At 62.1% G+C, this 56,830-nt stretch carries 53 protein-coding genes (2 of these 53 only partly in view); 29 read left to right on the forward strand and 24 right to left on the reverse strand.

The window, feature by feature from the left end:
* From pcaF to pcaR, 5 genes are all read right to left on the reverse strand, one after another.
* On the reverse strand, nt 1-711 hold the 5' portion of the coding sequence (pcaF, locus tag IB249_RS05085) for a 3-oxoadipyl-CoA thiolase (protein WP_192302401.1). It extends 495 nt beyond the left edge of the window; the window shows 711 of its 1,206 coding nt (coding positions 1-711); the start codon lies at nt 709-711; the stop codon falls past the left edge of the window.
* Nucleotides 708-1,487: a CoA-transferase subunit beta gene (locus tag IB249_RS05090; RefSeq protein WP_192302402.1), complete on the reverse strand. Its 780-nt coding sequence runs from the start codon at nt 1,485-1,487 to the stop codon at nt 708-710. The genes pcaF and IB249_RS05090 overlap by 4 nt, the downstream gene beginning before the upstream one ends.
* Nucleotides 1,487-2,344: a CoA transferase subunit A gene (locus IB249_RS05095; protein WP_192302403.1), complete on the reverse strand. Its 858-nt coding sequence runs from the start codon at nt 2,342-2,344 to the stop codon at nt 1,487-1,489. The genes IB249_RS05090 and IB249_RS05095 overlap by 1 nt, the downstream gene beginning before the upstream one ends.
* A 280-nt stretch (nt 2,345-2,624) precedes the next feature.
* Nucleotides 2,625-3,971, reverse strand: a complete 1,347-nt coding sequence (locus IB249_RS05100) for an MFS transporter (RefSeq protein WP_192302404.1) — start codon at nt 3,969-3,971, stop codon at nt 2,625-2,627.
* Between the two features lie 140 nt (nt 3,972-4,111).
* Nucleotides 4,112-4,954: a pca regulon transcriptional regulator PcaR gene (pcaR, locus tag IB249_RS05105; protein WP_192302405.1), complete on the reverse strand. Its 843-nt coding sequence runs from the start codon at nt 4,952-4,954 to the stop codon at nt 4,112-4,114.
* Between the two features lie 670 nt (nt 4,955-5,624).
* Here pcaR and IB249_RS05110 point away from each other — a divergent pair.
* Both IB249_RS05110 and IB249_RS05115 read left to right on the forward strand, forming a co-directional pair.
* Nucleotides 5,625-5,825 carry a hypothetical protein gene (locus IB249_RS05110; RefSeq protein ID WP_192302406.1) on the forward strand — a complete coding sequence of 67 codons (201 nt, stop codon included), beginning with the start codon at nt 5,625-5,627 and terminating at the stop codon, nt 5,823-5,825.
* A 374-nt stretch (nt 5,826-6,199) separates the two neighbouring features.
* Nucleotides 6,200-7,675: an inorganic phosphate transporter gene (locus tag IB249_RS05115; RefSeq protein WP_192302407.1), complete on the forward strand. Its 1,476-nt coding sequence runs from the start codon at nt 6,200-6,202 to the stop codon at nt 7,673-7,675.
* A 159-nt stretch (nt 7,676-7,834) separates the two neighbouring features.
* On the opposite strand, the gene ccoM is transcribed toward IB249_RS05115, so the two are convergent.
* From ccoM to IB249_RS05125, 3 genes are all read right to left on the reverse strand, one after another.
* Entirely contained in the window at nt 7,835-7,951 is a 117-nt protein-coding gene (gene ccoM, locus IB249_RS29995) for a cytochrome c oxidase subunit CcoM (protein ID WP_275959760.1), read from the reverse strand.
* 143 nt (nt 7,952-8,094) lie between these two features.
* Nucleotides 8,095-8,292, reverse strand: a complete 198-nt coding sequence (locus IB249_RS05120; RefSeq protein ID WP_192302889.1) for a hypothetical protein — start codon at nt 8,290-8,292, stop codon at nt 8,095-8,097.
* Between the two features lie 120 nt (nt 8,293-8,412).
* Nucleotides 8,413-8,754, reverse strand: coding sequence for an aspartate-semialdehyde dehydrogenase (locus tag IB249_RS05125; protein ID WP_192302408.1), 342 nt, complete (start codon nt 8,752-8,754; stop codon nt 8,413-8,415).
* Nucleotides 8,755-8,974: 220 nt separating this feature from the next.
* Between IB249_RS05125 and rapA the strand changes: the two genes are divergently transcribed.
* Nucleotides 8,975-11,821: an RNA polymerase-associated protein RapA gene (gene rapA, locus IB249_RS05130; protein WP_192302409.1), complete on the forward strand. Its 2,847-nt coding sequence runs from the start codon at nt 8,975-8,977 to the stop codon at nt 11,819-11,821.
* A 157-nt stretch (nt 11,822-11,978) separates the two neighbouring features.
* Here the strand turns inward: rapA and IB249_RS05135 are convergent, their stop codons facing one another.
* Entirely contained in the window at nt 11,979-13,328 is a 1,350-nt protein-coding gene (locus tag IB249_RS05135) for a spinster family MFS transporter (RefSeq protein ID WP_192302410.1), read from the reverse strand.
* Between the two features lie 302 nt (nt 13,329-13,630).
* Here IB249_RS05135 and IB249_RS05140 point away from each other — a divergent pair, with 302 nt between their 5' ends.
* Together IB249_RS05140 and IB249_RS05145 are read left to right on the forward strand one after the other, a co-directional pair.
* The gene (locus tag IB249_RS05140; protein ID WP_192302411.1) at nt 13,631-13,990 is read left to right on the forward strand and encodes a YkgJ family cysteine cluster protein; all 360 of its coding nucleotides are present in this window, start codon (nt 13,631-13,633) and stop codon (nt 13,988-13,990) included.
* A gap of 143 nt (nt 13,991-14,133) precedes the next feature.
* Nucleotides 14,134-16,416, forward strand: a complete 2,283-nt coding sequence (locus tag IB249_RS05145) for a putative bifunctional diguanylate cyclase/phosphodiesterase (RefSeq protein ID WP_192302412.1) — start codon at nt 14,134-14,136, stop codon at nt 16,414-16,416.
* On the opposite strand, the gene IB249_RS05150 is transcribed toward IB249_RS05145, so the two are convergent.
* Nucleotides 16,307-17,203, reverse strand: coding sequence for an NAD(P)-dependent oxidoreductase (locus IB249_RS05150; protein WP_192302413.1), 897 nt, complete (start codon nt 17,201-17,203; stop codon nt 16,307-16,309). The two genes, IB249_RS05145 and IB249_RS05150, sit on opposite strands and share 110 nt — an antisense overlap.
* 196 nt (nt 17,204-17,399) lie before the next feature.
* On the opposite strand from IB249_RS05150, the gene IB249_RS05155 reads away from it, so the two are divergent.
* Nucleotides 17,400-19,601, forward strand: a complete 2,202-nt coding sequence (locus tag IB249_RS05155) for a hypothetical protein (protein WP_192302414.1) — start codon at nt 17,400-17,402, stop codon at nt 19,599-19,601.
* A gap of 271 nt (nt 19,602-19,872) precedes the next feature.
* Here IB249_RS05155 and IB249_RS05160 read toward each other — a convergent pair whose 3' ends face one another.
* Nucleotides 19,873-20,178, reverse strand: coding sequence for a DUF2288 domain-containing protein (locus IB249_RS05160; protein WP_192302415.1), 306 nt, complete (start codon nt 20,176-20,178; stop codon nt 19,873-19,875).
* A gap of 339 nt (nt 20,179-20,517) precedes the next feature.
* Here IB249_RS05160 and IB249_RS05165 point away from each other — a divergent pair, with 339 nt between their 5' ends.
* From IB249_RS05165 to IB249_RS05185, 5 genes are all read left to right on the forward strand, one after another.
* Nucleotides 20,518-21,645, forward strand: coding sequence for a branched-chain amino acid ABC transporter substrate-binding protein (locus IB249_RS05165; protein ID WP_192302416.1), 1,128 nt, complete (start codon nt 20,518-20,520; stop codon nt 21,643-21,645).
* A gap of 233 nt (nt 21,646-21,878) precedes the next feature.
* Nucleotides 21,879-22,802 (forward strand): high-affinity branched-chain amino acid ABC transporter permease LivH, encoded by a 924-nt coding sequence (gene livH, locus IB249_RS05170; RefSeq protein ID WP_192302417.1) that lies wholly within the window; start codon nt 21,879-21,881, stop codon nt 22,800-22,802.
* Entirely contained in the window at nt 22,799-24,055 is a 1,257-nt protein-coding gene (locus IB249_RS05175) for a high-affinity branched-chain amino acid ABC transporter permease LivM (RefSeq protein WP_192302418.1), read from the forward strand. Before livH ends, IB249_RS05175 begins: the two co-directional genes overlap by 4 nt.
* Nucleotides 24,052-24,819 carry a high-affinity branched-chain amino acid ABC transporter ATP-binding protein LivG gene (livG, locus tag IB249_RS05180; protein ID WP_192302419.1) on the forward strand — a complete coding sequence of 256 codons (768 nt, stop codon included), beginning with the start codon at nt 24,052-24,054 and terminating at the stop codon, nt 24,817-24,819. Before IB249_RS05175 ends, livG begins: the two co-directional genes overlap by 4 nt.
* On the forward strand, nt 24,820-25,521 hold the full coding sequence (locus tag IB249_RS05185) for an ABC transporter ATP-binding protein (protein ID WP_192302420.1): 702 nt from the start codon (nt 24,820-24,822) through the stop codon (nt 25,519-25,521).
* 162 nt (nt 25,522-25,683) lie between these two features.
* On the opposite strand, the gene IB249_RS05190 is transcribed toward IB249_RS05185, so the two are convergent.
* Entirely contained in the window at nt 25,684-26,592 is a 909-nt protein-coding gene (locus IB249_RS05190; protein ID WP_192302421.1) for a LysR family transcriptional regulator, read from the reverse strand.
* A 105-nt stretch (nt 26,593-26,697) separates the two neighbouring features.
* Here IB249_RS05190 and IB249_RS05195 point away from each other — a divergent pair, with 105 nt between their 5' ends.
* The 3 genes from IB249_RS05195 (at nt 26,698) to IB249_RS05205 (ending at nt 29,731) form a co-directional block, all read left to right on the forward strand.
* Nucleotides 26,698-27,297, forward strand: a complete 600-nt coding sequence (locus tag IB249_RS05195) for a short chain dehydrogenase (protein ID WP_192302422.1) — start codon at nt 26,698-26,700, stop codon at nt 27,295-27,297.
* Between the two features lie 59 nt (nt 27,298-27,356).
* Nucleotides 27,357-28,022 (forward strand): COG3650 family protein, encoded by a 666-nt coding sequence (locus IB249_RS05200; RefSeq protein ID WP_192302423.1) that lies wholly within the window; start codon nt 27,357-27,359, stop codon nt 28,020-28,022.
* A gap of 95 nt (nt 28,023-28,117) precedes the next feature.
* Nucleotides 28,118-29,731 (forward strand): NAD(P)/FAD-dependent oxidoreductase, encoded by a 1,614-nt coding sequence (locus tag IB249_RS05205; RefSeq protein ID WP_192302424.1) that lies wholly within the window; start codon nt 28,118-28,120, stop codon nt 29,729-29,731.
* A 132-nt stretch (nt 29,732-29,863) separates the two neighbouring features.
* On the opposite strand, the gene IB249_RS05210 is transcribed toward IB249_RS05205, so the two are convergent.
* A complete protein-coding gene (locus IB249_RS05210) occupies nt 29,864-30,961 on the reverse strand; it encodes a PLP-dependent cysteine synthase family protein (protein WP_192302855.1) in 1,098 nt (365 codons plus the stop codon).
* Between the two features lie 233 nt (nt 30,962-31,194).
* Between IB249_RS05210 and nhaA the strand changes: the two genes are divergently transcribed.
* On the forward strand, nt 31,195-32,382 hold the full coding sequence (gene nhaA / locus IB249_RS05215; protein WP_192302425.1) for a Na+/H+ antiporter NhaA: 1,188 nt from the start codon (nt 31,195-31,197) through the stop codon (nt 32,380-32,382).
* A gap of 98 nt (nt 32,383-32,480) precedes the next feature.
* On the opposite strand, the gene IB249_RS05220 is transcribed toward nhaA, so the two are convergent.
* A complete protein-coding gene (locus IB249_RS05220; protein ID WP_192302426.1) occupies nt 32,481-32,945 on the reverse strand; it encodes a glycine zipper 2TM domain-containing protein in 465 nt (154 codons plus the stop codon).
* Nucleotides 32,946-33,107: 162 nt separating this feature from the next.
* On the opposite strand from IB249_RS05220, the gene IB249_RS05225 reads away from it, so the two are divergent.
* Nucleotides 33,108-33,344, forward strand: a complete 237-nt coding sequence (locus IB249_RS05225) for a hypothetical protein (RefSeq protein WP_192302427.1) — start codon at nt 33,108-33,110, stop codon at nt 33,342-33,344.
* A gap of 5 nt (nt 33,345-33,349) precedes the next feature.
* Here IB249_RS05225 and pdxH read toward each other — a convergent pair whose 3' ends face one another.
* The 5 genes from pdxH to dinG form a co-directional block, all read right to left on the reverse strand.
* Nucleotides 33,350-33,997, reverse strand: a complete 648-nt coding sequence (gene pdxH / locus IB249_RS05230) for a pyridoxamine 5'-phosphate oxidase (RefSeq protein ID WP_192302428.1) — start codon at nt 33,995-33,997, stop codon at nt 33,350-33,352.
* 24 nt (nt 33,998-34,021) lie between these two features.
* Nucleotides 34,022-35,113 carry an OmpA family protein gene (locus IB249_RS05235; protein ID WP_192302429.1) on the reverse strand — a complete coding sequence of 364 codons (1,092 nt, stop codon included), beginning with the start codon at nt 35,111-35,113 and terminating at the stop codon, nt 34,022-34,024.
* A 112-nt stretch (nt 35,114-35,225) separates the two neighbouring features.
* The gene (locus tag IB249_RS05240; RefSeq protein ID WP_192302430.1) at nt 35,226-36,371 is read right to left on the reverse strand and encodes a serine hydrolase domain-containing protein; all 1,146 of its coding nucleotides are present in this window, start codon (nt 36,369-36,371) and stop codon (nt 35,226-35,228) included.
* Between the two features lie 222 nt (nt 36,372-36,593).
* Complete coding sequence (locus IB249_RS05245; RefSeq protein ID WP_192302431.1) at nt 36,594-39,110, reverse strand: beta-galactosidase; 2,517 nt, start codon at nt 39,108-39,110, stop codon at nt 36,594-36,596.
* 95 nt (nt 39,111-39,205) lie between these two features.
* On the reverse strand, nt 39,206-41,350 hold the full coding sequence (dinG, locus tag IB249_RS05250) for an ATP-dependent DNA helicase DinG (protein ID WP_192302432.1): 2,145 nt from the start codon (nt 41,348-41,350) through the stop codon (nt 39,206-39,208).
* 96 nt (nt 41,351-41,446) lie between these two features.
* On the opposite strand from dinG, the gene IB249_RS05255 reads away from it, so the two are divergent.
* Nucleotides 41,447-41,911 carry a CopD family protein gene (locus tag IB249_RS05255; protein ID WP_192302433.1) on the forward strand — a complete coding sequence of 155 codons (465 nt, stop codon included), beginning with the start codon at nt 41,447-41,449 and terminating at the stop codon, nt 41,909-41,911.
* 77 nt (nt 41,912-41,988) lie between these two features.
* On the opposite strand, the gene IB249_RS05260 is transcribed toward IB249_RS05255, so the two are convergent.
* The 4 genes from IB249_RS05260 to IB249_RS05275 form a co-directional block, all read right to left on the reverse strand.
* The gene (locus tag IB249_RS05260) at nt 41,989-42,747 is read right to left on the reverse strand and encodes a collagen-like protein (protein WP_192302434.1); all 759 of its coding nucleotides are present in this window, start codon (nt 42,745-42,747) and stop codon (nt 41,989-41,991) included.
* Entirely contained in the window at nt 42,740-43,018 is a 279-nt protein-coding gene (locus IB249_RS05265; RefSeq protein WP_192302435.1) for a DUF1145 domain-containing protein, read from the reverse strand. Before IB249_RS05265 ends, IB249_RS05260 begins: the two co-directional genes overlap by 8 nt.
* Nucleotides 43,019-43,165: 147 nt before the next feature.
* Complete coding sequence (locus tag IB249_RS05270; protein WP_192302436.1) at nt 43,166-43,885, reverse strand: OmpA family protein; 720 nt, start codon at nt 43,883-43,885, stop codon at nt 43,166-43,168.
* An 89-nt stretch (nt 43,886-43,974) separates the two neighbouring features.
* Nucleotides 43,975-44,670, reverse strand: a complete 696-nt coding sequence (locus tag IB249_RS05275; RefSeq protein ID WP_192302437.1) for an OmpA family protein — start codon at nt 44,668-44,670, stop codon at nt 43,975-43,977.
* Nucleotides 44,671-44,859: 189 nt separating this feature from the next.
* Here IB249_RS05275 and IB249_RS05280 point away from each other — a divergent pair, with 189 nt between their 5' ends.
* From IB249_RS05280 to IB249_RS05295, 4 genes are read left to right on the forward strand one after another with little or no spacing between them, the layout of a single operon-like run.
* Entirely contained in the window at nt 44,860-45,357 is a 498-nt protein-coding gene (locus IB249_RS05280) for a DUF6231 family protein (protein WP_192302438.1), read from the forward strand.
* A 4-nt stretch (nt 45,358-45,361) separates the two neighbouring features.
* Nucleotides 45,362-45,838 carry a YchJ family protein gene (locus IB249_RS05285; protein ID WP_192302439.1) on the forward strand — a complete coding sequence of 159 codons (477 nt, stop codon included), beginning with the start codon at nt 45,362-45,364 and terminating at the stop codon, nt 45,836-45,838.
* Between the two features lie 47 nt (nt 45,839-45,885).
* Nucleotides 45,886-46,380, forward strand: coding sequence for an LEA type 2 family protein (locus IB249_RS05290; RefSeq protein WP_192302440.1), 495 nt, complete (start codon nt 45,886-45,888; stop codon nt 46,378-46,380).
* Complete coding sequence (locus IB249_RS05295; RefSeq protein WP_192302441.1) at nt 46,377-46,580, forward strand: SEC-C metal-binding domain-containing protein; 204 nt, start codon at nt 46,377-46,379, stop codon at nt 46,578-46,580. The genes IB249_RS05290 and IB249_RS05295 overlap by 4 nt, the downstream gene beginning before the upstream one ends.
* Nucleotides 46,581-46,688: 108 nt before the next feature.
* Here IB249_RS05295 and IB249_RS05300 read toward each other — a convergent pair whose 3' ends face one another.
* On the reverse strand, nt 46,689-47,246 hold the full coding sequence (locus IB249_RS05300; protein ID WP_192302442.1) for a cysteine hydrolase family protein: 558 nt from the start codon (nt 47,244-47,246) through the stop codon (nt 46,689-46,691).
* A gap of 173 nt (nt 47,247-47,419) precedes the next feature.
* Here IB249_RS05300 and IB249_RS05305 point away from each other — a divergent pair, with 173 nt between their 5' ends.
* The 8 genes from IB249_RS05305 to IB249_RS05340 all read left to right on the forward strand — a co-directional run.
* Nucleotides 47,420-49,870: a penicillin acylase family protein gene (locus IB249_RS05305; RefSeq protein ID WP_192302443.1), complete on the forward strand. Its 2,451-nt coding sequence runs from the start codon at nt 47,420-47,422 to the stop codon at nt 49,868-49,870.
* A gap of 186 nt (nt 49,871-50,056) precedes the next feature.
* On the forward strand, nt 50,057-51,091 hold the full coding sequence (locus IB249_RS05310; RefSeq protein ID WP_192302444.1) for a ligase-associated DNA damage response exonuclease: 1,035 nt from the start codon (nt 50,057-50,059) through the stop codon (nt 51,089-51,091).
* Entirely contained in the window at nt 51,088-52,776 is a 1,689-nt protein-coding gene (locus tag IB249_RS05315) for an ATP-dependent DNA ligase (protein WP_192302445.1), read from the forward strand. The genes IB249_RS05310 and IB249_RS05315 overlap by 4 nt, the downstream gene beginning before the upstream one ends.
* Before the next feature lie 297 nt (nt 52,777-53,073).
* Entirely contained in the window at nt 53,074-53,856 is a 783-nt protein-coding gene (locus IB249_RS05320) for a transporter substrate-binding domain-containing protein (protein WP_192302446.1), read from the forward strand.
* A 56-nt stretch (nt 53,857-53,912) separates the two neighbouring features.
* Nucleotides 53,913-54,641, forward strand: coding sequence for an ABC transporter permease (locus tag IB249_RS05325; RefSeq protein ID WP_192302447.1), 729 nt, complete (start codon nt 53,913-53,915; stop codon nt 54,639-54,641).
* Nucleotides 54,638-55,348, forward strand: a complete 711-nt coding sequence (locus IB249_RS05330; protein WP_192302448.1) for an ABC transporter permease — start codon at nt 54,638-54,640, stop codon at nt 55,346-55,348. Before IB249_RS05325 ends, IB249_RS05330 begins: the two co-directional genes overlap by 4 nt.
* Before the next feature lie 11 nt (nt 55,349-55,359).
* Nucleotides 55,360-56,478, forward strand: a complete 1,119-nt coding sequence (locus tag IB249_RS05335; RefSeq protein WP_192302449.1) for a succinylglutamate desuccinylase/aspartoacylase family protein — start codon at nt 55,360-55,362, stop codon at nt 56,476-56,478.
* 13 nt (nt 56,479-56,491) lie between these two features.
* On the forward strand, nt 56,492-56,830 hold the beginning of the coding sequence (locus IB249_RS05340; RefSeq protein WP_192302450.1) for an ABC transporter ATP-binding protein. The gene runs 426 nt beyond the window's last position; the window shows 339 of its 765 coding nt (coding positions 1-339); it begins with the start codon at nt 56,492-56,494; the stop codon falls past the right edge of the window.

Raw genomic sequence — 56,830 nt, forward strand, 5'->3', positions numbered from 1 at the left:
TTTGGTCAGCGCTTCCAGTGTCGTGTCGGCGCGAGGATGTTCGTCCTGGTTGACCACGGTTTCACCCTTTTTGTGGGCAATACGCACTTCCACGATTTCTTCAGCAAAATAGCCAGCAGCCTGGGCGGCTGCGGTGCGCTGCTGGCTGCGCAGGGCAAACGCGTCCTGATCGGCGCGGGACACCCGGTAATCGTCCGCGACGTTGTCAGCGGTCTGCGGCATCGCATCCACACCGTATTGGGCTTTCATCAACGGATTGATGAAGCGCCAGCCGATGGTGGTGTCTTCCAGTTTCATGTTGCGCGAAAACGCCGCGTCCGCCTTGCCCATCACGAACGGTGCGCGGGACATCGACTCGACGCCACCGGCAATCGCCAGTTCCATCTCGCCACTGGCGATGGCGCGAAACGCCGTGCCGATGGCATCCATGCCCGAGGCGCAAAGGCGATTGAGGGTCACCCCTGGAATGGTTTCCGGCAGACCCGCCAGCAGCAGCGCCATGCGCGCCACGTTACGGTTGTCTTCGCCGGCCTGGTTGGCGCAGCCGAGGAACACCTCGTCCACTGCCGTCCAGTCCACGGACGGGTTACGCGTCATCAGCGCCTTGATCGGCACGGCGGCCAGGTCGTCGGCGCGGACGGTCGACAGGCCACCGCCGAAACGGCCGATGGGGGTGCGAATCGCATCGCAGATATAAACGTCGCGCATCACGCTTCTCCGGGAGCTTGGCCGTGGGCGGCTGCGGTGCGGGCTTCCAGATCACGCAGTGCCTGCAATTCGACCGCGGTCGGTTCGTCGGTGACCAGGACCGTTTCGGCGAAACGGATCGGCCAGCCGGTGGCGGCGCTCACCTGCTCGCGCGTCACGCCCGGGTGCAGCGCGGTGACCACGAATTCGTGGGTGCCCGCCTCCGGCTCCATGATGCACAGGTCCGTGATGATGCCCACCGGGCCGGCACCCGGCAGCCCCAGGCGTTTGCGCGAATCACCGCCCTCGCCATGGCCGACCGAGGTGATGAAGTCGAGTTTGTCGACGAAGGACCGCGCCGACTGCTTGAGGATGATCAGCACGCTCTTGGCCGAACCGGCGATCTCCGGCGCACCGCCAGCGCCCGGCAGGCGGACTTTCGGCTGATGGTAGTCGCCCACCACCGTGGTGTTGATATTGCCGAAACGGTCGACTTGGGCGGCGCCGAGAAAACCGACGTCGATACGCCCGCCCTGCAACCAGTAGCGAAAGATCTCACCGGTCGGGACCACGGTATCGGCAGTTTCCGCCAGCTCACCGTCACCGATCGACAGTGGCAATACGCTTGGTTTGGCGCCAATCGGGCCCGATTCGTAGATCAGGACCACGTCCGGCGAGGACGTCAGGCGCGCCAGGTTGGCGGCTTTGGAGGGCAGGCCGATGCCGACGAAGCACACCGAACCGTTCTTCAGGCGACGGGCAGCGGCGACGGTCATCATTTCATTGGTGGTGTAAGTCATTACTTCGCCTCCGAAGCAGCGGCCAGCTTGGCCTGGAACTCGCTGAAGTCAGCGCAGCCATGGATGTATTCGTTGATCCACGCGGTGAAGGTTTCACGGTCGCGGGCAATCGGATCCCAGGCCTGGTAGAAACGGTTGTCGCGCTCGTTGTAGCCGTGGGCGTAGGACGGATGCGCACCACCGGGGACGTGGCAGACCGCGCTCAGGGCCCAGGTCGGCAATACACAGGCATTCATCGGGGCCTTGAGGTCGTCGACGATTTCCTCGACGGTGACGATGCAGCGCTTGGCCGCCAGCGCGGCTTCTTTCTGCACGCCGAGAATGCCCCACAGCAGCACGTTGCCCTTGCGGTCGGCCTTCTGTGCGTGGATCACGGTGACGTCGGGGCGCACCGAAGGCACCGCCGCCAGCACTTCGCCGGTGAACGGGCACGTCACCGATTTGATCAGCGGGTTGACCTTCGGCAAATCGGAACCGGCGTAGGCACGCAGCACCGCGAATGGCAGGCCCGAAGCGCCGGCGACGTAGGCATTGGCCAGGTCGGCGTGGCTGTGTTCCTCGATTTCCAGCGCGTGCGGCCATTGCTTCTCGACGGCATCCCGCAGGCGGTGCAGGGAGCCGACACCCGGATTGCCGCCCCAGGAAAAAATCAGCTTGCGAGCACAACCGGCGCCGATCAACTGATCGTAGATCAGGTCAGGTGTCATCCGAACCAGCGTCAGATCTTTCTTGCCCTGACGAATGATTTCGTGACCTGCCGCCGTAGGGATCAGGTGAGTGAAGCCTTCGAGCGCGACGGTATCGCCGTCGTTGACGAATTGCTTCACCGCGTCGTGCAGCGAAAGGATTTCAGCCATGGGGCAGGCTCCCGATTTGTTTGAACCGACAGTGGATGAACAAGGCGCGATGCGCGCGCCGGATGACTGAAGGGTAAGCCTGGGGAATACCCCAAACAATCCGATAATCGACTAAGTGTTCGTTTATCGAACAGATTGTTGTCTTGCTAATCATCCTGATTGAGCACCGCGCCGCCTGCTTTCGCGAGCAAGCCCGCTCCCACACTTGGAATGCATTCCCCTGTGGGAGCGGGCTTGCTCGCGAAGGCCGCGACTCGGTATTACTGCCCCCCGGGCAGCTTCAAGTCGCATCCGCATGGCTGACCTTGCCCTTGATCAACACCGCCGCCGTCGCCAGCGCCGCCGGAATCACCAGCGCCGTCAGCACTTGTTCGAAGTTCCAGCCCAATCCGAGCAAGGTCGCGCCCATCCACGCCCCGAGAATCGCGCCGAACCGGCCGATCCCGAGCATCCACGAGACCCCGGTCGCCCGCCCCTGGGTCGGGTAAAACCGCGCCGCCAGGGACGGCATCGCCGATTGCGCGCCGTTGACACACATCCCCGCCACCAGCACCAGCGTTGCCAACAGCGTGATGCTGCCCAGGCTCTGCCCTACTGCGTAGGCAAACACCCCGGCCAGCAGGTAGAAAGTCCCGATGACCTTGTGTGGATTGAACCGGTCCATCGCCCAGCCCACGCCCACCGCGCTCAAGACGCCGCCGAACTGGAACAGCGCACCGATGAACGCGGCCTGCTCCATGCTCGCGCCGCTGTCACGCATCAGCGTCGGCAACCAACTGGTCAGCAGGTAGACAATCACCAAGCCCATGAAATAGGTGAGCCACAACAGCAGGGTGCCGGCGCTGTAGGTCCCGGAAAAGATCACCGCGAAAACATTGCGCGCCTTCACGGTCCGCTGTTCCGGCACGCTGAAACTGGCGGCCTGGGCGACTGTGTTGGGGTCGATCGGTGCCAGCGCCTTGCGCACTTTGTCGTTGCCACGGTTGCGCACCACCAGATAACGCGCCGACTCCGGCAACCACAACAGCAGGACGACCGCGAGGATCAACGGCAGAATGCCGCCCAACAGCAGCAGGCTGTGCCAACCGAACGCCGGAATCAGCTTGGCGGACATGAACCCGCCGCCGGCCATGCCAAGGTTGAAGCCGCAGAACATGCTGGTCACCAGCAGGGACTTCTTGCGCTCGGGGGTGTACTCGGCCAGCAGCGTCGTGGCATTGGGCATCCCGGCGCCGAGACCCAGGCCGGTGAGGAAACGCAGCACCAGCAACTGATCGACGTTGCTGCTGTAGGCCGAGGCCAGGCTGAAGGCGCCGAACACCAGCACTGCGCCCACCAGGACGACTTTTCGCCCGAAGCGGTCAGCCAGCGGGCCGGAACCCAGTGCGCCGAAGACCATGCCGATCAACGCTGCACTCATCACCGGGCCGAGGCTCGCACGATCGATGCCCCAGTCCTGGGACAGGGCCGGCGCGATGAAACCCATGGCCGCCGTGTCGAGGCCATCGAGAAAGACAATCAGGAAACACAGGATCACCACCCGCCACTGATAGCGCGAGATGGGTTGAGCATTGATGAAGGACTGCACATCGAGGCAGTTCCCTACAACGGACTGAGGCTGGTTCATTATTTTTATTCCACGCAAGAACGCAGTCGGACAGGAGCCAGCGCAGGCTGGCGCTGCCGCGACATTAGAGATCCGGGTGGAACACCGTCAATTCGATAAACGCAAGTCTGTGCGGTTATCGAACAGCTTAGCCGAACAACCTACGCAAACAGCTGGGCGCTGAGGTTGCGGCTGGCCGCGAGCAGCCCCGGCAGGAAACGCTGTTCCAGCTCGCTGCGGCTGACCCGCCCGGCATGGGTGCTGACATTGAGTGCCGCCACCACCTGCCCGGAGGCGTCATACACCGGTACGGCAATCGAACGCAGGCCCTGTTCCAGTTCCTGGTCGACGATGCACCAGCCTTGCTGCCGCACTTGCTGCAGGCATTCGAGCAGCGCCTCGGGGGTATGCAGGGTGCGGCTGGTCTTGGCTTGCAGGTCGGCATGGTCGAGGTATTCGCGCAGCGAGGTATCGTCCAGCGCCGCGAGCAGGATCCTGCCCATGGAGGTGCAATAGGCCGGCAGGCGCCCGCCCACCGAGAGGTCGACGGAAATCAGGCGCTGGGTGGTGGCCGAACGGGCGATGTACAAAATGTCATCGCCTTCCAGCGTGGCCATGTTGCACGCCTCGTGGAGCTGTTCGCTCATGCGGTCCAGGTAAGGTTGTGCCGACACCGCCAGCGGGGTCGAAGACAGGTAGGCATGGCCGAGGGTCAGCACTTTGGGCAACAGCGAGTAGGTGCGCCCGTCGGTGGTGGCGTAGCCGAGCTTGATCAGGGTGTGCAGGCAACGTCGCACCGCAGCGCGGGGAATTTCCGTACGGTGGCTGATCTGGGCGATGGTCAGGTGCCGTTTGCGCTCCTGGAAGGCGTGCACCACGGCCAGGCCACGGGCCAGGGACGTCATGAAGTCCGGATCGCCGGTCAGGGCCTGGATCCGCTTGGCGGGCGACGCGACAATCGGCGGCGCTACTGAAGCGAAGGAGTTGCGCAGTTGATCGTTCATATCAGGTCCTTTTCCCACACGGATCGGCGTCGGCTATTACAAGCGGCTCGGTATCGCTCACACAAGCTACAGACAGTCATGATTGGGCGATTATCGAACCGGCAATCGATAATCGCAAATTCCCGTCCTTTGAAGACGGCCGCCGTTCTGCCAGGCTTCGTCGTCCCTTACATGCTTTTTATTTGCGCTTGAGCCTTGAGTAAAATACCCCTGTCTAATACCTGAACTTATTCGACTTAATGGCGCCAGAAAGACATCGCTGCCTAATCGACGTAAAAAGTTGCAAGTAATTAAGCCCATCACACATCAAGATCCATTTTTAACTCTTTGCCGATAGTGTTCCGCAAATCGACCGCTATAATGCGAATCAGTGGCGACTGGTTTTTCTGATTGGCCGGTTTCGCCACCGGTAACGCGATGTTCAGTCGTTGTTGCCCGAAGCAGCGCCTGACGCTCATCGCAAAATGCGCAGGCAGTGCGCTCGCTAAACAGGAAACTGATGCTACGTCAGCTGTTTTGCTCTGGTGCCGTGGCCGCCTGCAACATGGAAGTATTGATCGCCGTGTCATGAACGATGCCTTCGCGGGCACTGTTTTTTCGCCGTGTGCGGTCGATACATTGGATGCAGCGCGATTTACCAGAATCCATCTCAACCCATACAGGTAGCACTGTGACGAAAGACGAACTGCGCGCCGAATTAGAGCGCCAGGAACAACGTTACAAGGAAGTTTACGGCGGGGAAGTCACCACTTACGCCGCCCAGCCCGAACCGGAACGCAAACCCTGGCGTAAACGCGCCACCGTTCAGGATCAGGCCTTTACCCAGGAACTGCAGAAGATGGAAAAGGAACTCAGAGCCGAAGAGCCATGAGCCTGGCGGTCTGAATCCTTTCAGGGCCTGCGTCTGCAACCGCTAAAAGCGGATGCACCGATGTTGCCATTCGCGCCCGCTACGAGCGGGCAGCGGTCACCTCATCCATCTGATGAGAAAATGGCTCATGTCTGGCCCCCTTCTCAGATATTTCATACAAGTCTTTACGCGGATCGTGATTGCGCGCGGAGCCCTTGTGCCTGGGTGCTTTGCGATGAAATTCAAGCACTTGCAACCCCCTGGAAAGGACCCGATCCCGGGGTATTGCTGCAGGATAATTCAATGAAGAATGTTACCGATGAGCAGCTAGTGCATCGATTACCCGTGTTTTCTGGCATAATCGCGCCCCCTTATGACCGGGTCAGAAAACCTTCATGATCGATTTATTCAGCGGACTGGATGCTTGGGTGCTTGTGAGCCTCTTGCTCGCCCTCACCTTTGTCCTCGCGTTCGAGTTCATCAACGGCTTTCATGACACCGCTAACGCGGTTGCCACCGTTATCTACACCAAAGCCATGCCGCCGCATCTGGCCGTGTTCTTTTCCGGTGTATTCAATTTCCTTGGCGTACTGCTGGGCGGTGTCGGCGTGGCGTACGCCATCGTCCACCTGCTGCCGGTAGAGCTGCTGATCAATGTGAACACCGGTCACGGCCTGGCGATGGTGTTCTCGTTGCTGGCCGCGGCCATCGCCTGGAACCTGGGCACCTGGTACTTCGGGATCCCGGCCTCCAGCTCCCATACGCTGATCGGCTCGATCCTCGGGGTCGGCCTGGCCAATGCCCTGATCAATGAAATTCCGCTGGCCGATGGCGTGAACTGGCAGAAAGCCATTGATATCGGGGCCTCCCTGGTGTTCTCGCCCATGGCGGGCTTTGTGATCGCGGCGCTGATATTGCTGGGTCTCAAATGGTGGCGCCCGCTGTCGAAAATGCACAAGACGCCGGAACAGCGCCGCAAAATCGACGACAAGAAGCACCCACCGTTCTGGAATCGTCTTGTGCTGGTGATCTCGGCCATGGCCGTGAGCTTCGTGCACGGTTCCAACGACGGCCAGAAAGGCATCGGCCTGATCATGCTGGTGCTGATCGGTATCGTCCCGGCACAGTTCGTGCTCGACCTGGGCAGCACCACCTACCAGATCGAACGCACCCGCGACGCCACTCTGCACCTGAGCCAGTTCTACAAGCGCAACGGCGACACCCTGGGTGAGTTCCTGGCGCTGGGCAAAAGCGTCGAAGGCGACCTGCCGGAGAAATTCCGCTGCAACCCGCAGCAGACCGAACCGACCATCAGCGCCCTGCTCGACACCCTCAAGGGCGTCGCCGACTACCACTCGCTGCCGTCGGAAAGCCGTATCGAAGTGCGTCGCTACCTGCTTTGCCTGGATGACACGGCCAAGAAGGTCAGCAAGCTGCCGGGCCTGGCCCCTCGTGAAAAGGCTGACCTGGACAAACTGCGCAAGGACCTGACCGCCACCACCGAATACGCACCGTTCTGGGTGATTCTCGCGGTGGCCCTGGCCCTGGGCCTGGGCACCATGGTCGGCTGGAAGCGCGTGGTACTGACCATTGGCGAGAAAATCGGCAAGCAAGGCATGACCTATTCCCAGGGCATGTCGGCACAGATCACCACCGCGAGCCTGATCGGCATGGCCAACATCTTCAGCCTGCCGGTGTCCACCACCCACGTCCTGTCATCGGGCGTGGCCGGCACGATGGTCGCCAACAAGGCCGGCCTGCAGAGCGGCACCGTGAAAACCATCCTGCTGGCCTGGGTCCTGACCCTGCCCGCCACCGTGGCCCTGTCGGCCGGCCTGTTCTGGCTGGCATCGAAGGCGCTGGGTAGCTGATTCATCGTTGCAACGAAAAAGGCGCGTTCCGAGAGGTTCGCGCCTTTTTTATTTGCATCCCGACCACTTGCCGGGGATTGATCCGCTTTTCAACAGGCAAAAAAAAGGGCAACCGAAGTTGCCCAAAATGCCTTGCGTGCTCATTGCCTCCAGAAAGACCTACGGTTTTTTCCGCTTGTGTGCGTCTTTCCAGATAAAGAATCCAAACCCTGCAAAAAACAGAACCATGAGGCTGACAGTCAGCACCCCGGCGAACACCACGTTGTCGAAAAACATGACTGGCCTCCTGCGCTTGCCTTGTTGCGATGGGTCTAAGTTAACCAATCAGGCAGGCGGGGAAATTGACCGGGATCAATATCGTCAGGGTTTGGAGGCAAAGGAGGAGGGAAAGTGATCTACATCAATAAAGAAGGGAGGGATTAACGCTTTTTCGGTTTGTTCTTCGGTTTCTTCTTGGCGGTTTTGCCCAGCGGCATGGCCTTCTCGAAGGCCAGACGCACTTCCTTCAGACGCTTTTCATTAAGGTCATGAACGCGCTTGGCACGTTCGGCATTCAGGTCGATCAACTTGTCGTCTTGGCTCATGGCGTTCAGTGCATCGTGTGAATTGAAATTCAACTGCGCAATCGTTCGCAGGGGGATTGCGCCAATAATGCAGCCTGGTGCACGCGCTGACCAGCGGTCCATGGCTCGAACGACGGCGAAACAAAAAGAATCGGACGACGTTCATGCAACCGGCTAGATCTGAATATCGACCCACAGCCCCTGGCGCGGCTCGTCATCGATCAGCGGCTTGACCGGCACGGTGTTGTCAGCGTTGAGCTCGACGCCGGGTATCGCCAGGTGCTCTTCGGGATCTTCATCCGCTTCACGGCGACGGCGTTGCTGCTCCTGCTTGCGGCGCTGTTCCTCGCGCAGCTGAAAAGCCGCCTCCTCGGGGTCGCGCTGTTGCAGGTCGATGGTGCTTTCGTTGGAGCTTTCCTGCACCGGTACAACGGGCGGGATATCCGGTCGCTGGCGAATCGGATCGTGCTGTGACGTGACCGGCACGGCACTCAAGGGAAGCATCGGTGGCAGCATGGTTTTTTTGTCTCCTGTCCTCAGGTTTTCGGCTGCGCCGATGACGACTTGAGCCATCGGTCGAAAACTGTGACCTGATTGGCACGCACAAGTGCCCTGCCCCCTGTGCATCTCAAGCGTTGAGCTAAGGTCAATCGATGAGTTTTTCCGAGAGTCCTTTGGCCCTCAAGCCCTCATTCCGTTAAGATAGCCCGCTTTTTCAAGGTGGGAGTCAGGCAGCATGGCGCAGCAGTATCAACCGGGGCAACGCTGGATCAGTGACAGCGAAGCCGAGCTGGGTTTAGGCACCGTTCTGGCACAGGACGGCCGCTTGTTGACCGTGCTCTACCCGGCCACTGGCGACACACGCCAGTACGCGCTACGGAATGCGCCCCTGACCCGCGTGCGATTTTCGCCAGGCGACTCCATCACCCACTTCGAAGGCTGGAAGCTGACCGTCCAGGAAGTCGACGACATCGACGGCCTGCTGGTCTATCACGGCCTCAACGCGCAGAACGAAGCGGTTACCCTGCCGGAAACCCAACTGTCGAACTTCATTCAGTTCCGCCTGGCCAGCGACCGTCTGTTTGCCGGGCAGATCGATCCCCTGGCCTGGTTCTCCCTGCGCTACCACACCCTTGAACACACCAGCCGTCAGTTGCAGTCCTCGCTCTGGGGCCTGGGTGGCGTGCGTGCGCAACCGATTGCGCACCAGTTGCACATCGCCCGTGAAGTGGCCGACCGCATCGCACCACGGGTTCTGCTGGCAGACGAAGTCGGCCTGGGCAAGACCATCGAAGCCGGCCTGGTGATCCATCGCCAGCTGCTTTCGGGCCGCGCCAGCCGCGTGCTGATCCTGGTGCCGGAAAACCTGCAGCACCAGTGGCTGGTCGAGATGCGTCGTCGCTTCAACCTGCAAGTCGCGCTGTTCGACGAAGAACGTTTCATCGAAAGCGATGCGACCAACCCGTTCGAAGACACCCAACTGGCGCTGGTGGCGCTGGAGTGGCTGGTGGACGACGAGAAGGCCCAGGACGCGCTGTTCGCGGCCGGCTGGGACTTGCTGGTGGTCGACGAAGCTCACCACCTGGTGTGGCACGAAGATCAGGTCAGCCCGCAATATTCGCTGGTCGAACAGCTGGCCGAAGTCATTCCCGGCGTGCTGCTGCTGACCGCGACCCCGGAACAGCTTGGCCAGGACAGCCACTTCGCCCGTCTGCGCCTGCTCGACCCGAACCGCTTCCATGACCTGCACGCCTTCCGCGCCGAGAGCGAAAACTATCGCCCGGTGGCCGAAGCCGTTCAGGAGCTGCTGGACAAGGGGCGTCTGTCGCCGGCCGCGCACAAGACCATCCATGGTTTCCTCGGCAACGAAGGCGAAGCCTTGCTGACGGCAGTCAACGATGGCGACACCGAAGCCAGCGCCCGCCTGGTTCGTGAACTGCTGGACCGTCATGGCACCGGCCGCGTGCTGTTCCGCAACACCCGCGCCGCCGTGCAGGGTTTCCCGGAGCGCAAGCTGCACCCCTACCCGCTGCCGTCGCCGGACGAATACCTCGAACTGCCGCTGGGCGATCACGCCGAGCTGTACCCCGAAGTCAGTTTCCAGGCCCAGCCGGATGCCAACGACGAAGAGCGCTGGTGGAAATTCGACCCGCGCGTCGAATGGCTGATCGACACGCTGAAGATGCTCAAGCGCACCAAGGTACTGGTGATCTGCGCCCACGCCGAAACCGCGATGGACCTGGAAGACGCCCTGCGCGTGCGCTCCGGCATCCCGGCCACGGTGTTCCATGAAGGCATGAACATCCTCGAGCGTGACCGCGCCGCCGCCTACTTCGCCGACGAAGAGTTCGGCGCGCAGGTGCTGATCTGCTCGGAAATCGGCAGTGAAGGCCGCAACTTCCAGTTCTCGCACCACCTGGTGCTGTTCGACCTGCCGTCGCACCCGGACCTGCTGGAGCAGCGCATCGGTCGTCTCGACCGGATCGGCCAGAAACACACCATCGAACTGCACGTGCCCTACCTGGAAACCAGCCCGCAAGAGCGCCTGTTCCAGTGGTACCACGAGGCTCTGAATGCGTTCCTCGCGACTTGCCCGACCGGCAACGCCCTGCAGCACCAGTTCGGCCCGCGCCTGTTGCCGCTGCTGGAAAACGCCGATGACGGCGAGTGGCAAGCGCTGATCGACGAAGCCCGCACCGAGCGCGAGCGCCTGGAAGCCGAGCTGCACACTGGCCGCGACCGTTTGCTGGAGCTCAATTCCGGTGGCGCTGGCGAAGGGGAAGCGCTGGTCGAGGCGATTCTCGAACAGGACGATCAGTTCGCCCTGCCGATCTACATGGAAACCCTGTTCGACGCATTCGGCATCGACAGCGAAGACCATTCGGAAAACGCCCTGATCCTCAAGCCGAGCGAGAAAATGCTCGACGCCAGCTTCCCGCTGGGCGACGACGAAGGCGTGACCATCACTTACGACCGCAACCAGGCGCTGTCCCGCGAAGACATGCAGTTCATCACCTGGGAACACCCGATGGTGCAAGGCGGCATGGACCTGGTGCTGTCCGGCTCCATGGGCAACACCGCCGTGGCGCTGATCAAGAACAAGGCGCTGAAACCCGGCACGGTGCTGTTGGAACTGCTGTACGTCAGCGAAGTGGTCGCCCCGCGTTCCCTGCAACTGGGCCGCTACCTGCCACCAGCCGCCCTGCGCTGCCTGCTCGATACCAATGGCAACGACCTGTCGGCCCGGGTGGCATTCGAAACCCTCAACGATCAGCTGGAAAGCGTGCCGCGTGCCAGCGCCAACAAGTTCATCCAGGCCCAGCGCGACCAGCTGACGCCACGGATCAACGCCGGTGAAGAGAAAATCCTCCCGCGTCACGCCGAGCGTGTGGCCGAGGCAAAACGTCGCCTGGCCGCCGATACCGACGAAGAACTGGCGCGCCTGACCGCGTTGCAGGCGGTCAACCCGACCGTGCGCGACAGCGAACTGGTCGCCCTGCGCACTCAACGCGAACAAGGCCTGGCCATGCTCGACAAGGCGGCGCTGCGACTGGAAGCGATTCGGGTGCTGGTGGCAGGCTAAGCTTCCTGCGCCACCGACCATGGAAAAGGCCCGCAGTGATGCGGGCCTTTTTTGTGTACTTGAATTTTCCAGTGCGGCTGATGATGTATCGCGAACCGGCTCGCGCCCACAGTGTTTGCACTATCCCCTGTGGGAGCGAGCCTGCTCGCGATAGCGCCTATGCCGTCGCCGCGGAAACCTGAGGCTCGACCACGGCGCCCAACTCCTCCTTCATCCGCTTGGCATCGCGCACAAAACAGCGCGACGCCAGGAACAGGAACACCATGGTCAGGAACAGCGCGACCGGGATCAGGTACATCGCGTCGTGCAGCCCGACGGCCTTGAACGCCTCGGTCATCTGTTCGGCCCCCGCCGCGAGCATGGCCGTCTTCGCAAAGTGATCGGACAGGCCGCCCACCACCACCGGCCCCAGGCCGCCGCCGAGCAGATACAACCCGGCAAAGAACAACGCCATGGCGGTCGCCCGCAGGCGCGGCTCGACCACGTCCTGGATGGCCGTGTAAACGCAGGTGTAGAAGTTGTAGGCAAACAACCAGCCGACACTGAACACCGCCACGAACACGCCGATCTCGATGCGTCCGGCGTGCAACGCCCAGGCGGTGCACAGCGTGGAGATGATCAGGCTGAACGCGGCGAACAGCAGGCGCCCGTTCGCGACCCGCTGGTGGATCTTGTCTGCCACCCATCCCCCCAGGGTCAGGCCGATCAGCCCGGTCACACCGACGATGATGCCGGTGGCGACGGCAGCCTCGTGCAAAGGCATCAGGAAGTAACGTTGCAGCATCGGCACCAGGAAGGAGTTGCACGCATAGGTCGCGAAGTTGAAACACAGCCCGGCCATGACCAGCCACAGGAAGGTCGGCACCGCCAGCACCCGACGGATCGGCCGGTCTACACGCTCCTGGGAAACCTGCACGCTTTCCGCCGCGCCGCGCTTCGGCTCCTTGATGTAGAACATGAACACCGCCAGGATCAGCCCCGGCACGGCGGCGATGAAAAACGGTGCACGCCAGCTGTCGAACGCCTTGACCATCCAGCCGATGGTGAAGAACGCCAGCAACAGGCCCAACGGCAAGCCCAGCATGAAAATGCCCATGGCTCGCGCGCGGCGGTGGGCGGGAAACAGGTCGCCGATCAGCGAGTTGGCGGCCGGCGCGTAACTGGCTTCGCCGATGCCGATGCCCATGCGCACGATCAGGAAGCTCCAGAAACTGCCCACCATGCCGTTGACCGCAGTCAACCCGCTCCACGCGGCCAGGCCCCAGCCCATCAATTTGGCGCGCGAACCGGTGTCGGCCATCCGCCCCAGGGGCAGCCCGGCAATGGCATAGACGATGGTGAATGCCGTGCCGATGATCCCCAACTGGAAATCGCTGAGGCTCCACTCCATGCGGATCGGCTCGATGATGATGGCCGGGATGGTGCGGTCGAAGAAATTGAACAGGTTCGCAAGGAACAGCAGGAACAGAATGCGCCAGGCATTCGCCGCTTGGGTCGAGTTCTGCATGGGTCCGTCTCTTTTATTGTTATGGGGGCTTCACTGCCGTCGCATCCGAGCCCGGAACCTGCAATCTAGTCAGGCTCGCCCGAGCTGTCTGTCATTATTTGTAAAGCTGATATCAGCCCATGGCGAACACCCGTTGCGCCTCGGCGCTCGAACCCGGAACCTGCCGACACCGGTTACTTTTCATGTGCCCCGACAGGCGTGAAAAAATACCGCCCGCGCCCCCTTCCCAAGCTCGTTGCGAAGCCTAGAATGGTGGCGTCGCCTTCTCTGACGCCGCCCTATCCCTCCTTTGATGATCGCCCATGTCCGAAGCCAGTCCGTGTCTGCATTGCGGTGCCTGCTGTTCTCATTTTCGCGTCTCGTTTTTCTGGGGAGAATGCACCTCTGCCGGCGGAACAGTGCCCGACGATCTCGTCGCGCCGATCAGCCCCAGCCGGGTCGCCATGCTCGGCACGGACTGCAAGCCCACCCGCTGTACCGCTCTGGTCGGGACCGTGGGCAGCACCGTTCAATGTTCGATTTATGACCAGCGCTCCAGCACCTGTCGGGAATTCGAAGCCTCGTGGGCCAATGGCGAGGCGAACGTGGATTGCGACGCCGCCAGGGCAGCGTTCGGCCTGCCCCCTCTGCAACCCGGGTTCGAAGCCTTCGAGGTCGCCTGAGCGTTAGCACCAAACGCTATCGAGTTCATACCAAAATCATTGGTACCACCGTGCCACTACGGCTGGCGCTGATTGCATGAGCTCTATACTCCAATGCATTCGCCGGCGTGCATGACGCGGGCAAGGACCTGATGGGGCGTGCTATGGAATGGCTGGGCTTGCATTTTGTCACTGAGCTGACCGCGGACGGCCAGGTCGTTCTCAACTGCACGCATGATCCGTTCCTGGTGCTGCTGGCCTATCTGGTGGCCTGCGTCGGTGGCTTCGCCACGCTGGATATTTCCGAACGCATTGGCCATTCGGAAAAGCCCGCCTCCCAAAGGCTCTGGCGTTGGGTCGGTGCCGGCTGCCTGGCGGGCGGTATCTGGGCCATGCACTTCATCGGCATGCTGGCGTTCCAGGCGCCGGTGCAGATTCGCTATGAATTGCCCATCACCCTGGCCTCGCTGCTGATCGCCCTCTTCGCCTCGTGGCTGGCGATGCATACCCTCAGCCATCCTCGCCTGACGATCCGACAATACGTGCAGGCCTCGATCTGCATCGGCATGGGCATCGCCACCATGCATTACGTGGGCATGTCAGCCATGCGTTCGAACGCGGTGGCGTATTACCAACCTGTCCTTTTCGGTCTGTCCATCGCGATCGCCATCGGTGCAAGCCTGGCGGCGCTGTTGCTCTCCAGTCGTCTGCGCGAAGGCGCTGGCCGGCTGCATCAACTGATCAAGCTCAGCGCCAGCCTGGTCCTCGGCGCAGGCATCATCAGCATGCACTTCACCGGCATGGCCGCCTTCACCCTGGTGCTCCCGGCCGGCAGCCCGCTGACCTTGCCCGGCGACAGCAGCCACCAGCAATTGGCACTCACGGTGGCCGTCATCACCCTCCTGATCATCGGCAGCAGCATCAGCGCGGCACTGGCGGACAAGAAACTGCAGCACAAGGAACGCGACCTGCAAAGGGTCAACATGCTGCTTGGCCAGTTGGACGAAGCACGCCTGTCGCTGCAACACGCGGCGAACTATGACGCCCTGACCGGCCTGATCAACCGCCGTGGCTTCAACCAGGTGTTCGCCGAGAAGCTGCAGCAGAAAACCACGGAAGGCGGCATGCTGGCGGTGATGTTCCTGGACCTGGACCACTTCAAACGCATCAATGACAGCCTCGGGCACGACGCCGGCGATGAGTTGCTCACCGTCATGGCCCGGCACATCAGGGGGTCGGTCCGCAGCCAGGAAGATGTGGTGGCGCGCTTTGGCGGCGATGAGTTCTGCCTGCTCATCAGCCTGCGTGATCGCGAGGAGGCGCGGCTCATGGCCCAGCGCATCATGCTGAAAATGAAGGAACCGATCGAGCTGGCCGGGCGCCGCATGGTCATGACCACCAGCATCGGTATCAGCCTGTTCCCCGAGGACGGCACGACCTGTGAAGAACTGTTGAAACACGCCGACCTGGCGCTCTATCAATCCAAGGGCGGCGGTCGTAACGGGCTGAACTTCTTCAACCCGAGCCTCAAAACCCGGGCCTCCCTGGACTTGCAAATTGAAGAAGAACTGCGCCATGCCCTGCGCGAAAACACCGGCCTGGTGCTGCACTACCAACCGATCTATGACTTGAAAAGCCACCAGGTCACCAAGCTCGAAGCGCTCGTGCGCTGGCAACATCCCATCCATGGCCTGCTGACACCCGATCGCTTTATCGCCATCGCCGAAGCCAACGGCCTGATCGCCGAGCTGGATCAATGGGTCCTGCGAAAAGCCTGCGAAGACCTCGCAGAGCTGTCGCGCCAGGGCGCAGAAACACTGCACGTCGCGGTCAACTGCTCACCGCTGAACCTGGCGCGTGAGGACCTGGCCAACGACATCGAACAGGCGCTGCGTGTGGCCGGGGTCGCCCCGCAGCGACTGGAACTGGAAGTCACCGAGAACGCGCTGATGGACAACATTGCCGAATCACTGGTGCTGCTGCGCCAGATTCGCGCCCTCGGCGTTTCGCTGTCGATCGACGACTTCGGCACGGGCTATTCCTCCCTGGCCTACCTGAGGCGCCTGCCGCTGAACACGCTGAAGATCGACCGCTCGTTCATCCAGGACATCCCCAAGGCCAGCCAGGACATGGAAATCGTGCAGGCGATCATCATCATGGCCCACACGCTGCACTTGCAGGTGGTCACCGAAGGCGTGGAGACCCCCGAGCAATATGCATTCCTGGAGCGCAACGGTTGCGACATGGTGCAGGGTTACCTGCTCAGCCGTCCGGTGCCCCTGACGGAACTGCGCACGGTGCTGGACGACATCCACCAGCGCCAACACACGTACGCCTTCAGCTCCCTGACCCTGGCTCACGGTACAACTGCACTAACGTCGACGGATCCTTTTCCAAAAAGCCCTGGCCCCCATGCAGGCGCATCAGTTGTGCGGCCAATCCGCTGATCGGCGTGGCCGAGCCCTGCTCGCGGGAAAACTTCACCGCCGTGTCCAGGTCCTTGAGCAGCGTGCGCACGTGCCACTTCACCGGTTCGAAACGGCTGTCGGCCATTTGCGGCGCCAGGATCTGCAACGGCTTCGAATCGGCGAATCCGCCGGCCAGCGCCTCGGCGATCAGACCCGCCTGGACGCCGGAGCGCTCGGCCAGCGCCACCACCTCGGCGATGACCAGCGCGTTACAGGCAACGATCATCTGATTGCAGGCCTTGGTCACCTGCCCCGCCCCGACCGCCCCCATGTGGGTGACCCGCTGGCCGAGACTGAGCAGCACCGGCCTGACACGCTCAAGGTCCGCCGCCGTGCCGCCAACCATGATGGCCAGGCTGCCAGCTTCGGCACCGACCACGCCGCCGGACACCGGCGCGTCCAGCCAGCTCATGCCGGCCCGGCTGGCCAACTGCGCCGACATTTCCCGGGTGGCGGCAGGTTCCAGGCTGGAAAAATCCACCAGCAACTGACCACTTCTCCCACCCTCGGCGATGCCACCCGGCCCAAACACCACTTCGCGAACCACGGCAGTGTCCGCCAGGCACAACATCACCACATCGGCGTGCTGGCATAGTTCGGCCGGTGTGGCAACGTGTCGCGCGCCCGCTTCAACCAGCGGGATGCACTTGGCCGGATTGCGGTTCCACACGGCCAGCGGATACCCCGCAGCCAGCAGGCGCCGGCACATCGGCAGGCCCATCAGGCCAATCCCGGCGAAACCCAACGATGGTAGGGTTGACATCATTTAGCCTTCTTTTCGATTAAAGATCGCCGAATATTGGCCGATCCATCATGACTAGGAAAGGATTCCCCCGAGCGATGCTCAGGCCAACCCCCTGATGCTTGGGCCCATTACGCGCCGAACGAAGACGCGAGAACCCAACCGTGACGGTCCGGCGCACCCCGCCGCCCAACCGACCAGCCCAGGTACATGGCGCACAATGACTTCCAAAAACAACCCGGCCCCCGCCATATCCGATCTGACGCCCAGCCCCGCAGCGAACAGCCCTGCTCCGTCGAAGCCATTGACGCCGTCGCGCCCGCTGGCGAGCCAGCAATACCTGTATTTCACCGAGACCAACACCGACCGCATCCTCGACAACCTCGACGGCCTGCGCGACCTGGTGTTCCCGCGCCCACCGCACCTGGAAGGCGACAGCGAACAGTACAGCGCCCAGGAATTCCCGTCGGTGTGCCTGATCGGCCTCGGACGCTGCGGTTCGAACATCGCACTGGATGTCGCGGAGCTGGTGTACAACGCCCGCAAGTTCTACCTCAACGAATTCAATAACGAGGATCGCGTATCGTCGGATAAACGCCTCGCCGACAAAGGCTACAGCCCGGCACAGTGGATCCGTTCCAGCCTGCGCCTGATCCCGAACAAGGCCACCAAGCCGGTGTTCCTGGTCGAGCCGCTGGTCATGCTCGGCGACCTCGACAAGGACATCGCCGGTCGCATCCGCTTCTCGCGCAAGGGCGAAAAAAGCGGCTTCCTGCGCGACTACAGCAAAATGAAGATCATGGACCTGTCGGAAGTCCACGCCGGTGGCGCCGGTAACGCGCCGATCCTCGGCCAGTACCTGGCCAAGATCATCCTGAACAAGGACACCCAGCGCTTCTCCAGCCCCGACTGGAAAATGATCCACTCGTACCTGATCGACAGCTGCGGGATCAAGGCCAACCAGTCGCGCCTGTACTTCTCGATCTTCAGTGCCGGTGGCGGTACCGGTTCGGGCATGGCTTCGGAGTTCGGCCTGGCCCAACAGCATTCCTACATGAACAAAACGTTCGACACCAAGCCGATGGACGAACACGACGGCAAGAGCGGTCATTCGTTTGTGTTCGAACCGATTTTCACCAGCGGCATCTGCGTGCTGCCGAACATCTCCGATCACCGCAGCGAAATGTCCGAAGCCCTGCACATCAACGCCGGTCGCCTGCTGTGTAAGTACCTGTCTGAAGAGTGGGACTTCTCCTACAACTTCGCCAACGAAGACAGCAGCGAAGCCAGCGTCATGGGCCGTATCCGCCCCTGGAACGCGATGATGCTGATCTCCAACGACATCATGCGCTACGCCGAAGAAAACGATGATGGCAACATTCAGAACATCGACGTCAACGCGATGGAGAAGCATGCCAACCAGTACATCTCGCAACAGATCTTCAACATCCTGACGGCGCAGGCGGTCACCACCGACTACGACCAGAACTACTTCCGTCGCGCCGGCATCGACATCGGCGAAACCATTCGCCTGGACGCCAACGACCTGTTCATGAGCCTGGCCGGCCCGGTCGCCATCGCCTACGCCGAATCCGTGGTACCGGAAACCCCGCCGCCGAGCAGCGACAAGTTCAAAGTGTTCGAGAAAGAGCCGCAACGCCTGAACATCGACGACCTGTTTTTCCGTTCCATCGACCTGCCGCATTTCAACAAGGTGACCCAGGCCATCGAAGGCATCAGCCTGCTGCCGATCGAATCCAAGCGTTACCGCGCCTCGCTGGAGCAATACAAGAATTCCGGCTACGACGCGGCGGCGCTGCACGACCTGCACTTCTTCAAGAACTGCTCGTCGGTGGTGTCGATCGTCTCCCTGCCGAAAGACTACAAGCTGTCCTACATGGACCTGAACCGGTTGAAGACCCACCTCAACAGCCTGTTCCCGAACACCACGCTCAAACGCTATGCGCTGGTGATCGGCGCCTCGGCCAACCTGTCGCTGACCACGTTGATCGCCAAGAGCCCTTGCCTGTCGGATGACTTCCTGACGCTGATCGTCGCATTCATCAAGCGCTGCTTCGCGAAGAACCCGTACCGCTTCGACGAAACGCTGGACAACTCGATCCTGGACTTCATCATCCAGGAGGAATTCAACGAAGAGTTGATCGACGATTTGCTCAACGAGTTCGAGAACCCGGCGAAAATCCTCGACACCAACTGGTATGCGATCAAGCCGATGTACGAAAAGAAGTACCGCGAACTGATCAACGACAAGGAGAAGTTCGTCTCGATCAATGACATTCGCCTGTCGCGCGATTGCGTGAAGAAAGCGATCAAGTACCTGCGCGAGATCTACCGTCACCGCATCGGCAAGACCAAGGTGATTTCGCTGAACAACCACACGGGCAAGACTTACTCGGTCTGATAGAGACCGAGGCGACCCCATCGCGAGCAGGCTCGCTCCCACAGGTGGACAGTGAGCCCCTGCGGGAGCGAGCCTGCTCGCGATGGGCCCTGAAAGCGGCGCAAATCCACATCTGGAAACAATTAAACAAGCCTCAACCAGCGCCCTCAACTGTGCCCGTTACGTTTACGTCACCGTGAAGCTGTAGCCTTTCTCTACGGCAACATGCCATCACGCTACTCGGCTACACACTTTTCCACGAAAACCTGACGCACCAATCAAGTGCGCAACTTCATTTCGTCGCCCTTTCCTGGATCATAATCCAGGGCGAAACCACCACTGCCCAAAGCGTCGGATCACGTTCGAAAAGATCCAGCGCCCGCGTTTCAGACAGTTTGGCGACCTCATCGGCGGCCAGCCAGGCAGCCACTTTCTCCCCATCGTCGGTCGCCACGGCCTCTGCCGCCGCGATCAAATCCAGGCCCGGATCGACCCACAATAGGGCACCCTTGGCGAAGAAGGGCTCCAGCTCTTTCCACGAAATAGATGCGGTTTCACCAAGCAGCTTGGCATAGAGGGTGCTAGGTTCTTCAGTCATGGGTCCTGTCCGGAAAAGAAATCGACGTGGATGATAACGTCGGTGGTCTGGCAGAAAAACCCGGAAGCAATTGCATCACCGATTGAAAACTGCAGGAGCGCCAAGGATTGCTGGATTGTTCAGCTGGAACCCCGCCGCAATTCTGTCTTTTTCTTTCACAAAAGCGACACCCCCTGATTTTGCCCCCCGGCGCCAGCTTCCCAGGCTGACAATCGGCGCTCTACACTGTACCGGTACAGTTGCCGAGGGCATTTTCCGGAGGATGTCGTAGATATCTGACCCGGTTCTGCTGCTACGGCGCCAGGACTATAAAAATTACAACAGTAAGAGTGGAGCACTATGACAAAGGCTACTAAGCAGATTTCCAAACTGTTTGCCGCTATGGTTCTGGCCGGGGTTGCCAGCCATTCGTTCGCAGCTGACACCATCAAGATCGGTATCGCCGGCCCTAAAACCGGTGCTGTAGCCCAATACGGCGACATGCAGTTCAGTGGCGCCAAAATGGCCATCGAGCAAATCAACGCCAAGGGCGGCGTGGACGGCAAGAAACTCGAAGCCGTTGAATACGACGACGCCTGTGATCCGAAGCAAGCCGTGGCGGTAGCGAACAAGGTCGTCAACGACGGCGTCAAGTTCGTGGTCGGTCACCTGTGCTCCAGCTCCACTCAACCGGCTTCGGACATCTACGAAGACGAAGGCGTGATCATGATCACCCCGGCTGCCACCAGCCCGGACATCACCAACCGTGGCTACAAAATGGTGTTCCGCACCATCGGCCTGGACAGCGCCCAGGGCCCTGCCGCCGGTAACTACATTGCCGATCACGTGAAACCGAAAATCGTTGCTGTGCTGCACGACAAACAGCAATACGGCGAAGGCATCGCCTCGGCCGTGAAGAAAACCCTGGAAGGCAAGAACGTCAAGGTTGCCGTGTTCGAAGGCATCAACGCCGGCGACAAGGACTTCTCCTCGATCATCGCCAAGCTCAAGCAAGCCAACGTCGACTTCGTCTACTACGGCGGCTACCACCCGGAGCTGGGCCTGATCCTGCGCCAGGCCCAGGAAAAAGGCCTGAAAGCCAAGTTCATGGGTCCGGAAGGCGTGGGTAACGACTCCATCTCGCAAATCGCCCAGGGTGCTTCCGAAGGCCTGCTGGTCACCCTGCCGAAGTCGTTCGACCAGGACCCGGCCAACGTTGCCCTGGCTGACGCCTTCAAAGCGAAGAAAGAAGACCCGAGCGGTCCGTTCGTGTTCCCGTCGTACTCGGCTGTGACTGTGATCGCTGATGCCATCACCTCCGCCAAGAGCGAAGACCCTGCCAAGGTGGCTGCCGCCATCCACGCAGGCACTTTCAAAACCCCGACCGGCGACCTGAGCTTCGATGCCAAGGGCGACCTGAAAGACTTCAAATTCGTGGTTTACGAGTGGCACTTCGGCAAACCTAAAACCGAAGCTTCGCCTCAGTAAGGCTTTGCCTGACTGACTGCCAACAAAGCCCACGGCGTGCCGTGGGCTTTGTTTTACGAATGTACCTGGGCCGTACTGGCGTGATCCGCCAGTCTCCCCACCTGAAAATCTCAAAACCGTCATCAGCGGTTCGCTGGCAAAACCCGGATTCGAAGTGGATGCAGATCCACGGGGCTCGGGCGGGAAAATGACTCCACCAGTGAAATGCGTATCAGGTTTTTAGGAGCGCTGTAATGCCTGACATCTATCACTTTTTCCAACAGCTGGTTAATGGCATGACCATTGGCAGCACGTATGCCCTGATCGCCATCGGCTATACGATGGTTTACGGCATCATTGGAATGATCAACTTCGCCCACGGCGAGGTGTACATGATCGGTTCCTACGTGGCGTTCATCGCCATTGCCGGGCTGGCCATGATGGGACTCGACAGTGTTCCGCTGTTGATGACCGCCGCTTTCCTCGCGACCATTGTCGTGACCAGTGCCTACGGCTACAGCATCGAACGGATCGCCTACCGCCCCTTGCGTGGCAGCAACCGTCTGATCCCGCTGATTTCCGCCATCGGCATGTCGATCTTCCTGCAGAACACCGTTCTGCTGGCGCAAGACTCCAAGGACAAATCCATTCCCAACCTGATTCCGGGCAACTTTGCCTTTGGGCCAGGTGGCGCACATGAAGTGCTGATTTCCTACATGCAAATCGTGGTGTTCGTGGTGACGCTGATCGCCATGCTCGGCCTGACGCTGTTCATCTCCCGCTCTCGCCTGGGCCGCGCCTGCCGCGCCTGCGCCGAAGACATCAAGATGGCCAACCTGCTGGGCATCAACACCAACAACATCATCGCCCTGACCTTCGTCATCGGTGCCGCACTGGCGGCCATCGCGGCCGTGCTGCTGAGCATGCAATACGGCGTGATCAACCCGAACGCCGGTTTCCTGGTCGGCCTCAAGGCCTTCACCGCCGCCGTACTGGGCGGAATCGGCAGCATCCCCGGCGCCATGCTCGGCGGGCTGGTGCTCGGCGTTGCGGAAGCCTTCGGTGCCGATATCTTCGGCGACCAGTACAAGGACGTCGTGGCGTTCGGTCTATTGGTCCTGGTGTTGTTGTTCCGGCCAACCGGCCTGCTGGGTCGTCCGGAGGTTGAGAAAGTATGACTAGGAATCTTAAACAGGCGTTGTTCAGCGCCTTGCTGGTGTGGGCGGTTGCCTACCCGGTACTGGGCCTGAAACTGTCCATCGTCGGTATCAAGCTCGAAGTTCACGGCACCAGCACCACCACGCTGGCCATCATCGCGGTGTGCTCGGTCCTGATGTTCCTGCGGGTGCTGTTCGATCAGCAGATCAGCTCGGCCTGGCGCTCCTCGCCCGGCATGCCGTTGATCCCGGCCAAGACCAGCCACTTCCTGACCCTGCCGAGCACTCAACGCTGGATCATCATTGCGTTGATCATCGGTGCCCTGATCTGGCCGTTCTTCGGCTCCCGTGGTGCGGTGGACATCGCCACCCTGGTGTTGATCTACGTAATGCTCGGCCTCGGTCTGAACATCGTGGTCGGCCTGGCCGGCCTGCTCGACCTCGGCTACGTCGGTTTCTACGCCGTCGGCGCCTACAGCTATGCGCTGCTCTCCCACTACCTGGGCCTGAGCTTCTGGGTCTGCCTGCCGATCGCCGGCCTGATGGCCGCCACCTTCGGCTTCCTGCTGGGCTTCCCGGTCCTGCGCCTGCGCGGTGACTACCTGGCCATCGTGACCCTGGGCTTCGGTGAAATCATCCGCCTGTTCCTGCGTAACCTGACCGACATCACCGGTGGCCCGAACGGCATCAGCAACATCGAGAAACCGACGTTCTTCGGCCTGACCTTCGAACGTAAAGCCGCCGAAGGCATGCAGACTTTCCACGAGTACTTCGGCCTGGAATACAACTCGATCAACAAGGTGATTTTCCTTTACCTGGTTGCGCTGTTGCTGGCCCTCGCCGCGCTGTTCATCATCAACCGCCTGCTGCGCATGCCGATCGGCCGTGCGTGGGAAGCCCTGCGTGAAGATGAAATTGCCTGCCGTGCGCTGGGTCTCAATCCTACGGTCATCAAGCTCTCGGCCTTCACCCTCGGTGCCAGCTTCGCCGGTTTCGCCGGCAGCTTCTTCGCCGCCCGCCAGGGCCTGGTGACACCGGAGTCGTTCACCTTCATCGAGTCGGCGATCATCCTCGCCATCGTCGTGCTGGGTGGCATGGGCTCGCAGCTGGGCGTGATCCTGGCGGCCGTGGTGATGATCCTGTTGCCTGAAATGATGCGTGAGTTCAGTGAGTACCGCATGTTGATGTTCGGCGCCCTGATGGTGCTGATGATGATCTGGCGACCTCAAGGTCTGCTGCCCATGCAACGTCCTCACATGGAGCTGCGCAAATGAGCCGCGAGATCCTTAAAGTTGAAAATCTGAGCATGCGCTTCGGCGGCCTGCTCGCGGTCAACGGCGTGGCCCTGACCGTGAAAGAGAAACAGGTGGTTGCCCTGATCGGCCCCAATGGGGCCGGCAAGACCACGGTGTTCAACTGCCTGACCGGTTTCTACAAGCCGAGCGGCGGCAGCATCCTGCTGGACGGCGAGCCAATCGAGGGCCTGCCCGGCCACAAGATTGCGCTCAAGGGCGTGGTGCGCACCTTCCAGAACGTGCGCTTGTTCAAGGACATGACGGCGGTCGAGAACCTGTTGATCGCGCAACACCGTCACCTGAACACCAACTTCCTGTCCGGTTTGTTCAAGACCCCGGGGTTCCGCAAGAGCGAGCGCGAGGCGATGGAATTCGCCGAGTACTGGCTGGACAAGGTCAACCTCACGGAATTTGCCAACCGTCCGGCCGGCACATTGGCCTACGGTCAGCAACGTCGCCTGGAAATCGCCCGCTGCATGATGACCCGCCCACGGATCCTCATGCTCGACGAACCGGCCGCCGGCCTGAACCCGAAGGAAACCGAAGACCTGAAGGCGCTGATCAGCGTGTTGCGTGAAGAACACGACGTGACCGTGCTGCTGATCGAGCACGACATGAAACTGGTCATGAGCATTTCCGACCACATCGTCGTGATCAACCAGGGCACCCCCCTGGCCGATGGCACGCCGGAACAGATCCGCGACAATCCTGAAGTGATCAAAGCCTACCTGGGGGAAGCGTAAATGCTGCAGTTCGAAAACGTTTCCACCTTCTACGGCAAGATCCAGGCCCTGCACAGCGTCAACGTCGAAGTCCGCCAGGGCGAGATCGTGACCCTGATCGGTGCCAACGGCGCCGGCAAGTCGACCCTGCTGATGACCCTCTGCGGTTCGCCGCAGGCCCACAGCGGCAGCATCCGCTACCTGGGTGAGGAGCTCGTCGGCCAGAGTTCGTCGCAGATCATGCGCAAGAGCATCGCCGTGGTGCCGGAAGGTCGTCGGGTGTTTGCCCGCCTGACCGTGGAAGAAAACCTCTCGATGGGCGGCTTCTTCACCGAAAAGGGTGATTATCAGGAACAGATGGACAAGGTTCTGGGACTTTTCCCACGCCTGAAAGAACGCTTCACTCAGCGCGGCGGCACCATGTCCGGCGGCGAACAGCAAATGCTTGCCATCGGTCGTGCACTGATGAGCAAACCCAAGCTGTTGCTGCTCGACGAGCCCTCGCTGGGCCTGGCCCCGATCATCATCCAGCAGATCTTCGATATCATCGAGCAGCTGCGCAAGGATGGCGTGACGGTGTTCCTGGTCGAGCAGAACGCCAACCAGGCGCTGAAGATCGCTGACCGCGCCTATGTTCTGGAGAACGGCCGGGTGGTGATGCAAGGCACCGGTGAAGCGCTGCTGACCGACCCGAAAGTGCGCGAAGCGTACCTGGGCGGCTAAGCGGCTGCAGAACCAGAAAAGACGGCCTTCGGGCCGTTTTTTTATGGCCCCCGATTGTGGGAGCGAGCCTGCTCGCGATGGCCTTAGATCCTTCAACACGATCGTTGAAGGTCAAACCGCAATCGCGAGCAGGCTCGCTCCCACCGGGGCCGGGGTAATGCTTCAAAGGCGATCCAGTGCCTCGCCACTGCGCTTGAACCAGCCCATCAGATAATCCGCGAGCACCTGCGTACGCTTGGGCAAGCCACCCTGGTAGGGGTGCACCAGGTACATCGGCATCCGTCGTGTCTGGAAGTCGCGCAGGAGCCAGCGCAATCGACCGTCAGCCAATTCCGCCTGCAACAGGTAGGACGGCAAACGCGCGATACCAGCGCCCGCCAGTGCGGCTTTTTTCAGCAGGCTGTAATGATTGCTGGCGAACGGCCCGCAGACGCGCACCCGCAACAGCTCGTGTTGCTGGTGATAGAGCCATTCCTCGCGCCCGCTGTAGTGGCTGTTGAGCAGGCACTGGTGCTCCGCCAGGGCCTGCGGCGCCAGGGGTTCGCCGTGTTGCGCGAGATAGGCCGGGCTGGCGCAGGTCAGTTCGTGCCAGGCCAGCAGCGGGCGCGCCACCAGACGCTCGTCATTGCCCACTTCGGAACGCACCGCCAGGTCGAAACCTTCCCGGGACAGGTCCCGGTAGTCGTTGCTGAGGTCGAGTTCAATCTGCACTTGCGGGTACTGCTGGGAAAACTCCAGCAACAAGCCATCGAAGAAGGTTTCTCCCAGGGACACCGGAACGGTCATGCGCACCGGTCCGACCATGTCGTCCTTCAGGCGGGCCAACGCCTGACGCGCCCTTTCCACCTGCACCACCAGCGCCTGCGCTTGCGGCAACAGCGCCGCCCCTGCTGCCGTCAGGCTCAGCCGACGCGTGGTGCGCTGCAGCAGGACCACGGAAAACCGCGTCTCCAGCAAGCTGATGCGCTTGGACAACTGGCCTTTGCTGCACCCCAGTCGCTGCGCCGCCAGGGTAAAGCTGCCGGCTTCGATCAACACGGCAAACGCCGCCAGATCATCCATCTCGCTCATGGATTGTTTCCAATAGAAAACCAAAGATTGCCTATTAGCGCGCTTATCCACGGAAAAAACCACTCTAGACTGAAACCACTTTCAACCCACACGAGGATCCACCCCATGAAAATTCTTCTGATCGGCGCAGCCGGTACGATCGGTTCGGCCATCGACAAAGCGCTGTCCGAGCGTCACGAGATCATCCGCATCGGCCGCAACAGCGGTGATTTGCAGGTGGATATCAGCGACAGCGCCTCGATTCGCCGCCTCTTCGAAAAGACCGGGACATTCGATGCGCTGATCTGCGCCGCCGGCAACGTGACCTTCGCCCCGCTCGACGAAATGAGCGAAGACAGTTTTGCCCTGGGCCTCAAGGACAAACTCATGGGCCAGGTCAACCTGCTGCTGATCGGCCGCGAATTCGCCAACGACGGTGCCTCGTTCACCTTCACCACCGGCGTGCTCAGTCACGACCCGATCCGCAGCGGCGCGTCGGCGGCGCTGGTCAACGGCGCCCTCGACAGTTTCGTGCGGGCTGCCGCGATCGAACTGCCGCGCGGCCTGCGCGTGAACTCGGTCAGCCCTAACGTGCTGCTCGAGGCCATGGGCAAATATGCACCGTACTTCCGCGGCTTCAAGCCGGTTCCCGCAGCCGATGTGGCACTGGCCTACGCCAAGAGCGTGGAAGGCCTGCAAACAGGTCAGACCTTTCATGTGGGCTGAGCCCTTGTGATGAACGGTCAGGCTGAGTAACGTGGCGGCACTTGTCTGGAGAGCCAAAGATGCGTGTTGCCCGTTCCTTAGTCCTCGTTGCCCTGCTTCCGCTGTTCGCCGCCTGCCAGTTACTGGAAAGCCCCCGTGAAAGTGCCTCTCACGTGGGTCAGAGCCGAATGCAGGGTCAACTGATGGCAGCCGATGGCAAACTGGTGTTCCAGCCGTGCAATGAGCAGCGCAGCCTGGTGGTCAACGACATCGGCGGCACCAGTGTCCTGCAGGAGGCCGCGACCCTGGCCGACGCGCAGGGCAAGCTGTTCGCCGATGTTCGCGGGCGCGTCGTTGCCAGCGGCGGCGAGGACCGGCTGGACCTGGCGCAGTTGTACCGCGTCGAGCGCTCGGGCACCGCGTGCGACGATCCTAACTTCAAGTTGCTGATCCTGCGTGCCGCCGGCCATGGTCCGGACTGGAACGTCAGGGTCAGCGGCAAGGGCATGGTCATCGACCGGGCGGGGCAACCGCCGCTGGCCGTTCCCTACGTTGAGGAGCAACTGGGCGACGGGCGCTTCAACCTCAGCACCGAAGCCAATAACCAGCACATCGAACTGTGGGTCGCGCCGCAGCGTTGCGTCGACAGCAGCACCGGCAGCATTGCGCACATGAGCGCCGAGTTGCGCGTCGATGGCCAGGTCCAACGGGGCTGCGGGTATTTCGGCGGTTCGCGCAACGACTGATCGTTTAAGCCTCACGGGAATCGTCCTTTGAGGCTTATAATCGCGGCCTTCAAACGCCCTGGCGCAGTTGTGCGCCCCGCGAACCGGATCCCGCCATGTTACGAATCACCGAACTCAAGCTGCCGATCGACCATCCCGATGAAGACCTGCGCCGCGCCATTGTGCAACGCCTGGGCATCGCCAGTGATGACCTGCTCGACTTCACCTTGTTCAAGCGCAGCTACGATGCGCGCAAGAAATCCTCCGAACTGTGCTTCATCTACACCATCGACCTCACCGCCAGGGATGAGGCGGCCCTGCTGCACAAGTTCGCCGATGACCGTAACGTCAACGTGGCACCGGATGTCAGCTACAAAATGGTCGGCCAGGCGCCGGCCGGCCTTGAGCAGCGCCCGGTCGTGGTCGGTTTCGGCCCCTGCGGCATTTTCGCCGGCCTGTTGCTGGCGCAGATGGGCTTCAAGCCGATCATCCTCGAGCGCGGCCCCGATGTCCGCCAGCGCACCAAGGACACCTGGGGGCTGTGGCGCAAAAGCGTCCTCAACCCTGAGTCCAACGTGCAGTTCGGTGAAGGGGGTGCCGGCACCTTCTCCGACGGCAAGCTCTACAGCCAGATCAAAGACCCGAAATTCATCGGCCGCAAAGTCCTGCACGAGTTCGTCAAGGCTGGCGCGCCGGAAGAAATCCTCTACGTCAGCAAGCCGCACATCGGCACCTTCCGCCTGACGGGCGTCGTGGAAAACATGCGCGAGCAGATCCGCGCCCTGGGCGGTGAGGTGCGCTTCCAGCAGCGCGTCACCGACGTGTTGATCGAAGACGGTCAACTGGTCGGCGTCGAGCTCCACGGCGGCGAACAGATCCACTCCAGACACGTGATCCTGGCCCTCGGCCACAGCGCCCGCGACACCTTCCGCATGCTCCACGGCCGTGGCGTGTTCATGGAAGCCAAGCCGTTCTCCGTGGGCTTCCGCATCGAGCACCCGCAGTCGCTGATCGACCGCGCGCGCCTGGGCAAATACGCCGGCCACCCGAAACTTGGGGCCGCCGATTACAAACTGGTGCACCACGCCAAGAATGGCCGCTCGGTCTACAGCTTCTGCATGTGCCCGGGAGGCACCGTGGTTGCCGCGACGTCCGAGCCCAATCGCGTCGTGACCAATGGCATGAGCCAGTACTCGCGTAACGAGCGCAACGCCAACTCCGGCATCGTGGTCGGCATCACCCCGGAAGTCGATTACCCGGGCGGACCGCTGGCGGGCATCGAATTGCAGGAACGCCTGGAATCCCACGCCTATGTCCTGGGTGGCAGCAACTATGAGGCGCCGGCGCAACTGGTGGGCGATTTCATCGCCGGCAAACCGTCCACCGAGCTGGGCAGTGTCGAGCCTTCCTACAAACCCGGCGTGGCACTGGGCGACCTGGCCCTGGCCTTGCCGGCGTTCGCCATCGAAGCCATTCGCGAAGCCTTGCCGGCGTTCGAAAAGCAGATCCGTGGTTACTCGCTGCATGACGCCGTGTTGACCGGGATCGAAACGCGCACCTCATCGCCGTTGCGCATCACCCGCGATGAATCGATGCAGAGCCTGAACGTGAAAGGGTTGTTCCCGGCAGGCGAAGGCGCAGGTTATGCCGGCGGGATTCTGTCGGCGGGTGTCGATGGCATTCGCATTGCCGAGGCCGTAGCGCGGGACATCCTCGGCCTGCCAGCCTGACCCGGGAAAAGTGCTGCCCCCTGTGGGAGCGAGCCTGCTCGCGAAAATCGAGGTCGTTGCCGGGTATCTGGCACCCTCACGATCATCGCAAGCAGGCTCGCTCCCACAACGCTGTTCAGTGTTTCAAATCTCCTAGATATTGGCGCGCTGGACAGTGCCTGGCAGCGGTTCGCCGCGCTCGGCGCAAGCGGCCACTTCAGCCATCAACCCACTCAATTCATACCCCTCGGCCTTGAGCCATTGCTGATCGTAGTAAGTCGTGGCGTAACGCTCGCCACCGTCACACAAAATGGCCACGATCGACCCCGACTCCCCCGCTGCCGCCATCTGCTGCGCTGCCATCAACGCGCCGATCAGGTTGGTCCCGCTCGACCCGCCGACACGCCGCCCCAGGCGTTGCGCCAGGTAGTGCATGGCAGCCAGCGACAAGGCGTCCGGCACCTTGACCATCGCATCGATCACTTTCGGCAGGAACGACGCCTCCACCCGCGGCCGTCCGATGCCTTCGATCCGCGAGCCGTGATCCAGGCGCAGGCTGGCATCGCCGGTCTGGTAGTAAGCGAAAAACACCGAACGCTCGGCATCGGCACACAACACGCGGGTGCAATGCTGGCGATAACGCACGTAGCGGCCGAGGGTCGCGGTGGTGCCGCCGGTGCCGGGGCTGGATATCAGCCAGCTCGGCTCGGGATGTTGCTCGAAACGCATCTGGTGGAAGATTGACTCGGCGATGTTGTTGTTCGCCCGCCAGTCGGTGGCGCGTTCGGCGTAGGTGAACTGGTCGATGAAATGCCCGTCGTGCTCACGGGCCAGGCGCTCGGACTCGGCATAGATTCGGGTCGGATCGTCCACCAGGTGGCTTTTGCCGCCGTAAAATTCAATCTGCGCGATCTTCTCCCTGGAGGTGGTTGCCGGCATCACCGCGATGAACGGCAACCCCAGTAGACGAGCGAAGTACGCCTCGGAAATCGCCGTCGAGCCGCTGGATGCCTCGATCACCGGCGCACCGGGCTTGAGCCAGCCGTTGCACAGCGCATACAGGAATAATGAGCGCGCCAGGCGATGTTTCAGGCTGCCAGTGGGATGGCTCGACTCATCCTTGAAGTACAACTCGATGCCCGGAAAACCTGGCAGGGGCAAGGGGATGAGGTGAGTGTCGGCGCTGCGCTGGAAGTCGGCTTCGATGATCCGGATAGCTTCCCGGGCCCATTGTCGGTTGTCGCTCATGATGGCTTCTCGTTGAGGCGGCCTTGTTGCAAGGCTCAGCCCCGCAGCTTAGGAAAAATCCGACATCGCGCACAGATACAGCTGAGCCTCAATACCTGAATCAACTGCTAGGCTCAGTCCGTGCTGCCCATCGCCCCTCCACGGCATATAACAAAAAAGAATATAACTTTTGTTTTAACAACTAACGGTACGGGTTAGGGTGTGCCACCTTTTTCATAATTCGATGGAGAGCGACCTTGCCTCTGCGTAGCACTTTCACGCGTTTCTTTCAGTTGGAAGCTGCCAGCGGTCTGTTGTTGATCGCCGCAGCCGCCCTGGCCCTGATCATCAACAACTCATCGCTGTCATGGCTGTACAACGGTCTGCTGGACACCCCCGTGGTCGCCCAGGTCGGGGCGCTGAAAATCGCCAAGCCGCTGCTGCTGTGGATCAATGACGGCCTGATGGCGCTGTTCTTCCTGCTGATCGGCCTGGAAGTGAAGCGCGAAGTGCTCGACGGCCAACTGGCGAAACCCTCGCAGATCGTCCTCCCCGGCGCCGCGGCCATTGGCGGCATGATCGTGCCGGCCCTGATCTACTGGTTCCTCAACCGCGACAACCCGGCGGCACTGAGCGGCTGGGCCATTCCGACCGCCACCGACATCGCCTTCGCCCTCGGCGTGCTGGCCCTGCTGGGCAAGCGGGTGCCGGTGTCGCTGAAACTGTTCCTGATGACCCTGGCCATCATCGATGACCTCGGTGCAATCGTCATCATTGCGATCTTTTATTCCGGCGCCCTGTCGACCTTGTCCCTGGCGCTGGCAGCCGTCTGCATCGGGGCGCTGATCGCGATGAACCGGATGGGTGTGGTCAAGCTCGGGCCGTACATGATCATCGGCCTGATCCTGTGGGTGTGCGTTCTCAAGAGCGGCGTCCACGCCACGCTGGCCGGCGTGACCCTGGCGTTCTGCATCCCGCTGCGCACGAAAAACGCCGAACCTTCGCCCCTGCTGACGCTGGAGCACGCCCTCCACCCCTGGGTGGCCTACGGCATCCTGCCGCTGTTCGCCTTCGCCAACGCCGGCTTGTCCCTCAGTGGCGTGACCGTCGAAAGCTTCACCCACGACGTTCCCATGGGCATCGCACTGGGCCTGCTGCTGGGCAAGACGATCGGTGTATTCGGCCTGACGTGGCTGGCGGTGAAAACCGGCATCGCTGCCCTGCCCCAAGGCGCCAACTGGGGGCAGGTACTGGGTGTGGCGATCCTCTGCGGGATCGGCTTCACCATGAGCCTGTTCGTCGGTTCCCTGGCCTTCGTGCCCGGAGCCAGCGACTACGCCGGCATGGACCGCATGGGCATCCTCACCGGCTCGATCCTGGCCGCCTTGATCGGTTATGCGGTGACGGCGGCATCGAGCCGCAGGCCTGCTGCATTGCCTTCCTGAGCAACCGCCATGCCGAGAACGGCTGCAGCGGTTTCACCGCGCACAAAAAACCCCGACCAGCGCATGCTGATCGGGGTTTTCTTTGACCGCCTTCGCGCTTAGTGCGAAACGCGGCTGGTGCCGTCAACGGTCGCGATGCGTACGCGTTCGCCGACACGGAACACTTCGTTTTCCTGAACCTGCTGGACGTAGGCGCGCATGCTGCCGTCGTCTTCGCGCACGGTGATTTCCACGCCCTGGGTGCGGGTCAGGCCTTCTTCAGTGGCAGAGCCGAGCAAGCCACCGGCAACGGCACCGATGACGGCGGCCACGATGCTGCCGCGACCACCACCAATGGCGCTGCCGCCGACACCGCCGACCACGGCGCCTGCTGCGCCACCGATCGGAGTCTTGGTGCCTTCGATTTTCACCGGACGCAGGGACTCGATGGTGCCCATGCGAACCGTCTGCACGCGACGCGCTTCGTCACGGGAGTAGGAGTCACCGGTCAGGCTCGATTGGCAGCCAGTGAGCAACATCGCCATCGTGGTAAAGGTAGCAACCAGCAGAACAGACTTACGCATAGCATCAACTCCAAAGGACAGATATTCATTAAACTCCGCAGCTTGACGCGTGTCACGACGTGGCCCGGATAAAATGGGTTTGATTCAGGCCAGGTACAGGCGTTTCCATTCACTCGGCACGCGATATTTGGCCGAATATGCGCTGCAAAACCAGGGATTGTCATGGATTACTTCATCATTGTCGTCACCACTGTCGCCGGTCTGTACTTCCACTGGTGGATATACGTGCGGATCAAACGCTGGATGGACCGTGACCTGGCGCTCGCCCTGGCAGGTGACGACGAGCATAAGAAAGTCTTTATGCTCCAGCAACTGGCGAATGCTCAAGCGCAGAAAATCAAGCGCCGTGACCTGCCCCAGTGGCTGGAGGCCGCTGCAGCAGGTTATCCCGGTCGGTAGACTGCCTAGGGGGCCAGACGTTCAAGAATCCAGTTGGCGCCCTGGACACGGTAGTTGAGGCGATCGTGCAGGCGACTCGAACGGCCCTGCCAGAACTCGATGCGCTCGGGCAGCAGGCGGTAACCGCCCCAGTGCTCGGGGCAGTGGGGCTGGGTATCGCTGAATCGTTGCTCGGTGCGCTTGAGCAGGGCTTCCAGCTCACCACGGTCGGCGATGACCCGGCTTTGCGGTGAGGCCCAGGCGCCGAGGCGACTGCCCAGTGGCCGAACCTGAAAATAGGCATCGGACTCCTCTGGCGTGACCTTCACCACTCGTCCTTCGATGCGCACCTGGCGTTCGAGCGCCGGCCAGAAGAAGGTCATGGCCGCGAACGGGTTCGCGGCCAGGTGCTGGCCCTTGGCGCTGTCATAGTTGGTGAAGAACGTGAAACCCTGCTCGTCCAGCCCCTTGAGCAACAGAATGCGGCAATGCGGTCGACCGTCCGAGTCGACGGTCGCCAGGGTCATGGCGTTGGCCTCCACCGGTGCCTGTTCGGTTTTCACCGCGTCGGCAAACCAGGTGTGGAACAGCGCAAACGGTTCGGCCGGGGCTTGCGCCTCGGTCAGGCCGTCGCGGGTGTAGTCTCGACGCATATCAGCCAGGCCCTGGGTCATGGCGTATTCCTTTTGATCAACGAATCACTTTTTTGCAGCATCGGCGGCAGCGACTTTCTTGTCAGCCGTGGCCGCTTTGGCCGGGGTGGTCTTTTTCGCTGGCGTTGCGGTCTTGGCCGGTGCTTTCTTGGCGGCGGCCTTCTTGGCTGGCGCTTTTTTCGTGGCAGGCACTGCGGCTTTCTTGGCCGCGGGGGCCGGGGTGACGGGGGTGGCGACAGGCTTGACGTCCTGGGACGCGACCATCTTCACCGGCGCCGGGGCTGGCATGTTGTATTTGCTCAGCAGCGCGACCATGGTGTTCTGCGGCGTCACCAACAGTTCGACACGACGGTTCAGGGCACGGCCTTCAACGCTGTCGTTCGCCGCCCGTGGGGCGTCGCCACCCATGCCGCGCAACATCAGGCGATCACGCTGCAGCCCGCTGAGACGGAAAATGGCAGCTACCGCCTGGGCACGTTCCTGGCTCAGCTTGACGTTGGCCGGCGCGGCACCCGAGGTATCGCTATGACCCAGTACCAGCACGGCGGTCTTCGGATCGACTTCAAGGATTTTCGCCACCCGGGTGAACGGACCCAGGGTCACCGGCAGCAACATGGCCGGACGATCAGGGTTGAACGAACCTTCGACCGGCGCGGTGATGACCAGCACATCCTCACGACGTTCGAGTTGCAGGTTGCTGTCCTTGATCGCTACGCGCAGGCGCGGCTCGTAATCATCGAGCCAGGCCTGGGTGACCTTTGGATCGGGCATCGGCACGACCTTGGCGGTGCTCTGCTCTTTGCCGCCGAAAGGCCACCACCATTTACCGCCAGCCTGAGCTTCAGCCTTGGCCACTTCTACCGGCTTGGCTTCAGGCTTGACCTCGGGCTTCTTGTCCAGGGCTTCGTCGGAACCAAACGGCCAGTACCAGGGATTGGAGCTCTCGGCCTTGGCCGCTGGAGCTGCCGCCACCGGTTTCACCGGGGCTGGAGCGGGTACCGGCTCCTTGGCCGCCACTTTGTCGGAAGAACCGAACGACCACCAGCTACCGCCATCGGAATCATTTTTTGGGTTCTGCGCACAACCGGTGACGGCGATGCTCAGGGCCAGAGCGAGGGTGGTTTTATTGAATGACATTGGATATCCACAAAAAAGTGATCATGAAAAAAGGCCGGCAGTACCCGGATAAATAGACGCTTGGAAAACATAAAGGCCTTCGGGTTCCGGCCCTGGAACCCTTGAGCGCGTTTTACAGACAAGTGGCCAATACCCGGGCGAGCTTCTGCGCGCGCGGATCCATCAAAACGTAAGGTCCCAGTGTGTTGGTCACAAAACCGAAGGCAACGTCGTGTTCCGGGTCGGCAAAGCCGATGGAACCTCCGGCGCCAGGATGGCCGAATGCCCGTGGGCCGAGGCCGTAGGTCGCGTTGGGCACGTCCGGTTGATCGAGCATGCAACCCAGGCCGAAACGGGTCCGGGTCAACAGGGTCTTGTCTTCGCCGATGCTGTGTTCGCGGGTCAGTTCCTCGAGCATTTCGCTTTCCAGCAGGCTGCCGTCGAGCAGCCCGGCGTAGAAGCCGGCCAGGCTGCGGGCATTGCCGTGGCCATTGGCCGCCGGCTGCTGCATGCGGCGCCACTCGGGTTTGTTGGTGCTGGTCAGGACCGACGGCGGGTTGGTGAAGGCCCGTGTGGTCATGGCCGTCGGTTCGCGCATCGTCACCTGTAGCAGGCGCTGGGCGGCGGCATCGCCGACATTGCCCTTGCCACGGGCGATGTGCGCCACACGATGGAATTCTTCATCCGCCAGGCCGACATGGAAGTCCAGCCCCAACGGCTTGGCGACGCGGGCCACGATCGATTCCCCCGGCTCGCGCTGGTCGGCCCGCCGCAGCAATTCCCCCACCAACCAGCCATAAGTGATCGCGGCATAGCCATGCGCGGTGCCAGGCGTCCACCACGGTGATTCGGCGGCCAGGGCATCGACCATGGTTTGCCAGTCGTACAGCGCCTGCGGGGCGAGCAATTCGCGCAGCGCCGGCAGGCCGGCCTGATGGCAGAGCAATTGACGCAGGGTTATGGACTCCTTGCCGGCCGCCGCGAACTCGGGCCAATAGCGAGCCACCGGAGCATCCAGTTGCAGCTTGCCTTCGGCCACCAGTTGCAGGGCGGTGACCGCCGTAAAGGTCTTGGTGCAGGAAAACAGGTTGGCAATGGTGTCGCTGTGCCAAGCCTCCAGGCCGTCCTTGTCGGCGGTGCCGGACCAGAGATCGACGACCGTTTCGCCGCCGATCCGGATGCACAAGGCGGCACCACGTTCCTGGGGATCGTCGAACAACGCGGCAAACGCTTCACGCACCGCTTCGAACCTGAGTTCGTAATGACCCTGAATCTGCACCCGTGACTTCCTCGGACAAACCTTCAACAAAGTGGCCGGCATTGTTCCAGCCATTGACCGTTTTGGGAACAGGGTTGGGCTGGGCGGTCGGTTTGCCCAAGGCTTGCTGGAGGATTTTGGGTGTCTGGAAACGCGTCATCGCGAGCGGGCTCGCTCCCCAGAGATCGCGCTCGACCGTGGGAGCGAGCCTGCTCGCGATGGACGATGATGCGGTTTCAGGTGTCAGTGACCGGTGCCCGAATGCCCGCCCGCATGCCCGGCGCCCTGCCCCGCGCCTTTGCCCGCCTCACCCTGGCGCCCCCCTTCGGCGTCGTGACTGGCCTTATCGGCCTCGACCCTGGCCTTTTGCGCTTCTTTACCCAGTTGATCGATGGTCGCCAGGTTGCTTTTGCGCACGCTGTCGACGAAGCCTTGGAACGGCAGGTCGGTCACCCCCACCAGGCCAAAGTGACCGTTCTCGCCATCCAGCAGTCGGCCGGTCACCGGTTGATCGAGGTACTGGAACCAGTGCACACCGACAATCGACGGCTCGCTCAGGGCCTGTTTCAGGAAGTTCGCGTAGGCCGGCCCACGGTCCTCTTCCCTGGCCAGTTGGGTCACGCCGCCCCAGAACGGGCCGCGATCGGCCGAGCCGAAGTTGAACTCGGTGATCAGCACCGGCTTGTCGAGGCTGCGCAGGCTGGCGAAGTCGTAACCGTCCTGCGGTTGCAGGGTGTACATGTTGAAGCTCAGCACGTCGCAATACCGGGCGCAGGACGCCACCGCTTCCGGGGTGCTGACGGCAAAGCGACCGCCCAGCAACAGCTGGTTCGGGGCATGCCACTTGAGCGAGTCGGAGAGGGTCTTGAAGTAGGTATCGGCGAACACCTGCTGGAAGTATTTGAAGTCGTTCTCGATTTCCGGGTGTTCAGCGCTCGGCAGTGGCGGGACGAAACCGGGGTCTTCCATCAATTCCCAGGCGGGCAGGTCAATGCCCCAGGCCTTGGAAAGGCCCGCCTGATTGCGGTACTTGTCGCGCAATTGCTTGAGGAACGCACGTTTGGCCGGGACATCGGTGGTCAGTTTCAACGTGCCATAAGCCAGCGCGTAGCGGGCTTTCGGGTCGTCGCCGGCGCCAGGGCCGGCCCAGGCCAGTTCGTTGTCGGCGAAATAACCGATCAGCCACGGATCGTCGCGATGATCGCGGGCGGCGATGGCCACGGCACGTTCGGTGGCCATGGCAAAGCGCGGATCGAACGGGTCGGGCATGCCACCCCACCAGTCGGCACCGGTGCTGATGCTGGCGTAATCGCCGACGATGGACAGCGGTAATGTGTAGGGCATGCGATCGGCGCTGGCCAACGCCGGGGCGCTCCAGTTGCCAAGGGTGTTGAAGCCCCAGGCCTGCAGGCGGTCCAGGGTATGGCTGGCCCAACGTTGCTCGTCGATCACTGCCGTGCACGGCTCGGCGGGTTTGTGCTCTAGCGCTTTCGCAGCGGTAGCGTCCTCGGCAGCGGTCTGGGCGGCTTCGGCGACACCGGCTTCGGGGGTGGACGGGACGACTGGCGGTTCGGCCGCTTTGTCGCTGGTCGCGGCAACTGCGTCGGCCTTGGCGGCTTCGGCGACCCCGGCCCGGGTTTCGTTGACCGGCACGCAAGGGTTGCCGTAGAGACGTTGCAGGTTGGCGCCATAGAAGTCGTACCAGCGACCGGCGTTATAGCCACGGCCCTGATCGGCGCCATTGCCGCCCCGGTTGTCGCTTTCGCCGTAATGGCTGGCCAGCGGTTCGTCGGGTGTGGGCAGTGATTCGAACATCCACTCGCGGCCGGCGACGTAAGTCGGGTTGACGTCCGGGGCGACGGTATTGACCCCCAGCGAATAGAATGGATGCCCCTCGGGTGTCACCAGGTACCAGCGGCCGTCACGCTTTTCACTGCGGAAAAAGCCGCTGGCCTTGAAGGTCGGGCCCTGGGTCCAGCCGCCGAATTTGTCCAGGGACGCCTTGTGGCGCTCGGCCAGCCAGGTTTTCGTTTGCTGTTGTTCCTTGGCGATGGCGCCCTTGAGCTGCTCGTCGCTGCTGACCTTCTCCGGCCACCGGGCCCGGGTCGATTGACCGTAGGTATCGACCAGGCCGCCATAGACCGCGCGGGTCACGGCCTCGCCCTCCTGCACACCGAAGCGCTCCAGCAGAATGCTCTGAGCGGCCTTGGGCTGATCCATCGACAGGCTCACCGACACCACTTGGCTGCGATCCAGCTCGCCAGCGCTGCTGGCCAGCAATATGCGCTGACCGTCAACGGTCATCGGCATCGGCGGGCCGGCCTTCATGCCCAGGCTCAACGGCGTACTGGGCTGCAGCGGCACCAGCAGCGTCTGCGCGGGGCCAGCCGGCAGGTCGACGCGACTGACCAGCGTCTTGCCATCGTTGCTCTGGATTTTCACGTAGAGGGTCACGGCCCAATTCATCGCACTCTGGATCCGCAGGCTCATCATGCCCGACTGCGACCAATCCCAGGCGCCGGTTTGCGGGGTCAGGCGCAGGGTCGGTTGCGCCACCGGATTGAACGTCACCCGGCGCAGCACTTCGCCTTCGGCCGTCTGCTCGGCATTCGATTGCGGCAGGCTGGCGTCCTGAGTCGCCACCTGGACCACGTCGGCGGGGCGGACAAAGTTGAACAGCGTCTGCTGGCCGGCGGGCGCCGCCCATACGGGGGCTGCGAAGAACACGGCAAGAACAGCGGGCAACGAACGGCGGATCATAAGAACGAAGTTCTCCCTAACGACCAATGATGGCCAATGGAAACGCGATGACAGAAAGATAGACAACACGATGGGCAGAATGGCCCATCGTTGCCTCAGGAAATTTCTCGGCGGAAGGGTGGCAACGCATTGAGAATGGCCTTGCCATAGCGCTGCGTCACCAGGCGCCGGTCGAGCAAGGTGATGATGCCGCGATCCTCTTCGGTACGCAGCAGGCGGCCGCAGGCCTGGACCAGCTTCAGCGAGGCGTCGGGCACCGAGATTTCCATGAACGGATTGCCGCCCCGGGCCTCGATCCATTCGGACAACGCGGCTTCGACCGGGTCGTCGGGCACCGAGAACGGGATCTTGGCGATGATCACGTGTTCGCAATACGCGCCGGGCAGGTCGACCCCCTCGGCGAAGCTCGCCAGGCCGAACAGCACGCTGGCATCGCCACCATCGACCCGCGCCTTGTGCTTGTTCAGGGTTTCCTGCTTCGACAGGTTGCCCTGAATGAACACCTGCTTGCGCCAGTCGCGGTCAAGGCCGTCGAACACGTCCTGCATCTGCTTGCGCGAGGAAAACAGCACCAGCGTGCCGCGCGAACCTTCCACCAGTTCCGGCAGGTCGCGAATGATCGCCGCCGTGTGCGCCGCCGCATCCCGGGGATCGGCGTTCAGGTTCGGCACCCGCAGTACACCGGCGTCGGCGTGGTGGAACGGGCTGGGGACCACGGCCGTCACGGCTTTTTTCGGCAGGCCGGCGCGCATGCGAAAGCGGTCGAAGGTGCCCAGCGCGGTCAGGGTCGCCGAGGTCACCAGGCAGCCGTAAGCCACGTTCCACAGGTTGCGCCGCAGCATTTCCGCCGCAAGGATCGGGCTGGCATTGACCTCGATGTCGAACAGCGAGCCACTTTCGGCCAGGGTCAGCCAGCGCGCCATGGGCGGGTTGTCTTCCGGGTCCTCGACCGTGAACGCGGTCCACAACTCCCAGTTGCCCGAGGAACGGGACAACAGGCTGCCGAACAACGGGTACCACTCTTCAGCCTGATTGCTGGCGATGCCGATATTGACCTCGCCGTCCATGCCTTCCTTGAGCAGGTCGGTCAGGCGGGTGAACAGGTCGGTGAGCCGGGCAAAGCCTTTTTTCAGCTCGATGCCCATCTCGCGCATGTGCTCGGGAATCACCCCGCCGACGAATCGATGGCGCGGCCGCTCGCGACCCTCGACGTCTTCGCCGGGCTTGAAGTCGGCGACCTGCTCGCAGGCACTGAACATGAATTGCTGCTGGGACTTGATCTCCCGCGCCAGCTCCGGCACCTGCTCGATCAACTTGCCCAGGTCGCCCGGCAACGGATGCTGGGCCAGCAGCTTGGTGAGGTTCTTGGCGGTGGTTTCCAGCCAGTCGGCGGTGGAGCGCAGACGCGTGTAGTGGGCGAAATGGCCGATGGCCTTGTCCGGCAGGTGGTGACCTTCGTCGAACACGTAGACGGTGTCGCGCGGGTCAGGCAGCACGGCGCCGCCGCCCAGGGCCAGGTCGGCCAGGACCATGTCGTGGTTGGTGACGATCACGTCGACCTTGCCCATGCCTTCGCGAGCCTTGTAGAAGGCGCACTGGCCGAAATTGGGGCAATGGCGGTTGGTGCACTGGCTGTGATCGGTGGTCAGGCGCGCCCAGTCGGCATCCTCCAGGGCATTGGGCCAACTGTCGCGGTCGCCGTCCCATTTATTGCCGGCGAGCTTCTCGATCATGCTGGTGAACAGTTTCTGACTGGCTTCATCGACCTCGATCTTGAAGCCTTCTTCCTCGAACAGCTGCGCCGTGGCGGTTTGCGCGTGGCCTTCCTGGAGCAACATGTCGAGCTTGGACAGGCACATGTAGCGGCCCCGTCCCTTGGCCAGGGCAAAACTGAAGTTCAGCCCGCTGTTGCGCATCAGGTCGGGCAGGTCCTTGTAGACGATCTGCTCCTGCAGGGCCACGGTCGCGGTGGCGATCACCAGGCGTTTGCCGGCCGCCTTGGCGGTCGGGATCGCTGCCAGGCTGTAGGCCACGGTCTTGCCGGTACCGGTGCCGGCCTCCACCGCAACTATCGCGGGCTCGCCACTGCGCCGGCCTTCATCGTCGGTATCGATGTCGCCCAGGACCTTGGCGACCTCGGCGATCATCAGGCGTTGGCCGTAGCGCGGCTTGAGGCTCTTGGCTTCGAGAAAACGCGAGTAGGCGCCCTGGATCGTGGTTTTGAGTTCAGTGCTGATCATGTATTGTCGGGCGCAAAAAACGCTGGATAAATTTTCAGTGGTTTTGGGGGGCTATCATACCCCGCTAATTAATCCTGCGCAGAACGGAGTACCTCAATGACACCTTTCAGTCTCGTTTATACCCTGCATGTCCTGTCCGCCCTGGTGTGGGTCGGCGGCATGTTCTTCGCCTGGATGGTGCTGCGCCCGGCGGCGATCAAAGCCCTGGAAGGACCCGCCCGGCTGAAGCTGTGGGTAGAAGTGTTTCAAGGTTTTTTCCGCTGGGTCTGGGTAGCCGTGGTGCTGTTGCCGATCAGCGGCGTGGGCATGATTCACCTGCAATACAGCGGTTTCGAGAGCGCGCCGCGCTACGTGCAGATCATGATGGGCTTGTACCTGGTGATGACCGCCCTGTTCATCCGCATCCAGGCGTTGCTGTTGCCGGAGTTGCGCACGGCCGTCGGCGCGCAGGATTGGCCGGTGGGGGCTGCGGTCCTGGGGAGAATTCGCAGGCTGGTGGGAATCAACCTGATGGTCGGGCTGGTGCTGGTGGCGATGGCGGCGGCCCGGCCGACCTTTTAAGCGCCTCGCGAGCAGGCTCGCTCCCACAGGAGCGGGCTTGCTCGCGATGGCAAGCGCCAGGCTCACACAAACATCACTTACAACCGCTGCACCGTCACCGCTCCGGCCGCGCCCGCAGGGCCTGGCTGACCATCGGCGCCGGGCTTGCCGCTCTTGCCGCCATCGGCCTTGTAGATCAGGCAGCCCTTGGCCTTGCCACCCGCCCCCGGCTTGCCGCCGGGACCGGCCAGGCCGCCAGCGCCACCTTCCACCTGGACCTTGATCTGCTCAGCCGGATAATCCTGCGGCACGGCCAGCCTGACCAGCGCCCCTGGCGCGCCCGGCTGTCCGTCGCTGCCGTTACTGCCATCGGCACCGCGACCGGCCTGACCCCAGGTGCAGCCCGGCGCCTGGCCATTGGCGCCATCAAGCCCGACAAAACCCGGCGCCCCGGCACCGCCGCGTGCATCGACCGACAGCAGCGGCGCTGTCAGCGCCTTGATCTGCAAATTCAGGTTACGCCCCGCACGGGCAGCTTTGAGGTAGGTGCCCGGCGCCCCCCGAGCAGTGATCTGGCTGCCTTCGGACAACTCGGCGCGATTGACCTTCAATTCCAGGGCATTTTCACTGGGAACGATGGCGATCCGCGCCTCACGCCCCAGGTGCAGCTCACCCACACTGACTTCGGTCACATTCGGAGGAATCAGCAACGTGCCGTAATCGGCCACTTCCAGGCGCTCCAGTTGCAAGGTACTGGTGGCGTTGGGCAGGCGCATCAGGGAGTTGGTTTCGACGCTGACCACCTGGGCACAGGCGAACGGGCTGACAAGGGCGGCGAGCAGACAGAGTTTACGCATGGGAAGCCTTAGGTTCGGCGGGAGCTGGAAGGGTTTGCAGGTGGAAAACACCAAAAAGGACAATCTTCAGGCGATCTCGCCAAGGGTGGGCACGTCCCCGCAGGCTGCGAAAGCAGAACACCGCCTCGAGCAGATGAAGGACCGCCAGCAAGCCACCGGCCAGACTGACCAGCAGGTGCAGCGGATAGACAAAGGGTGTCATCAGATTGACCAGCACCACCGCCCAGAACAGCAGGGTCAACAGCTTGCCCAGCCCCCAAACCGCCTTCATACGCTCCCCCGATGAGAATTATTCTTTTGCGCACAGTAACGGCTTCCACGCGGGATAAGCCAGAGGGCAACGGAAAATTCTTCATGAAGATTTTCAAATCGCCGTCGAATCGCCCGTAGGAACGATCCGACGGCTCTACCACGGGGCTCAGCGATTGAGGTGCAACTCCACACGGCGATTTTTCGCCCGGCCTTCCTCTGTTTCATTGTCGGCCACCGGCTCGCTTTCGCCACGGCCTTCGCTGGTGATCTTGTTCGGCGCCACGTGCATGCCCAGCAGATAGGCCGCCACGCTGCTGGCCCTGCGCTCCGAGAGTGCCTGGTTATAGGCGTCCGAACCTTTGCTGTCGGTATGACCGATGACCTTGATGCTCGTCACGTCCGGGCTCTGCAACCGGGGCATGACTTCGTCCAGCTGGCTCTGCGCCGCCGGCGTCAGGTCGGATTTGTCGAAGGCGAACAACACGGCGCCGGCATCACTGAGGGTGATGACCTCGACAGGTGCGGGTTCGGCGGGCTTCGCGCTGGCCGGGTACTGCGGCAGCGGGCAACCATGATGCTCGACAGGTGTGTTGGCCGGCGTATCGGGGCAGCGATCGCGTCGATCGAAAATGCCATCGTCGTCTTCGTCACCATCCTGGGCGTAGCAGATCAGGCCGCCGGTCAGGATGCCGAGCGCCGCACCACCGGCCGCCCACCCGCCACTTTCCATGGCGCCCAGGCCGCCACCGACCAGCCCGCCGATGACGCTGCAGATCGGCCAGGTTCGTTGGTTGAGAGGGGCAGTGCCATCGCTGTGAGTGGCGCAACCGGTCAATACGCTGCTCAGCAGCACAACCGGCAAGACGGTCCGAATGAGTACGCTCATATGGAAAGCTCCTGTGTTACCGGCCGATGCCGGCTACACAGGAGTAAAGACCCGCATCCGCGACTGCACAAGGCGCGGATGCGAGGGGTTCAGCGGTTGATTTTGATTTCCGTGCGACGGTTCTGTGCACGGCCGTCAGCGGTTTTGTTGTCGGCCACTGGCTGGCTTTCACCGGCACCGGACACCGACACGAAGCTGCTGCGTGGCACACCGCTCTGGACGAGGTAGTCCACGACCGAATGGGCGCGACGATCCGACAGTTTCTGGTTGTAGGCATCGCTGCCCACGCTGTCGGTGTGGCCGGTCACGGTCAGTTGTGCGGTGGCGGATTCCTGTTTCAGACGCGTCGCGATTTTATTGAGGACGTCTTTGTCAGACGCGGTCAGCGTGGCTTTGTCGAACTGGAAGTGAACATCACGGATGACGATGGTTTCTTCCTTGACCACGACCACCTCTTCAACCACTGGCGCAGGCACAGGGGGTGGGCAACCGTCGGCGTCGACTTTCACGCCTCTAGGCGTGCCGGGGCACTTGTCGCGGCTGTCCGGCACACCATCGCCGTCCTCGTCGCCATCACCGTGCACCCAGCAGTAGGCTGCCGCCGTACCGCCGACCAGCAACGCACCGTAACCTGCCCACGCCGAGCTCTCGGTCGCGCCGAGACCCGCACCCACAACACCGCCGACGGCCGCACAGGTCGGCCAGTCGGTTTTCTGCAAACCTGCGCAACCAGTCAACACACTGGTTAGCAGAACCAAGGGTAGTGCTGTCCGAACTATGCTCATCTAGTTTTCTCCTGAAGGATCGGCTTAGAACCGATTCAGGGAGTAAAGACCCGAGTTTTAATCTCCGCCAGCAATAGGCCATTGCAGTTTTGTCCCGTGTTCGCGGGCAATCGGCCTGTGCGGTGCCAGAGCGCTCTATATCTGGACCTGTGGGCGCGCTAGTCTTGGCGCTCTGATTGAGGATCTTCGATGACTGCAGCTATTTCTTCGCGCACGCCCCAGCAGGCGCTGGCCGCTTTGCTCGACCGTTACGCCCCGCCGCGCCTGTTGCTGATCGGCGCCAGCGAGTTCCCGGCGCTCGAGGCATTCAGGCTCGCGCACCCGGACACCTGCGTGGCGCATGCCGCGCCGGGCCCCTTGCCGGCCGAGCTGGCGGCCCGTCGCTTTGACCTGGCGCTGGTGGTCGATTGCCTCGAACACCTGCCCAAGCGCGAGGGTCTGAACCTGCTAGGCGGCATTCGCAACCTCAATGCCAGTCGTCTTGCGGTGCTCGCGGACGTGCCGGCCAGCGGCTGGCAGGAAACCGATTTTTTCTCTCTGGCCCTGCAAGCCAGCGAACGCTTCCAGCGCGACGACCAGGTACTGACCCTGTTCACCTACGATCTGCTTGACTACAAACAAGTCCCCGACTGGCTCAACTCACGCTTCTGGGCCAATCCGGAAAACTTCGGGAAATATTGGTGGTAACGCAATGAGTACATCCATTTGCCCTTGTGGCAGCGGCACCCTGCTTGACGCCTGCTGCGGCCATTTCCACGCCGGCCACCCGGCCCCTTGCGCCGAAGCCCTGATGCGTTCGCGCTACAGCGCCTATGTGCTGGGCCTGGTCGATTACCTGGTGGCGACCACCCTGCCCGCGCAACAGCCCGGGCTGGATCGGCAATCCATCAGCGACTGGAGTGCGCAAAGCACCTGGCTGGGTCTTGAGGTGGAAAGCTCCGAGGTCTTCGGCGGCCAGCCGGAGCACGCCTTCGTCACCTTCACGGCACGCTGGCACGACGGCAGCGGCGAACACAGCCATCGCGAGCGTTCGTCGTTCGTACAGAACAGTGGTCACTGGTACTTCATCGACCCCACCGTGCCGCTCAAGGCCGGACGCAACGACGCCTGCCCGTGCGCCAGCGGACAGAAGTTCAAGAAATGCTGTGCGGGGTATTTCGCCAATTAAAGTGAAGCGTGAGGGTCTAGACTGGGGGTCAAGGGAGACATACCACCATGATCAGCCTTCGGTTCGCACAACGCCTGTTCACCTTGACCCTGCTGCTCGGGCTTGGCGGCTGCGCGTCCTGGTTCACGGACGACACGCCGGACCCCACCGTGCATCTGGTCAAGGTCGAAGTCATCCAGGCCAAGCTGATGCAGCAACGCTTCGAACTGTACTTCCGGGTCGACAACCCCGCCGACACTGACCTCACGGTACGCGGTATCGAATACCGGATTCACCTGGGGAACATCCTGCTGGCCGAAGGCGAGCATGAGCACTGGTTTACGGTGGCGCCCAAGCGCAGCGGCTTTTTCAAGGTGCCGATCCGCACCAATCTGTGGCCGAAGGTGCGAGAACTGGTGAAACTGCTGGAAAAACCCGACCAGGCCATTCCCTATCGACTGGAAGGTGAGCTGGAAACCGGTTTATTCATCGCGCACTACGTGCACCTGGCGCGCAATGGCGTGATAATCCCCGCCGATCTAATTCCGGAGCACACCCGATGACCCAGCAACCCCACGTCCATGGCCCTGATTGCAACCACGAACATGACCATCACCATGATCACGACCATGGCCACGTCCACGGCCCGAACTGTGGCCACGCGCACCAGGAACCGGTACGCAACGCCTTGAAGGACGTCGGTCGCAATGACCCTTGCCCCTGCGGCAACGGCAAAAAATTCAAGAAGTGCCACGGCGCCTGAAGCCTCGGGCAATGTTTGGCGTCGCCTGTTGAACTGCATCGCGAACAGGCTCGCTCCCACATCAAAAACCCTGTGGGAGCGAGCCTGCTCGCGATGAGGCCCCAACAATCACGCCCCTTCCAGAATCTGCGCACTGCCCACCACCGTCGCATACTCTCCCTGCAAATTCCCCAGCGACATCGCATGCACATCCTCGGCCGCCCATAGCCTGCCGAAGTAATCGGCCTTGTCGAACGTAAAGCACGCATCCTCCGCCACCCAGGTGTCGAACCCCAGGTTTCCGGCCGTTCGCGCCGTGGCCTCCACCGAGTTGTTCGTGGCCACGCCAACGATGATCAATTGCCCGATCCCCGCTTCCCGCAAACGGGCCTCCAGCGCCGTCGCACAAAACGCATCCGGCACCTGTTTCTGAATCAGCGACTCGCCGGGCAATGGCTGAAAACGCGGCTGGAACTCGACACCCGATTGCTGCGGCCAGAACACCGATTCCGGCGAGCGCGACAGGTGCTGCACGTGAAACAGCGGCCGCCCGCTGCGCCGCCAGGCGGCGAGCAATTCGACCATGCGCTCCTCAGCCTGTGGATTGTTTCGCCGACCGAGCCGAGGTTCCAGAATGCCTTTCTGCTGATCGATGATAATCAGTGCTGCGTTGCTCTTGAGCTCCATGCTGCCTGTTCCCATACACGGTCGTTGGATTTCACCCACTTTTGCATCGGTATCTGCAGCGGACAAGCATTTGACAGACAAATCCTGAAATAACCTCGCGCCCCGCTTGCGCGGCCACCGCCCGCTCACTAACGTAGCGCCTTTACCGACGCCACCCCCGCAGGAGCTTTGCCATGGCCTCGCCAGCCCTCACTCATTTTCTTCCCCGGTTCGGCATTGCCGCAGCAGTGGCCGGTGTTCTGGGCCTGAGCGGCTGTCAGACCTTCAACGCCCAGGACAGCCTTGTGCCGACCGTCGGCGTGCAGCCGCTCAAGGGCCTGGCGCAGAACGTTTCGGTGCGGCGCAACGCCATGGGCGTGCCGCTGATCGAAAGCAGCAGCTTCCATGACGCGCTGTTCACCCTCGGCTATGTGCACGCCAGTGATCGCATCACGCAAATGGTCACCTTGCGGCTGTTGGCCCAGGGCCGTTTGTCGGAGATGTCCGGGGCCGATCTGCTCGATGCCGACCGCTATATGCGCGCCGTCAACCTGCGCAAAAGCGCCGACGAGCTGTACAAGGCGTCTTCGCCACGACTCAAACGCTTCTTCGAGGTCTATGCCCGCGGGGTCAACGCGTACCTGTTCCGCTACCGCGACAAGCTGCCGGCCGATCTCGCGGCCACGGGCTACAAGCCTGAATACTGGAAGCCGGAAGATTCGGCGCTGATATTCTGCCTGCTGAATTTCAGCCAGTCGGCCAACCTGCCCGAGGAAATTGCCTCGCTGGTCCTCGCCCAGACGCTCACCACCGACAAACTGCCGTGGCTGACGCCGTCCGCACCCGACGAAAAACTGCCTGAGGCCGAGGCGGAAAAACTTCGCGGCATCAAGCTCAACGGCGCAATCCCGGGACTTGTCGAGGTCAGCAAGGCCACCAGCCAGCTGTCCGCCCCGAACCTGCTGGGCGCCACGTCTTCGAACAACTGGGCAATCGCCCCGCAACGCAGCCGCAGCGGCAAGAGCCTGCTGGCCAGCGACAGCCACGGACCGCTGGGCGTGCCAGCGTTGTTCAGCTACGTGCAGATCCGCGCACCGAAGTACCAGGCCTCCGGCGTGACCATCGCCGGCCTGCCGATGGTGCTGGGTGGTTTCAACGGCAAAGTGGCCTGGAGCATCGCGTCGGTCATGGGCGACAATCAGGACCTGTTCCTGGAAAAGATCAGACGCCAGGGCAATGCCCTGACTTACGAAACCGGCGGAAAATGGCAGCCGGTCATCGTTCGTAACGAAACCTACTTCGTCAAAGGCCAACGGCCCCTTCGCGAAGCGGTGTACGAAACCCGCCACGGCCCGCTGCTCAACAGCGCGCAAGGGACGGCGCTGGGCAACGGTTTCGGCCTGGCCCTGCAGACACCGAGCTTTGCCGAGGACAAATCGCTGGATGCCTTCTTCGACCTGTCCCGGGCGCAGAACGTCGAAAAAGCTTCGGATGCCAGCCGGGAAATCCGTGCAATCACGTTGAACCTGGTATTCGCCGACGCCAGCAACATCGGCTGGCAAGTCACCGGCCGCTACCCGAATCGCCGCGAAGGCGAAGGCCTGCTGCCGTCGCCGGGCTGGGACGGTCGCTACGATTGGGACGGTTACGCCGACCCGATGCTGCACCCCTACGACCAGGATCCGGCCCAAGGCTGGCTCGGCACCGCCAACCAGCGCGTGATCCCCCACGGCTACGGCATGCAATTGTCCAACTCGTGGTCGTCACCGGAGCGTGGCGAACGCCTGGCCGAACTGGCGGGCGCGGGCAAACACGACAGCCGTAGCGTGATTGCCATGCAGTATGACCAGACCACCACCTTCGCCGCCAAACTGAAGCAGATGCTGACCGCTCCGGGTATGGCACAGCCGTTGAAACAGGCGATCGAAGCGTTGCCGGTGGCCGAGCGCGGCAAGGCCCACGAGGCACTGACCCGCCTGATGGCGTTCGACGGCAAACTCACCCCGACCTCCGCCGATGCGGCGATTTACGAGCTGTTCCTGCAGGAAAGCAGCAAACAGATTTTCCTCGACGAACTCGGCCCGCAAAACAGCCCGGCGTGGAATGCCTTCATCGCCAATGGCAAGTTGTCCTACGCAGCACAGGCCGATCACCTGCTCGGTCGCGAGGACAGCCCCTTCTGGGATGACACCCGTACCGCACAGAAAGAGGACAAACCGACCATTCTCGCCCGCAGTCTGGCGGCGGCCATCACCGCCGGCGACAGCCAGTTGGGCGGCGATCACAAAACCTGGCAGTGGGGCAAGCTGCACCGCTACGAGTGGAAGAACGCCAATGGCCAGACCGTGCGCGGTCCACTCGCGGCGGGTGGCGATCACACCACGCTGAACATGGCCGCGTTCGCCTGGGGTCAGGATTTCAACACCACGCAGGCACCGGCCATGCGCTTCATCGTCGACTTCGGCCAGGCCGAACCGCTGATGGCTCAGAACGGCACAGGCCAATCGGGCAACCCGGCCAGCCCGCACTACCTGGACAGCGTGGACCCTTGGCTCAAGGGCCAATACCTGAGCCTGCCCCTGCAGCCGCAGAATTTCGACAGGGTGTACGGGACCAAGCGGTTGACGTTGACGCCCGGCAAGTAACGGCCACACCCAAACCTGTGGGAGCGAGCCTGCTCGCGATAGCGGACGATCGATCGACATCATCGTCGACTGAACGACCGCTATCGCGAGCAGGCTCGCTCCCACATGATGACCATTCCAGATCCGATAGAACTTCCCTCCCCGCGCCCGCCTCTTAGCTAACAAGCCCTCCATTGCGGTCACACCATGGACCTTGTCATCGCACGTCCCGAAGGTTTGTATTGCCCGCCCGGGGATTTCTACATCGACCCGTGGCGACCGGTCGAGCGTTCGGTCATTACCCACGCCCACGGCGACCATGCCCGCAACGGCAACCAGCATTACCTGGCCGCTGCGCCCGGCGAAGGCATTCTGCGTGCGCGACTGGGCCAGGACATCAACCTGCAGACCCTGGCGTATGGCGAACGCTTGCAGCATCACGGCGTGACCCTGAGCTTTCATCCGGCCGGGCATGTGCTTGGCTCGGCCCAGGTCCGCCTGGAATATGGCGGCGAAGTCTGGGTCGCCTCGGGGGATTACAAAATCGAACCCGACGGCACCTGCGCCCCGTTCGAGCCGGTGCGCTGCCACACCTTCATCACCGAATCGACCTTCGGCCTGCCGATCTATCGCTGGCAACCCCAGGCGCAGGTGTTCGCCGAGATCAACCAGTGGTGGCAGGCCAATGCCGCTCAGGACGAGGCCAGCGTGCTGTTCTGCTATTCCTTTGGCAAAGCCCAGCGGATTCTCCATGGCATCGACGCCAGTCTTGGCCCCATCCTGGTGCACGGTGCGGTCGAGCCGCTCAACCGGGTGTACCGCGAAGGCGGCATCTACATTCCGCCGACGATCTACGCCGGCGAGGTCAAGAAGACGGATCCGATGATGCGCAAGGCGCTGGTGCTGGCCCCGCCTTCCGCCGGTGGCAGCACCTGGATACGCCGTTTTGGCGACTACAGCGACGGTTTCGCCAGTGGCTGGATGCGCCTGCGTGGCACGCGACGCCGGCGTGGGGTCGATCGCGGTTTCGTGTTGTCCGACCACGCCGACTGGCCGGGCCTGCTGTGGGCCATCGAGCAGACCGGCGCCGAGCGCGTCATGGTCACCCACGGTTCGATTGGCGTGCTGGTGCGCCATTTGCGCGAGCAGGGCCTCGACGCCCAAGGGTTCAACACCGAGTACGGCGACGATGAAGAAGACCACGCCAGTGACGCACCAGACACCGCCGAGGTGCAGCCATGAAAGCCTTCGCCGAACTGTATGCCGACCTCGATGCGACGACCTCGAGCAACGCCAAGCTGGCGGCGATGCAACGCTATTTTGCGCAAGCGGCGCCGGAGGACGCGGCCTGGGCGGTGTACTTTCTGTCGGGCGGGCGGCCTCGGCAATTGGTGCCGGTGCGTATCCTGCGCGAGTTGGCGGTGGCGTACTCGGGCCTGTCGCCGTGGCTGTTCGAAGAAAGCTATCAAGCGGTCGGCGATCTCGCCGAAACCATCTCGCTGGTTCTGCCCGAAGCGCCCCACACGTCCAGCGACGGGCTGGCGGTATGGATCGAGGACAAACTGCTGCCCCTGCGCGGCGAAGCCCCTGAAACACTCGCCGAACGCCTGCCTGCGCTGTGGTCGCAACTGGACCGACCCAGCCTGATGCTCTGCATCAAACTCATTACCGGCAGCTTCCGCGTCGGCGTCTCCAAATTGCTGGTGACCCGCGCCCTGGCGGCCATGGCGCACCTGGACAGCAAACGCGTGGCCCAGCGACTGGTGGGCTACACCGACCTGTCCAACCGCCCGAGCGCCGCCAGTTACCTGAAGCTGATCGCCGCCGAGTCCGCCGACGAACACGCCCAGCGGGGCGGCCAGCCCTACCCGTTCTTTCTCGCCCATGCGCTGTCGCAACCGGTCGAACAGTTCGAAGCCCTGCTCGGACCGGCCAGCCAGTGGCAGGTCGAGTGGAAATGGGACGGCATCCGCGCCCAGGTGGTCAAGCGCGAGGGACGGCTTTGGGTATGGTCACGGGGCGAAGAGCTGGTCACCGAACGTTTTCCCGAATTCGACAGCCTGGTCCATGGCCTGCCCGACGGCACGGTGATCGACGGTGAAATCGTGGCCTGGAAAACCGCGACGCCCGACACCGAAGACGCCTTCGACCCCATGACGCCGACCTCGCCTGCCGTGCAACCGTTCGCCCTGCTGCAACAGCGGATCGGACGCAAAACCCTGGGCAGGAAGATCCTCGATGAAGTGCCGGTGGTGCTCCTCGCCTACGACTTGCTGGAATGGCAAGGCGCAGACTGGCGCAACCAGCCTCAAACCGAACGCCGCAGACAACTGGAACAGCTCATCGCCCAGAGCAACAACCCGGTGTTGCTGCCCTCCCCCGTGCTGACCGGCGAAGACTGGTTCGACCTCGCCCGCCAACGCGAAGCCTCGCGCAGCCTCGGGGTCGAAGGCATGATGCTCAAAGCCCGGGACGCATTGTATGGCGTCGGCCGGACCAAGGACATGGGCACCTGGTGGAAATGGAAAGTCGACCCCTTCAGCGTCGACGCGGTGTTGATCTACGCGCAACGCGGGCATGGTCGGCGAGCCAGCCTCTACAGCGACTACACCTTCGCCGTGTGGGACGGTCCGCCCGATGCCAGCGAACGGACCCTGGTGCCATTCGCCAAGGCCTATTCGGGGCTGACCGATGCAGAAATGCGTCAGGTCGACAGCATCGTGCGCAAGACTACGGTCGAGAAGTTCGGCCCGGTCAGCAGCGTTAAACCGAGCCTGGTGTTTGAATTGGGCTTCGAAGGCATCGCCCTGTCCAAGCGTCACAAGAGCGGCATTGCCGTGAGGTTTCCGCGCATGCTGCGCTGGCGCCAGGACAAGAGCGTCGAAGAGGCCGACAACCTGGGGACGCTGCAGGATTTGCTGGCCTGAAACCTGTAGAAGCGAGCTCGCTCGGGAGGGTCGCCAGGGATGACGCGCCCCTCTCCATGCCCTCGCGAGCAGGCACGCTCCCACACAGGCTTCAGGCGTGCGCACCCCCCAAAAAGGTGCACCCTATTCACGGCGCCCGTTTTCGTGCACTAATCCCATCCGGCAATTTCCTGAACGCCTTTTAAACGCTTGTTCGGCACTCTGGTTCGGAAATTGCTACTTTCATTAGGTCTTACGCTTACCAGTAACAATAAATCTGCGCCACAAGCGCTCATATTGGTTCTTAGGGATTGAATAATGAAAAAAGCATTGCTGACCCTTTCTGCACTGGCGTTGTGCGTAACTGCTGGCTCTGCGCTGGCCAAGGAATACAAGGAATTGCGTTTCGGCGTCGACCCTTCCTACGCACCGTTCGAGTCGAAAGCGGCCGACGGTAGCCTGGTGGGTTTCGACATCGACCTGGGTAACGCGATTTGCGCCGAGCTGAAGGTCAAGTGCAAATGGGTCGAAAGCGATTTCGACGGCATGATTCCTGGCCTCAAGGCCAATAAATTCGACGGTGTCATCTCTTCGATGACCGTGACCCCGGCCCGTGAAAAAGTCATCGACTTCTCCAGCGAGCTGTTCTCCGGCCCAACCGCCTATGTGTTCAAGAAAGGTTCGGGTGTGACCGCTGACGTCGCCTCGCTCAAAGGCAAGACCGTGGGCTATGAGCAAGGCACCATTCAGGAAGCCTACGCCAAGGCCGTACTGGACAAGGCCGGCGTGAAAACCCAGGCCTATCAGAACCAGGATCAGGTGTACGCTGACCTGACCTCCGGCCGCCTCGACGCCGGGATCCAGGACATGCTGCAAGCCGAGCTGGGCTTCCTCAAGTCGCCGAACGGCGCCGATTACGAAATCAGCCAGCCGGTCGACAGCGAACTGCTGCCAGCCAAAACCGCTGTCGGCATTAAGAAAGGTAACACCGAGCTGAAGGCGCTTTTGGATAAAGGTATCAAAGCGTTACACGATGATGGCACCTACGCCACCATTCAGAAGAAACACTTTGGCGATCTGAATCTGTACAGCGGCAAATAATGCCAGGCGCCCATCTCGCGATGGGCGCTTTTCTCTTCCGATCAGGTTGCTGATTTATGTTCGAAAACCTCCTGCAAAATCTGGGGCTCTCAGCCTTCAGCCTCAAGGGCTTCGGTCCGTTGCTGATGGAAGGCACCTGGATGACCATCAAATTATCGGCGATGTCGCTGCTGGTGGCCGTATTGCTCGGCCTGCTCGGCGCCAGTGCCAAGCTGTCAAAAGTCAAACTGCTGCGCCTGCCTGCCCAGTGCTACACCACGTTGATTCGCGGCGTACCGGACCTGGTACTGATGCTGCTGATCTTCTACAGCCTGCAAACCTGGCTGACGTCGTTCACCGATTACATGGAATGGGAATACATCGAGATCAACCCGTTCAGCGCCGGGGTCCTGACCCTGGGCTTCATTTACGGTGCGTATTTCACCGAGACCTTCCGTGGCGCGATCCTCGCGGTGCCACGGGGCCAGGTCGAAGCCGCCGTCGCCTATGGCCTCAAACGCGGACAGCGGTTCTGGATCGTGGTGTTCCCGCAGATGATGCGCTACGCCCTGCCGGGCATCGGCAACAACTGGATGGTGATGCTCAAGGCCACCGCGCTGGTCTCGATCATCGGCCTGGCCGACCTGGTCAAGGCTGCGCAGGACGCCGGTAAAAGCACCTATCAACTGTTCTACTTCCTGGTGCTGGCCGCCCTGATCTACCTGGTGATCACCAGTGTTTCCAACTTCATTCTGCGTTGGCTGGAACGTCGCTACGCCGCCGGCACACGGGAGGCCGTACGATGATCGAACTCCTGCAGGAATACTGGAAGCCTTTCCTTTATAGCGACGGCAACAACATCACTGGCCTGGCCATGACCCTGTGGCTGCTCAGTGCGTCGATTTTCTTCGGTTTCCTCGTCTCGATCCCGCTGTCCATCGCCCGGGTGTCGAGCCATTTCTACGTTCGCTGGCCGGTGCAGTTCTACACCTACCTGTTCCGGGGCACACCGCTGTATATCCAGCTGCTGATCTGCTACACCGGGATCTACAGCCTGGCCGCCGTGCGCGCGCAGCCGCTGCTCGACAGCTTCTTCCGCGATGCGATGAACTGCACCATCCTGGCCTTCGCGCTGAACACCTGCGCCTACACCACGGAGATTTTCGCCGGGGCGATCCGCAGCATGAACCACGGCGAAGTCGAAGCCGCCAAGGCCTACGGGCTGACCGGCTGGAAGCTGTATGCCTACGTGATCATGCCATCGGCGTTGCGCCGTTCGCTGCCGTACTACAGCAACGAAGTGATCCTGATGCTGCACTCGACCACCGTGGCGTTCACCGCAACGATTCCGGACATCCTCAAGGTAGCGCGGGATGCCAACTCGGCGACCTTCCTGACGTTCCAGTCGTTCGGCATCGCCGCGCTGATCTACCTGGCTATCACCTTCACGCTGGTCGGTCTGTTCCGTCTCGCCGAACGCCGATGGCTGGCCTTCCTCGGGCCAACCCACTAGGACACGCAAAAATGCACCACCAGATCCACGACCTGCTGGCCCCGCTGCCGGGGACCGCACGACAGATTCACAGCTTCCACTTCGGCCCGCAGTCGGCCAACGGCAAGATCTACATCCAGGCGTCCCTGCACGCCGATGAAATGCCCGGCATGCTGGTCGCCTGGCACCTCAAGCAGCGCCTGGCGGAACTGGAAGCCGCCGGCCGCCTGCGCAGCGAAATCGTGCTGGTGCCGGTGGCCAACCCGGTCGGCCTCGAACAGGTGCTGATGGACGTGCCGCTGGGCCGCTACGAGCTGGAAAGCGGGCAGAACTTCAACCGCTGGTTCGTCGATTTGAGCGAGGAAGTCGGCAATGCAATCGAAGGCCTGCTCGGCGACGACCCGCAACGCAACCTCGAACTCATCCGCCGCAGCCTGCGCGCAGCGCTGGCACGCCAGACCGCCAGCACCCAGTTGCAATCGCAACGCCTGACCTTGCAACGCCTGGCCTGTGATGCCGACATGGTGCTGGACCTGCATTGCGACTTCGAAGCCGTCGCGCACCTCTACACCACGCCCGAGGCCTGGCCGCAGGTCGAGCCGCTGGCGCGCTACATCGGTTCCGAAGCCAGCCTGCTGGCCACCGACTCCGGCGGCCAGTCGTTCGACGAGTGCTTCACCCTGCTGTGGTGGCAATTGAAGGAGCGCTTTGGCGAACACTTCGATATTCCACTGGGGAGTTTTTCCGTGACCGTCGAACTGCGCGGCCAGGGCGACGTCAACCACCCGCTGGCCAGCCTCGACTGCCAGGCCCTGCTCGATTACCTGATTCACTTCGGTGCGATTTCCGGCGACCCGCAGCCCCTGCCCGAGCTGCCGTATCCGGCCACGCCGCTGGCGGCCGTCGAGCCGGTGACAACCCCCGTGGGCGGTTTGCTGGTGTACACCGCGCTGCCGGGGGAATACCTGGAGGCTGGCCAGTTGATCGCCGAAATCATCGACCCGGTCAATGATCGCGTCACGCCCATTCACTGCACCGTCGCCGGGCTGATGTACGCCCGCTCATTGCGGCGCATGGCCACTGCCGGCATGGTGATCGCCCATGTCGCGGGCACCGAAGCCTATCGCAGCGGTTACCTACTTTCGCCTTGAGGATGCCTGCTCCATGTACAAACTGACCATTGAAGGCCTGCATAAAAGCTATGGCGATCATGAAGTGCTCAAGGGTGTTTCGCTCAAGGCCAACACCGGCGATGTCATCAGTCTGATCGGCGCCAGCGGCTCGGGCAAAAGTACCTTCCTGCGCTGCATCAACTTTCTCGAACAGCCCAACGACGGCGCGATGACCCTGGACGGCCAGAACATCCGCATGATCAAGGATCGCCATGGCATGCATGTGGCCGATGCCGACGAGCTGCAGCGCATTCGCACGCGCCTGGCCATGGTGTTTCAGCACTTCAACCTGTGGAGCCACATGACCGTGCTGGAAAACATCACCATGGCA

The sequence above is a fragment of the Pseudomonas sp. PDM04 genome (assembly GCF_014851765.1).
Taxonomy (GTDB): domain Bacteria; phylum Pseudomonadota; class Gammaproteobacteria; order Pseudomonadales; family Pseudomonadaceae; genus Aquipseudomonas.

Bases quoted from the DNA above. Each gene is read 5' to 3' on its own strand.
- pcaR (WP_192302405.1), bottom strand. From the start codon at position 4,954: ATGAACGATCAACTGCGCAACTCCTTCGCTTCAGTAGCGCCGCCGATT.
- IB249_RS05270 (WP_192302436.1), bottom strand. From the start codon at position 43,885: ATGAGCGTACTCATTCGGACCGTCTTGCCGGTTGTGCTGCTGAGCAGC.
- IB249_RS05090 (WP_192302402.1), bottom strand. From the start codon at position 1,487: ATGACTTACACCACCAATGAAATGATGACCGTCGCCGCTGCCCGTCGC.
- ccoM (WP_275959760.1), bottom strand. From the start codon at position 7,951: ATGTTTTTCGACAACGTGGTGTTCGCCGGGGTGCTGACTGTCAGCCTC.
- IB249_RS05095 (WP_192302403.1), bottom strand. From the start codon at position 2,344: ATGGCTGAAATCCTTTCGCTGCACGACGCGGTGAAGCAATTCGTCAAC.
- IB249_RS05165 (WP_192302416.1), top strand. From the start codon at position 20,518: ATGACAAAGGCTACTAAGCAGATTTCCAAACTGTTTGCCGCTATGGTT.
- IB249_RS05255 (WP_192302433.1), top strand. From the start codon at position 41,447: ATGACACCTTTCAGTCTCGTTTATACCCTGCATGTCCTGTCCGCCCTG.
- IB249_RS05225 (WP_192302427.1), top strand. From the start codon at position 33,108: ATGGATTACTTCATCATTGTCGTCACCACTGTCGCCGGTCTGTACTTC.
- IB249_RS05235 (WP_192302429.1), bottom strand. From the start codon at position 35,113: ATGTCATTCAATAAAACCACCCTCGCTCTGGCCCTGAGCATCGCCGTC.
- IB249_RS05175 (WP_192302418.1), top strand. From the start codon at position 22,799: ATGACTAGGAATCTTAAACAGGCGTTGTTCAGCGCCTTGCTGGTGTGG.
- IB249_RS05205 (WP_192302424.1), top strand. From the start codon at position 28,118: ATGTTACGAATCACCGAACTCAAGCTGCCGATCGACCATCCCGATGAA.
- IB249_RS05135 (WP_192302410.1), bottom strand. From the start codon at position 13,328: ATGCAGAACTCGACCCAAGCGGCGAATGCCTGGCGCATTCTGTTCCTG.
- IB249_RS05295 (WP_192302441.1), top strand. From the start codon at position 46,377: ATGACCCAGCAACCCCACGTCCATGGCCCTGATTGCAACCACGAACAT.
- IB249_RS05155 (WP_192302414.1), top strand. From the start codon at position 17,400: ATGACTTCCAAAAACAACCCGGCCCCCGCCATATCCGATCTGACGCCC.
- IB249_RS05140 (WP_192302411.1), top strand. From the start codon at position 13,631: ATGTCCGAAGCCAGTCCGTGTCTGCATTGCGGTGCCTGCTGTTCTCAT.
- IB249_RS05150 (WP_192302413.1), bottom strand. From the start codon at position 17,203: ATGATGTCAACCCTACCATCGTTGGGTTTCGCCGGGATTGGCCTGATG.
- IB249_RS05220 (WP_192302426.1), bottom strand. From the start codon at position 32,945: ATGCGTAAGTCTGTTCTGCTGGTTGCTACCTTTACCACGATGGCGATG.
- IB249_RS05305 (WP_192302443.1), top strand. From the start codon at position 47,420: ATGGCCTCGCCAGCCCTCACTCATTTTCTTCCCCGGTTCGGCATTGCC.
- IB249_RS05260 (WP_192302434.1), bottom strand. From the start codon at position 42,747: ATGCGTAAACTCTGTCTGCTCGCCGCCCTTGTCAGCCCGTTCGCCTGT.
- IB249_RS05290 (WP_192302440.1), top strand. From the start codon at position 45,886: ATGATCAGCCTTCGGTTCGCACAACGCCTGTTCACCTTGACCCTGCTG.
- IB249_RS05280 (WP_192302438.1), top strand. From the start codon at position 44,860: ATGACTGCAGCTATTTCTTCGCGCACGCCCCAGCAGGCGCTGGCCGCT.
- pdxH (WP_192302428.1), bottom strand. From the start codon at position 33,997: ATGACCCAGGGCCTGGCTGATATGCGTCGAGACTACACCCGCGACGGC.
- IB249_RS05275 (WP_192302437.1), bottom strand. From the start codon at position 44,670: ATGAGCATAGTTCGGACAGCACTACCCTTGGTTCTGCTAACCAGTGTG.
- IB249_RS05265 (WP_192302435.1), bottom strand. From the start codon at position 43,018: ATGAAGGCGGTTTGGGGGCTGGGCAAGCTGTTGACCCTGCTGTTCTGG.
- IB249_RS05325 (WP_192302447.1), top strand. From the start codon at position 53,913: ATGTTCGAAAACCTCCTGCAAAATCTGGGGCTCTCAGCCTTCAGCCTC.
- IB249_RS05310 (WP_192302444.1), top strand. From the start codon at position 50,057: ATGGACCTTGTCATCGCACGTCCCGAAGGTTTGTATTGCCCGCCCGGG.
- livH (WP_192302417.1), top strand. From the start codon at position 21,879: ATGCCTGACATCTATCACTTTTTCCAACAGCTGGTTAATGGCATGACC.
- dinG (WP_192302432.1), bottom strand. From the start codon at position 41,350: ATGATCAGCACTGAACTCAAAACCACGATCCAGGGCGCCTACTCGCGT.
- IB249_RS05190 (WP_192302421.1), bottom strand. From the start codon at position 26,592: ATGAGCGAGATGGATGATCTGGCGGCGTTTGCCGTGTTGATCGAAGCC.
- IB249_RS05315 (WP_192302445.1), top strand. From the start codon at position 51,088: ATGAAAGCCTTCGCCGAACTGTATGCCGACCTCGATGCGACGACCTCG.
- livG (WP_192302419.1), top strand. From the start codon at position 24,052: ATGAGCCGCGAGATCCTTAAAGTTGAAAATCTGAGCATGCGCTTCGGC.
- IB249_RS05125 (WP_192302408.1), bottom strand. From the start codon at position 8,754: ATGCTGCCACCGATGCTTCCCTTGAGTGCCGTGCCGGTCACGTCACAG.
- IB249_RS05145 (WP_192302412.1), top strand. From the start codon at position 14,134: ATGGAATGGCTGGGCTTGCATTTTGTCACTGAGCTGACCGCGGACGGC.
- IB249_RS05245 (WP_192302431.1), bottom strand. From the start codon at position 39,110: ATGATCCGCCGTTCGTTGCCCGCTGTTCTTGCCGTGTTCTTCGCAGCC.
- rapA (WP_192302409.1), top strand. From the start codon at position 8,975: ATGGCGCAGCAGTATCAACCGGGGCAACGCTGGATCAGTGACAGCGAA.
- IB249_RS05330 (WP_192302448.1), top strand. From the start codon at position 54,638: ATGATCGAACTCCTGCAGGAATACTGGAAGCCTTTCCTTTATAGCGAC.
- IB249_RS05300 (WP_192302442.1), bottom strand. From the start codon at position 47,246: ATGGAGCTCAAGAGCAACGCAGCACTGATTATCATCGATCAGCAGAAA.
- IB249_RS05115 (WP_192302407.1), top strand. From the start codon at position 6,200: ATGATCGATTTATTCAGCGGACTGGATGCTTGGGTGCTTGTGAGCCTC.
- IB249_RS05285 (WP_192302439.1), top strand. From the start codon at position 45,362: ATGAGTACATCCATTTGCCCTTGTGGCAGCGGCACCCTGCTTGACGCC.
- IB249_RS05335 (WP_192302449.1), top strand. From the start codon at position 55,360: ATGCACCACCAGATCCACGACCTGCTGGCCCCGCTGCCGGGGACCGCA.
- IB249_RS05100 (WP_192302404.1), bottom strand. From the start codon at position 3,971: ATGAACCAGCCTCAGTCCGTTGTAGGGAACTGCCTCGATGTGCAGTCC.
- IB249_RS05160 (WP_192302415.1), bottom strand. From the start codon at position 20,178: ATGACTGAAGAACCTAGCACCCTCTATGCCAAGCTGCTTGGTGAAACC.
- IB249_RS05185 (WP_192302420.1), top strand. From the start codon at position 24,820: ATGCTGCAGTTCGAAAACGTTTCCACCTTCTACGGCAAGATCCAGGCC.
- IB249_RS05200 (WP_192302423.1), top strand. From the start codon at position 27,357: ATGCGTGTTGCCCGTTCCTTAGTCCTCGTTGCCCTGCTTCCGCTGTTC.
- IB249_RS05320 (WP_192302446.1), top strand. From the start codon at position 53,074: ATGAAAAAAGCATTGCTGACCCTTTCTGCACTGGCGTTGTGCGTAACT.
- IB249_RS05195 (WP_192302422.1), top strand. From the start codon at position 26,698: ATGAAAATTCTTCTGATCGGCGCAGCCGGTACGATCGGTTCGGCCATC.